Annotated in this window: 35 protein-coding genes; 6 read left to right on the plus strand and 29 right to left on the minus strand. The window is 49.0% G+C overall.

Going from position 1 to position 42,147, the window contains the following annotated elements; translation table 11 throughout:
• The first annotated feature begins 524 nt into the window (after window positions 1-524).
• The 4 genes from ACQGQ5_RS14585 to ACQGQ5_RS14600 all read left to right on the plus strand — a co-directional run bounded on the left by ACQGQ5_RS14585 (window position 525) and on the right by ACQGQ5_RS14600 (window position 7,642).
• The gene (locus ACQGQ5_RS14585) at window positions 525-2,312 is read left to right on the plus strand and encodes a methyl-accepting chemotaxis protein (protein WP_455737222.1); all 1,788 of its coding nucleotides are present in this window, start codon (window positions 525-527) and stop codon (window positions 2,310-2,312) included.
• An 18-nt stretch (window positions 2,313-2,330) separates the two neighbouring features.
• A complete protein-coding gene (locus ACQGQ5_RS14590) occupies window positions 2,331-2,837 on the plus strand; it encodes a chemotaxis protein CheW (protein WP_455737223.1) in 507 nt (168 codons plus the stop codon).
• Between the two features lie 108 nt (window positions 2,838-2,945).
• Complete coding sequence (locus tag ACQGQ5_RS14595; RefSeq protein WP_455737224.1) at window positions 2,946-6,017, plus strand: diguanylate cyclase; 3,072 nt, start codon at window positions 2,946-2,948, stop codon at window positions 6,015-6,017.
• A gap of 359 nt (window positions 6,018-6,376) precedes the next feature.
• Window positions 6,377-7,642 (plus strand): diguanylate cyclase, encoded by a 1,266-nt coding sequence (locus ACQGQ5_RS14600; protein ID WP_455737225.1) that lies wholly within the window; start codon window positions 6,377-6,379, stop codon window positions 7,640-7,642.
• A gap of 111 nt (window positions 7,643-7,753) precedes the next feature.
• On the opposite strand, the gene ACQGQ5_RS14605 is transcribed toward ACQGQ5_RS14600, so the two are convergent.
• Together ACQGQ5_RS14605 and ACQGQ5_RS14610 are read right to left on the minus strand one after the other, a co-directional pair.
• Window positions 7,754-8,947 carry an NAD(P)/FAD-dependent oxidoreductase gene (locus ACQGQ5_RS14605; protein ID WP_455737226.1) on the minus strand — a complete coding sequence of 398 codons (1,194 nt, stop codon included), beginning with the start codon at window positions 8,945-8,947 and terminating at the stop codon, window positions 7,754-7,756.
• A gap of 14 nt (window positions 8,948-8,961) precedes the next feature.
• Window positions 8,962-10,689 (minus strand): FAD-dependent oxidoreductase, encoded by a 1,728-nt coding sequence (locus ACQGQ5_RS14610; RefSeq protein WP_455737227.1) that lies wholly within the window; start codon window positions 10,687-10,689, stop codon window positions 8,962-8,964.
• A 280-nt stretch (window positions 10,690-10,969) separates the two neighbouring features.
• Between ACQGQ5_RS14610 and ACQGQ5_RS14615 the strand changes: the two genes are divergently transcribed.
• Entirely contained in the window at window positions 10,970-11,569 is a 600-nt protein-coding gene (locus ACQGQ5_RS14615) for a TetR/AcrR family transcriptional regulator (RefSeq protein ID WP_455737228.1), read from the plus strand.
• Window positions 11,570-11,993: 424 nt separating this feature from the next.
• On the opposite strand, the gene ilvD is transcribed toward ACQGQ5_RS14615, so the two are convergent.
• The 25 genes from ilvD to ACQGQ5_RS14740 all read right to left on the minus strand — a co-directional run bounded on the left by ilvD (window position 11,994) and on the right by ACQGQ5_RS14740 (window position 36,961).
• On the minus strand, window positions 11,994-13,673 hold the full coding sequence (gene ilvD, locus ACQGQ5_RS14620) for a dihydroxy-acid dehydratase (RefSeq protein ID WP_455737229.1): 1,680 nt from the start codon (window positions 13,671-13,673) through the stop codon (window positions 11,994-11,996).
• Window positions 13,674-13,708: 35 nt separating this feature from the next.
• A complete protein-coding gene (locus ACQGQ5_RS14625; RefSeq protein ID WP_455737230.1) occupies window positions 13,709-15,436 on the minus strand; it encodes a methyl-accepting chemotaxis protein in 1,728 nt (575 codons plus the stop codon).
• Window positions 15,437-15,661: 225 nt separating this feature from the next.
• Complete coding sequence (locus tag ACQGQ5_RS14630; protein ID WP_455737231.1) at window positions 15,662-16,849, minus strand: NAD(P)/FAD-dependent oxidoreductase; 1,188 nt, start codon at window positions 16,847-16,849, stop codon at window positions 15,662-15,664.
• Window positions 16,846-17,130, minus strand: coding sequence for a (2Fe-2S)-binding protein (locus ACQGQ5_RS14635; protein ID WP_455737232.1), 285 nt, complete (start codon window positions 17,128-17,130; stop codon window positions 16,846-16,848). The genes ACQGQ5_RS14630 and ACQGQ5_RS14635 overlap by 4 nt, the downstream gene beginning before the upstream one ends.
• 21 nt (window positions 17,131-17,151) lie before the next feature.
• Window positions 17,152-17,652 carry a 4Fe-4S dicluster domain-containing protein gene (locus ACQGQ5_RS14640; RefSeq protein WP_455737233.1) on the minus strand — a complete coding sequence of 167 codons (501 nt, stop codon included), beginning with the start codon at window positions 17,650-17,652 and terminating at the stop codon, window positions 17,152-17,154.
• The gene (locus tag ACQGQ5_RS14645) at window positions 17,649-18,767 is read right to left on the minus strand and encodes an NAD(P)/FAD-dependent oxidoreductase (RefSeq protein ID WP_455737234.1); all 1,119 of its coding nucleotides are present in this window, start codon (window positions 18,765-18,767) and stop codon (window positions 17,649-17,651) included. The genes ACQGQ5_RS14640 and ACQGQ5_RS14645 overlap by 4 nt, the downstream gene beginning before the upstream one ends.
• A 3-nt stretch (window positions 18,768-18,770) precedes the next feature.
• Window positions 18,771-19,088, minus strand: coding sequence for a (2Fe-2S)-binding protein (locus ACQGQ5_RS14650; RefSeq protein ID WP_455737235.1), 318 nt, complete (start codon window positions 19,086-19,088; stop codon window positions 18,771-18,773).
• Between the two features lie 181 nt (window positions 19,089-19,269).
• Entirely contained in the window at window positions 19,270-20,166 is an 897-nt protein-coding gene (locus tag ACQGQ5_RS14655; protein WP_455737236.1) for an AraC family transcriptional regulator, read from the minus strand.
• Window positions 20,167-20,409: 243 nt separating this feature from the next.
• Window positions 20,410-21,111: an ABC transporter ATP-binding protein gene (locus ACQGQ5_RS14660; RefSeq protein WP_455737237.1), complete on the minus strand. Its 702-nt coding sequence runs from the start codon at window positions 21,109-21,111 to the stop codon at window positions 20,410-20,412.
• Window positions 21,098-21,880: an ABC transporter ATP-binding protein gene (locus tag ACQGQ5_RS14665; protein ID WP_455737238.1), complete on the minus strand. Its 783-nt coding sequence runs from the start codon at window positions 21,878-21,880 to the stop codon at window positions 21,098-21,100. The genes ACQGQ5_RS14660 and ACQGQ5_RS14665 overlap by 14 nt, the downstream gene beginning before the upstream one ends.
• Window positions 21,881-21,933: 53 nt before the next feature.
• The gene (locus tag ACQGQ5_RS14670; RefSeq protein ID WP_455737239.1) at window positions 21,934-22,911 is read right to left on the minus strand and encodes a branched-chain amino acid ABC transporter permease; all 978 of its coding nucleotides are present in this window, start codon (window positions 22,909-22,911) and stop codon (window positions 21,934-21,936) included.
• 10 nt (window positions 22,912-22,921) lie between these two features.
• On the minus strand, window positions 22,922-23,794 hold the full coding sequence (locus ACQGQ5_RS14675; RefSeq protein ID WP_455737240.1) for a branched-chain amino acid ABC transporter permease: 873 nt from the start codon (window positions 23,792-23,794) through the stop codon (window positions 22,922-22,924).
• A gap of 115 nt (window positions 23,795-23,909) precedes the next feature.
• The gene (locus ACQGQ5_RS14680) at window positions 23,910-25,097 is read right to left on the minus strand and encodes an ABC transporter substrate-binding protein (RefSeq protein WP_455737241.1); all 1,188 of its coding nucleotides are present in this window, start codon (window positions 25,095-25,097) and stop codon (window positions 23,910-23,912) included.
• A gap of 55 nt (window positions 25,098-25,152) precedes the next feature.
• A complete protein-coding gene (locus ACQGQ5_RS14685; protein ID WP_455737242.1) occupies window positions 25,153-25,896 on the minus strand; it encodes an aspartate/glutamate racemase family protein in 744 nt (247 codons plus the stop codon).
• A 47-nt stretch (window positions 25,897-25,943) separates the two neighbouring features.
• The gene (locus ACQGQ5_RS14690) at window positions 25,944-26,405 is read right to left on the minus strand and encodes a flavin reductase family protein (protein WP_455737243.1); all 462 of its coding nucleotides are present in this window, start codon (window positions 26,403-26,405) and stop codon (window positions 25,944-25,946) included.
• 63 nt (window positions 26,406-26,468) lie between these two features.
• The gene (locus ACQGQ5_RS14695; protein WP_455737244.1) at window positions 26,469-27,983 is read right to left on the minus strand and encodes a xylulokinase; all 1,515 of its coding nucleotides are present in this window, start codon (window positions 27,981-27,983) and stop codon (window positions 26,469-26,471) included.
• A gap of 379 nt (window positions 27,984-28,362) precedes the next feature.
• Window positions 28,363-29,700: a hypothetical protein gene (locus tag ACQGQ5_RS14700; RefSeq protein WP_455737245.1), complete on the minus strand. Its 1,338-nt coding sequence runs from the start codon at window positions 29,698-29,700 to the stop codon at window positions 28,363-28,365.
• 61 nt (window positions 29,701-29,761) lie between these two features.
• Window positions 29,762-30,088, minus strand: coding sequence for a cupin domain-containing protein (locus tag ACQGQ5_RS14705; RefSeq protein WP_455737246.1), 327 nt, complete (start codon window positions 30,086-30,088; stop codon window positions 29,762-29,764).
• 159 nt (window positions 30,089-30,247) lie between these two features.
• Window positions 30,248-31,144, minus strand: coding sequence for a 4-hydroxy-tetrahydrodipicolinate synthase (dapA, locus tag ACQGQ5_RS14710; protein WP_455737247.1), 897 nt, complete (start codon window positions 31,142-31,144; stop codon window positions 30,248-30,250).
• Between the two features lie 32 nt (window positions 31,145-31,176).
• On the minus strand, window positions 31,177-31,866 hold the full coding sequence (locus ACQGQ5_RS14715) for a hypothetical protein (RefSeq protein WP_455737248.1): 690 nt from the start codon (window positions 31,864-31,866) through the stop codon (window positions 31,177-31,179).
• 260 nt (window positions 31,867-32,126) lie between these two features.
• The gene (locus ACQGQ5_RS14720) at window positions 32,127-32,885 is read right to left on the minus strand and encodes a glucose 1-dehydrogenase (protein WP_455737249.1); all 759 of its coding nucleotides are present in this window, start codon (window positions 32,883-32,885) and stop codon (window positions 32,127-32,129) included.
• Between the two features lie 213 nt (window positions 32,886-33,098).
• The gene (locus ACQGQ5_RS14725) at window positions 33,099-33,833 is read right to left on the minus strand and encodes a FadR/GntR family transcriptional regulator (protein ID WP_455737250.1); all 735 of its coding nucleotides are present in this window, start codon (window positions 33,831-33,833) and stop codon (window positions 33,099-33,101) included.
• A 220-nt stretch (window positions 33,834-34,053) separates the two neighbouring features.
• Window positions 34,054-35,058, minus strand: coding sequence for a proline racemase family protein (locus ACQGQ5_RS14730; RefSeq protein WP_455737251.1), 1,005 nt, complete (start codon window positions 35,056-35,058; stop codon window positions 34,054-34,056).
• Between the two features lie 25 nt (window positions 35,059-35,083).
• The gene (gene proC / locus ACQGQ5_RS14735) at window positions 35,084-35,890 is read right to left on the minus strand and encodes a pyrroline-5-carboxylate reductase (protein ID WP_455737252.1); all 807 of its coding nucleotides are present in this window, start codon (window positions 35,888-35,890) and stop codon (window positions 35,084-35,086) included.
• Window positions 35,891-36,067: 177 nt separating this feature from the next.
• On the minus strand, window positions 36,068-36,961 hold the full coding sequence (locus tag ACQGQ5_RS14740) for a sulfite exporter TauE/SafE family protein (RefSeq protein ID WP_455737253.1): 894 nt from the start codon (window positions 36,959-36,961) through the stop codon (window positions 36,068-36,070).
• Between the two features lie 496 nt (window positions 36,962-37,457).
• On the opposite strand from ACQGQ5_RS14740, the gene ACQGQ5_RS14745 reads away from it, so the two are divergent.
• Window positions 37,458-38,342, plus strand: coding sequence for a hypothetical protein (locus ACQGQ5_RS14745; RefSeq protein ID WP_455737254.1), 885 nt, complete (start codon window positions 37,458-37,460; stop codon window positions 38,340-38,342).
• Between the two features lie 680 nt (window positions 38,343-39,022).
• Here ACQGQ5_RS14745 and ACQGQ5_RS14750 read toward each other — a convergent pair.
• Window positions 39,023-40,465, minus strand: coding sequence for an iron-containing alcohol dehydrogenase (locus ACQGQ5_RS14750; RefSeq protein WP_455737255.1), 1,443 nt, complete (start codon window positions 40,463-40,465; stop codon window positions 39,023-39,025).
• 6 nt (window positions 40,466-40,471) lie between these two features.
• Window positions 40,472-41,968 (minus strand): xylulokinase, encoded by a 1,497-nt coding sequence (gene xylB, locus ACQGQ5_RS14755; RefSeq protein ID WP_455737256.1) that lies wholly within the window; start codon window positions 41,966-41,968, stop codon window positions 40,472-40,474.
• Window positions 41,969-42,147 lie beyond the last annotated feature (179 nt).

Raw genomic sequence — 42,147 nt, forward strand, 5'->3', positions numbered from 1 at the left:
TGCTGTACTCTCTTTTTGCTTTTTCTGTTTACTCTTAGTAAATTGCGGTGCCTGATGCAATAAGGGTTACAACATAATAGAAATTATGTGATTCATACAAAAGCATCGACAGGCTGGGCAGGGACTACGGAGAAATCATTGAGCATCGGCGGATCATTTCAAAGGAAGATAATGTCGCGTGGTTCTTGATATGCCGCTGTTGGATACACGGCAGAAAGGCCGGGATTTGGCAGGTACCCGCATTGTCATCCGGTCCTTAAAATCCTCAGCTATGTCACGCAGAAGGAGGGAAAGCTTAACAGGCAGTTCCAAGCCGAGGGAAGGCGGCCAAAGCAAGGGGCGTCAAATTTGGCCGTCCGTCCAAAGAATGAACCGCTGCATCCATGGCAGCCGATCGCGTAAGATGGCACCGCATTCAGTAAGCAGGGAACCGCCCCTCCGTAAAGTGGGCGGCGTTCCTCCGTGTTTTCGCCTAATTTCACGTTCTATTTTGCAAAGGATTAAATATAAAAGGAGATATCATGATGAAAAGATTCGTAAATTTTAAAATTGCTACGAAGCTAATTATTGGGTTTCTGATTGTAGCATGCATTGCAAGTGTGGTCGGAGTTGTCGGACTGGTCAATATCAATACTCTGGCCGAAACGGACAAAGTACTGTATGAAGGGAACACATTGGGGATTGTCTATGCGGGAAATGCCAACACCTATTACCAGAGGCTGAGATATAACGTCGCCGAGATGCTTCTGTTGGAGGACAATACTCAAAAGGACGCTTACATAGGCAAAATGAACGACTTCATTTCAGCCATCGACAGCAACCTGAAAAACTATGAGAGCGGTATTATTACACAGACAGACCGCGATCTGTTTAATTCGCTGAAAACCGATTGGGATCCATATAAATCACAGATGCAGCAAGTGATCCAGCTTGCAGGAACCGGGCAATATGCGCAAATGAAAAAAGTGCTGCTCACAGACTCCGACACATTGAGCGGTTCCCTGATGGACGCTTTTGTGAACTTGTATCAATATAATGCCGACGGCGCGGCGAAAAGGGCGGCTGAGAATACCCAGCTTGCGAAAACCGCGGATTTGACGATGATCATTACGGTACTTGTCGCGATGATCGTAGCCGTTCTGCTCGGAGTTTTTCTTTCCCGCAATATCAGTAAGCCGCTGGGTAAAATGGTCACGGCCGCCGACAAGCTTGCCCAGGGAGACTTCGAGATCGATATTACCACCGATTCCAAGGATGAAATCGGCATGCTGGCAAAGAGCTTCCGCAATATGTCGGACACTTTACGAACCATCATCACGGATCTTTCGACGGGCTTTGGCGCGTTTGCCGACTGCAATTTTGCGGTGGATACGCAGGCGGAAAATTACTATGTGGGCGCTTATTACCCCTTGCTGGATTCCTTGAGGAAAATGCGGGATACCCTCAGCGAGACCATGAGGCATATCGGCGCGGCTGCCGAGCAGGTGATGACGGGCTCTGAGCAGGTTTCCAGCGGCGCGCAGGCGCTGGCCAGCGGCTCCACCGAACAGGCGGCCACCGTGGAGGAGCTGAACGCTTCCGTTACGCAGGTCGCGGAGCAAGCCGATGCAAACCTGTCCACCATAGGCGTTGCGGCCGGGTATATCGAGCAGGCCGGCGTAGGAGTGAACGCCAGCAACGAATACATGCGGCAGCTCACCGAGGCGATGGCTGAAATCAGCTCCTCCTCCAGCCAGATTGCAAGCATTACAAAGGTTATCGAAGACATTGCGTTCCAGACCAATATTCTCGCGCTGAACGCTGCGATAGAGGCGGCACGTGCCGGAACCGCCGGCAAGGGGTTTGCCGTTGTCGCCGATGAGGTGCGGAATCTTGCCGCAAAATCCGGCGAGGCCGCGCACCAGACCAGCACGCTGATTGCAGCCTCTGTGGCGGCTGTGGAACGGGGAACCCAGATCACCGAACAAACGGCAGCGCAATTACAGGATACCGGCGTAAACGCGGAGAAGGTAACCAAGAGCTTTGCGACGATCGAGCAGGCATCAACCGAGCAAACCGGCGCCATCGACCAGATCAAGGACGGGCTTTCCCAGATATCCGCCGTGGTGCAGACCAATGCCGCCACCGCCGAGGAAAACTCCGCCACCAGCGAGGAAATGTCGGCTCAGGCCGTCGCGCTGCGCAAGGAGGTCGGAAAGTTCAGGCTGGCGGACGGAGCAGCACAGGGAAATACTTTGTCCACCGCTTCCCCAAGCGAACAGGAGCGTGCAAACCGTCTGCCTGAACCCGCGTTCAGTCTGGGAAAATATTGATAAAGAAGGGGAAGCTTTATGGAATTACAGGATAAATTACATACGGACGAACCGGTCGACGCATCTCAGGAGCGATACCTTACCTTCCTCACGGATCAGCAGTTGTTCGCCCTGCCCATAACAGAAATTGTCCAAATTGCGCAGATGCAGGAGATCATATTAATGCCGGATCAATCGGATTATGTAAAAGGGGTCATCAACCTGCGGGGTCAGATTATCCCCGTAATTGATGTGCGTCTGCGTTTTGGGAAGCCGGAAGCGGCCTACACGGAACGCACTTGTATCATCATCACCAACGTGCGGAACAGCGACTTTGGACTGATTGTGGACGAGGTGGATGAAGTTGTCGATATTGAAACGGAGCAGATCTCCGCGCCTCCGAAAATAAACGCCGGGGCTTCCCGTGTCAACGATTATTTGACCGGGATCGCAAGGCTGAAATCTGCCGATGGACAAAAAGAGCGTGTGGCCTTACTGCTGCACGCGGGAAAGATCCTTGGGGAAAGCGAGTTTGCCGCGCCCTAAAAATTCGCTGTTCCTGCGTCCGTGGACACAGGCGGCTGGAACGTATTGACGCTTCAAAAATATTGGGGATCATGCAGAAATGTATACGCATCGGAAGGAGGCGCGTTTATGAAAAAACAAAGAGTTTGGTGGCAAAGGCTGCTGAGTGTTCCGCTGATGATATTTTTTATCCTGGCAGTATACGGCCTGAAGGTTCCCAACCCCATGATCCTGCTGATCATTCCGGTGGTCTATTTTACATACTCCGACGGCTATGTCAGCGGCGCTCTCAGCGGCGCGACCTCCATTGCGTATGCCTTTTATTTTTTCCTTGTTAAAACCGCTGATCCCGCCGGCGGATATAAAGCGATCACCATTGTTCTGGCGGTTGTCTCCATCATTCTTCTTGTCGGTAAGCTCAAGGCGCGGGAACAAAGGAACGTAACCGAGCTGAAGCGGCACGAGAAAACTTTGGCGCATATGGCCATGACCGATGAGCTGACCGGCGCTTCCAATCGGCACGCGTTTTTTGAACTGGCAAACACCATCTATGAAAACAGCCGTCGGCTCGGCCAGCCCATTTCTCTGCTTTTTATCGATATTGACTATTTCAAGCAAATCAACGATTGTTACGGGCATGTGTTCGGCGACGCTGTTTTGGCCAGACTTTCACAGACGCTTGAAAATTGCCTGCGGAGCGGCGATGTGAACTGCCGGTACGGAGGAGAAGAATTTCTCCTCCTGCTTGCCGGCGCGGACGGCGATGCCTCTCGGCTCGTGGCGCGCCGCATTATGGATCGGGTGCGAATGATACGGTTCGAGGAGGTTCCCGACTTCCGCTTCACCATCAGCATCGGCGTGTCCAGTATGATCCCCGTCGACCCGCCGGGGATTGACCTTTTGATCCGCAGCGCGGACAACGCCATGTATCAGGCTAAGCAAGCCGGACGGAATCAAATTGCCGTGGAAAACCCGGAGCCGGACAAGGAGATTGACGCGTGTTCCCTTCGTCCCCTTTCCGTCTCCGCCGGCAGCCGCGGGGACGCCTGTGCGCCGGTGGAGGTAAGTGATCCGATACAGGATATTCTCCTGCAAATCCTCGAGCAAATGCTGGAGATCGTTTCTGTTGTGGACGCCGACACCCACGAAATTTTGTATGTCAACTCCGCCGCGCGGGAAAAATACGGGATTGCAGACCTAAAAAACAGAAAATGCTACCAGCTGATACAGGGGCTGGACAAGCCGTGCGCCTTCTGCGTCAACGGCCGTCTGTCCTATGACAGCGTGTATACCTGGAATTTTACCAATCAGAAGACGGGAAGGCATTTCCTGCTGCGTGACAGGCTGGTGTACTGGAGCGGCAGAAAAGCGCGGCTGGAAATTGCCACCGATATTACCGAGACGGAGGAAGAACGTCACACTCTGGAGAGCCTTCTGGAATCAGAGCAGGTCGTCCGGGAATGTATGGGCATGCTTTACAGTGCGAAAACCATGGACGAGGCAATGGAGAAAGTCCTCCGGCGCACGGGCGAATATTCGGGCGCGGACAGGGCCTGTTTCTATTCGCTGTCCGGAGAGGCCTTCATTTTGGCAAATCAGTGGTGTGCGCCGCAGCTTTCGCCGGACCTTAGAAAACAAAAAGCAGCGCTGGCCGACTTTCATCGGCTGTGGTCCCTGTTTGGCAATAAGGAATGTGTTCTCATAGAGGACACGGAGCAGCTTCGTCCCCTTGACAGGAAGCTGTATCAGTCCTTCCTCAAACAGAAAATCAAAAACATTGTGCTTATCCCTCTGGAGCGGGACGGCAAGCTGCTTGGACTTTGGGGCGTGGAAAACCCCTTGTTGGGAAAAGCGCACGGCATTGCGTCGTCACTGCTTTCCCTGCACTATTTTCTGTTGTCCACCATGCAAAGAGTGCGCTATGAAACGCTTTTGAAGAAGCTGAGTTTCGAGGATTCCCTGACAGGGCTTCGCAATCGAAACCGCTGCTTACGGGACATTGCCGATCTGGGGGCAGCCCCGAACACAGGGGTCGTATCCGTTTCCATGAATGAAATGAAGCGCCTCAACGACACCTTGGGACACGCCTGCGGCGATCAGATCTTAAGAAACTGTGCCGACAGGATCAGGGAGACGTTTCCATCAGGGCTCTCTTACCGTGTGAACGGGGATGAGTTCATTGTGCTTTGCAGAGAGATTCCGCAGAAGCGGTTTGAGCAGCAGGTGAGAACCTTTATGATGGATTGTACCGTTTCTCAGGACTGCCACGCGGCGATTGGTTACCACTGGACGGAGCAGGCGGAGAATGTCCGGAGCCTGATCCGTGAAGCGGAAGCGTGGATGTATGAGGACAAAAAGAGATATTACCGCAAAATCCTTCCCAGCGATCGCTACCGGCATTACAACGATGACGTATTCTGCCTGACAGAGCCCGGAGCGCTGAAAAAGAGAATGGAGGAAGGCTGCTTCGTCGTCTACTTACAGCCGAAAGTGTCCTTTAAGAATCGCATCATGAGCGGCGCCGAGGCGCTGATCCGCTACCGGCAGGAGGATGGGACGGTCATCGCGCCCGCACAGTTTTTGCCTGTGCTGGAGGATGCCAAGCTCATCGGTGTTGTGGATTTTTTTGTATTCGACCGCATCTGCGCCATGCTTGCCCAGTGGATCGGCGAAGGCAGAGCGGTTGTGCCTATCTCCGTCAATTTCTCACGGTACACAATGGCCGAGCAGGACTTTCTTTCACGATTGCAAGAGGTATTTGGCAGATACTCCATTGAGAAAAAGTGGGTTATTATCGAGGTGACGGAAAGTGTCAAAGGCGTAGAAGATATGAACCTTCTCACTTTAATCGACAGTCTCCGCGCCGCCGGTTTCTCCATTTCCATCGACGATTTCGGGGTGGATTTCGCAAATCTTTCCCTGTTCTCCTCAGCCAATTTTGACGAGCTCAAGCTGGATAAGGCCCTCGTAGACAGCGTTTTGACGAATCAAAAGGCACAGCTGGTCATTGAATCCATTGTGAGCATCTGCCGCAAAATGGGGATCTGTGTTGTTGCGGAAGGTGTGGAAACAGAGGAGCAATTTGATATTTTAAGGCAAAACGGCTGCGAACAGGCGCAGGGATATTTATTCAGCAAACCGATTCCCATTGGGGAATACGTGGAAAAATATATGACCGTTCCGGCTGAGATTCACAAATAACCATCCTGCAGGAAAGTGATCCGGGAACTGAAGTTCTGTGCCTATACCAATCAACACAAATATTGTCGTAGCTTTCATGAATTGTTTTCGTGCAGAAGATTGTGCCGGCAAGGCACAAGGAGGAGGTAAAAGTTTCCTGATGGTGCAATTTGTGACCTTTGTAGTTATCTATGGAATCATGATGTTTATTTGGACCTTTGTCTTTTTAAATAAAAGCAATGACAAGGTCAACCAGTCGTTTTTATATTTTATAAGCCTCATTATTTTATGGATGGTTTTGAGCCTATGCAACAGCTACAGCAGCAGATCTGTTTTTGTGCTGATACTCAAGACGGTTTATTGGGTCAGTATGATGAACCTTGCCCTGTTTTTTTTTACTGTTCGTCTACCGGCTGGTACAGAAAAAAACGGACGCGGTCTTTTCTGTCTTTGTCGGGATCAACACGCTGACTATTTTGCTCCGGTATCACTTTCCGATCGATTATGACGATCCGATGTTCTGGCGGCTTTCCCAACCGGTAGTCGCACCCCTCATGTCTGCGATTTTTACACTGCCCGCTGTTTATGCGCTGTTTCTGATCGTCCGGGATTATCTGTCTACAAAAGACCAGCGGAAAAGGGTACAGCTGAAATACATATTTGGGGGAGGCGGACTTGCCGTTTTTGTCAGTGTTATCTCCGAATATATACTGCCGGTTCAGTTCCATATTGAAATCGGCCCTTCGCTTATGTATGTTGCCATCCTTATTTTTGTCGTATTTATCTTTATCTCTATTACGAAATATAAGCTGCTCAACATACGTTCGGAATACATTTACCGAAAGGTGCTGTTAAGCTCTTCGGATGGAATTATTCTGGTCAACAAAAACCGGAGAATCCTTTGTATTAACGACGCTGCGAAAGGAATTTTACGAGATGACGGCATTGGTGTCGGCGATCTGGTCGCCGGTTATATCCCGGACTATGACTACGAACTAAACTACAAGCTGCACGAAGTAAATATCCGGACAACGGGAGGCGAGGTCTGCCTCTTCATCACGCAATACCCCATTGAGCCGGAAAACCGCGACTCGGCAAAAATCATAACGGTCACTGATGTGTCATCGATGCGGCAAAAAATAAACCTGTTGATTGAACAGGCGTCTACCGACCCGCTGACAGGATTCTATAATAAGCAATATTTTGAATACTGCGATCACCAGCCTGAGGATAAGGATGCGATGCTTTCCGTTTTGTTTGTCGATATCGATAATTTCAAATCCGTCAATGATCTTTACGGACACATCGTTGGTGACAAAGTGTTGAAGGAACTTTCCGAATGTATCAAATCAAGTATTCGCAGCGGTTCTAACGCGGTTCGGTTCGGGGGTGACGAGTTCATCATCCTGCTTGAAAACACATCGGCGGAGGACGCCTATCGGATTGCCGAGCGGATTCGCGGTAATGTCACCGACATGGATATCACCTGTTTCGCTCCGGATGTAAAACTGACTCTCAGCATAGGTGTAGCAAACAGTCTGACGCTGGGAACACACTCGGTCAGCAGTCTGATTAAAAAGGCGGATACCGCAATGTATCGTGCCAAAAGCGCCGGCAAAAACAAGGTGATTGTTATCGAAGAATAGAACCGATTCTCAGCGATAAGGGGTTCTTCATCCGATTTTATACCGTTCGTCTAAAAGAACTCCCCTGACTGCTTTCGCAGCCAGGGGAGTTCCGCATATGGGGTGGGCGGATTATTTTTTCGCAGCCGCTCCTTTCTTTTTACGATCTTCCTCGTAGGCCTCGAAAAACCACTGCTTACGAAACCCGTCGAACGCCTTGGCGTCGTCGTTGAGCTTGTGAACAAAGGCGTTGACGTTGTCGCCGTTTGCGAACGAATTCTCAAACGCCTTGATGCTCTTGTATTTTGCATCGTACATTTCGTCGCGCATCTGGGGGTACTGTCTCAAAAACTCGCCGGAGAAATCGTTTTGTTTCAGCGCCTCGACGGTAATCTGTGCCGTCAGCTTACCCGTGACCATGGCGGGGCCGATGCCTTCGCCTGTGGACGGCATGACCATGCTGGCCGCGTCGCCCACCAGCATACAGCCGGGAACATAGTTATCCATGCGCTGCACGCCGTCCGGGATACGCCAGCCGCGGAACTCACCGATCCGCTTTTTACCGCGCAGTTTCTCGCCGAACGGGCTCTTGTTGATCCAGAACTCCAGAGTTTCCTGCAGCGATTTGCCGTCGCGGGGGTATGTATCACGCGTGAAGCCCAGGCCCACGTTGGCGAGCTTGTCTTTCTCGGGGAAAATCCACACATAACCCGGTATCACGTCGCCGTCAAAATGGATTTCATTATACGGCTCCATGTCCACGTTTTCGTAGTAACAGCGGCCCACAACCGCTACGTTGTTGTCAAGATCCGGGAACATGCCGATCTTTTGCGCTACGATGGAATGCGCGCCGTCCGCGCCGATCACCATCTTCGCGCGGATTTCGATCTTCTGCCCCTGATACTTGGCCTTGACGCCGCGGACGTAACCGTCCTCCTTGATAACGTCGTACACCCAGCACTCCTCAAGCAGCTCGGCGCCCTCTTTCACCGCGTGTTTGACCATGAAGTCATCGTAGATGCGGCGCGGCGTGTCGTAACGCATACCGCTAAACGGGGCTGTAACCGTCAGCTTTGTATAATCGGGAGAAGTAAGGATGATACCATGGTTTTCGTAGCTGATTTCGCGCAGGCCGTCCAGCCAACCCAGCTCGTTGAGAATGACGCAGGTCACACCCGACTGACAGTCGCCGCAGGGCTTCTCGCGCGGGAAAGTTTCTTTATCCAGAATGAGAACGTCCACACCTGCCCGCGCCAAAAACGCCGCGCAGGTAGAACCGCCGGGGCCGCCGCCCACAACGACAACATCGCGTTCGATTACTTTCATTTTCATATCCTCCCTTACTGCGGTTTTATCATCGTAATGATGTTTTCAGGGCAGCTGTTCGCACAAACACCGCAGCCGATGCAGCGCTCGGTTTCCACGAAGGAATAGCCGCACTTCATGCAGCGGGCAGCTTCCAGCATTGCCGTCTGCTCGTCAAATACGCCCTCCACCTGCTCGAAGGTGTCGCGGTAACGCCGCTTTGGAACCTCCTGCGGATCGAGGCGCTCCAGGCGCACGGGATAGATTTTCTCGACGACGGGCGCGAGTTTGGGGTCCCGTTCGACCGCGCGGTTTTCCACCTTGCGGTCCTGCAGCATGTTGTCAATGGCCAGCGCAGCCTTGCGGCCCGAGGCCATCGCCTCAACCGCGTTGCCGCGTGCCATAACGACGTCGCCCGCGACGAAAACCTTATCTTTACTGGTCGCCAGCGTGTCCGGATCGTGCTGCAGATGGCCGGCGCCGTCGAGCGCAAGACCGGATTTCTCCACGAAAAAGCGTGTATCGGCCTTTTGACCGGTGGCAAACAGGACGGTGTCGGCATCCACGACAAATTCGCTGCCCATAAAGCACTGGGGCTGCAGGCGGCCGAACTCGTCCGTATCGATGCACTCCACCTTGCGGAACTCCACGCCCTCGACGGTAAACAGCTCTGTGACGATGCGCGTGGGGGCTGCGCCCTCAATGAGCTTGACACCCTCTTCTTTTGCCTCTTCAATCTCCCACTTCGGTGCGGGAACGGCAGCGCCTTCCTCGAGACACACGCAGGTGACGTCGGCCACTCCCAGACGCTTGAGGGAGCGGGCTGTGTCAAACGCAATCGAGCCGCCGCCGATGACCACAGCCTTTTTTCCAACCTTCACCGGGATGTCGGCGTTAACTTTTTTCATGAACTGCAATGCGTCGTAGACCTTCTCCGCATTCGAGCCGCGAATCGGCAGAATCGAGCCCTTTCCCGCACCCACGGCAATGAGCACAGCCGCGTAGTGATCGGCGAGCAGGTCGTCGATAGTCGGGTTTTTGCCGATGAGGCAGTCATACTCGATTTCAATGCCCGCGTCGAGCAGATGCTGGATCTCGTTTTGCAGCGCGGTTTTATCCACGCGGAAATTCGGGATTCCGATGCGCAGCATACCGCCCGGTTCCGGGCCTGCCTCGAAAATCTTCACGCGGTAGCCCTTTGCCGCGAGGTCAGCTGCAGCGGTGATACCGGCCGGGCCTGCGCCGATGACTGCGATCTTGGTGTCGTACCGACGGTTAAAAACGAGGGGCTCGGGCTCCACCCGGCTGGTAATGAAGCGCTTGAGCGCACGGATGGCGATGGGCTTGTCAATCAAGAGGCCGCGCTTGCAGTCATCCTCGCAGGGATGGTGGCAGATCATGGAGCAGATAACCGGCAGCGGATTGAGCTCCTTGATGAGGTCGTAGGCGGCTTCGAACTTGCCCTCGGCGATCAGGTTGACATAGCCCTCGGGGATGGTGCCCAACGGACAGGCAAGGCTGCACGAGTGCCGGGTTGCATAGGCCTTGGAGTCCGCGGGGAAAATCTCCGGTCCTTGGGCGCAATCGGGGCAGAGCCTGCATATATCACGCTGATGTTCCTCGATCGCTTTGACTGGACAGGCGCGGCGGCAGATTCCGCAATTGACGCACAGCGTGGAGTCAATTGAAGCGACTGCAGCCCGTTCCAAGGTGAAAGGCTGTCCGTTTTCCACCTTGAGCTGGATAGTTTGCACATTGCTCATAACATACTACCTCCCGTTTATTATTTTCCGTCTTGCCAAATCACTGAATGCAGTTATATGAATCACATTCAGTTGTTAATAGTATATTAGCATCCCTTGATTTTAATGTCAATATCATTAAATTATATGATATATAAGTTATATTATTGTATAAGTTGCATTATAAACAGCCTACAGATAACAAGCGCTCGTTTTCGACCGTCCGCAGAGGGAGTTGTATTTTCTTATCAAATAGAGTACAATAATGCAGAAAAACAATCAGGGAAGCAGGCATGTATTTATGGAAGAGTTGACCCATCGGCAGCAGCAGGCTCTCGAAACAAAAGCGCATATATTGGATAGTGCGTTGGAGCTGTTCGGACAGGAATCGTTTGAAAATGTGAAAATCACAGACATCTGCCAAAAGGCGGGCGTGTCCGTGGGCACGTTTTATTATTATTTTAAAGACAAGGACAGCATCATCAAAGAGGGCTACCGCCACTTCGACGAGGAGCTGCGCGCGTGGTGGAAAAGTTATGAGCCGCGCGGCACGGCGGAGGATATTTTTGCGTTTATCCAAAAGCAGTTTGAGCTGCTTCTGACTCACGGATACCGCATTGACGCGCAATTTTTTAAAAGCCAGCTCACCAGCGTTGAAAAGTACATCCTGGATGAGCGCCGGTTTTCCTATCAGGTCATTTCCGATTTGGTGGAGAAGCTGATTGCCAACCACCAGCTTGCCGGGGAACCCCATGAAATAACGAAGCATATCTTTATGACAACACGCGGCACACTCTACGACTGGTGTATGTACGAGGGCAGCTATAACCTTGTGACCATGTGCCGGAAATCAGTGGGGATTGTGCTCTATTATTACAGTGCCAGTGCCGACTCACGTTAGGGTTTTTGTTCCCGGCTTTCCATTCCGCGTCCGCCAGGGCGTAAGTCGTCCCCCTGCCCCTCCCTGCTGAAACCCTTCCCGTTTCATGGAAGCCGCCTATCTTGTTTTGAAAACGCAATCAGCAGGACTGGGGATAAGGTTCAGCTTGCATTTTTGCTCACCGCCAAAGCTTTTTTAAACTCCCGGCACAGCCGGAAGTTTTCGCACTATAATCAAACGGAGCCTGCCCCTTATAACACAAAGGGCAGGCTCCTGCCATCTTTAGCCAAATTTATTTTAAAAAGCAAGCTGGTCTATCATGCCTGCTGCCATGAAAAACAGCATTACATCGACAATCCCTGTGCTGATATTCATGCAATAATTCCCCTTCACTGGATTAAGAAGATAAGAAGGCCGCCACAACCGGTAGAATCATCCCAAAATATTATTTCAGCCAGTTCTGCATTGCTCCTCCTTCGTTAGATGGCCTGCAGGTGGCGCCATAAATAGACAACACGCCTTTTTTTACCTTTGGCTCTGGCCTTACCCAATTTTCCCTTCTCTTTTCGATTTCTTCATCTGATGCTAAAAGATTGATCTTGCCCCCTAATATATCGCCTTCAATGAGATCCCCATCCTGAATGAATGCTATTGTTCCGCCATCATATGCTTCCGGCGCAACGTGTCCAATGATGGTTCCATGGTTAAATCCAGAGAATCTTCCATCTGTTATAAGAGCTACTTTATCTTCTAATTTTTTTGCCAAAAGACCATCCGTGGCCATCATTAATTCGTTTAACCCCGGTCCCCCTTTGCATCCTTCATACCTTAAAACCACCACATCGCCGGGCTTTACTCGATCTGCTATAATTGCGGCGTAGGCATCTTCCTCGGCATTAAAAACTTTAGCCTCTCCTTTGAATTTCAGCATTTTCCCAGGCACTCCGGTTGGTCTGCATACTGCGCCTTTCGGTGCGATATTTCCCTTCAGGATTCGGAGACCCGGCATGTTATCGAATGGTTCCTCCAGTGTTTTTATTATGTTTTCATTGTCTATGTGCACGCCCTTTAAATATTCCCTCCAGGTACATCCGCACAAAATGGGAACATCCAGATAAAGTTTGCTCTCCAGCCTCTTCATTACTGCAGGGACACCACCTGCATGATACAGGTCGACAATGCTAAGATCACCTGTTGGGATTACGCCAACAAGGCATTTGATTTCATTTGCAATCCTATCAAAATCATCAATCGTTACTCCTAACCCCAATTCGTTGGAATAAGCCAGAATATGCAAAACAGCGTTTGTAGAGCCGGCTATTGCCATATCCAGCATGACGGCGTTTAAAATGACTTCTTTCGAGATAAGCTTCGACGGTTTGATTCCTTCTTTTGCTATCGTAACGATTTGGCGGCCAGCCTCTACGCATTTCCTTAATTTAATGTTGTCCGCTGCCGGGATAGTAGCTGTTCCAGGTACAACAAGATTTAATGCTTCTCCTAAAATTTGCATTGTATTCGCTGTCCCCATGGAGGGACATGCTCCAAAAGACGGACAAACATGTTCTTCAAACATATTTACAAATTCTTTGTCCCCCCGGATTGCCGCAATGTCCATCTCTGCCTGGACGATTCTCCTCCCTTGGCACTCTCCCTCATACATAGATCCGCCCGTTACGACAATTACCGGAAGATTTACTCTAATGGCTGCCAGATATGCTCCGGCAATGATATTATCGCAAGAAGCAAGGATTACTAACGCATCAAAATTTTGGACCCTGCTTACTATTTCTATCGAGATGGCAACCATGTCCCTGGCCGCCAATTCATATCTCAGCCCGTCTCCGCCTATCCCAATGTTTCCACATGTGGCGGAAACTCCAAATTCCATAGGAACACCGCCATTCATCCAGATCCCCTGTTTTACTGCTTCAGACAACCTTCTAAGATGACCGGTTCCCGGAGAACCCTCAAAATAAGTATTAGCTATTCCAATATGCGGTTTTGTCCGGATATCCTTATCCTCATATCCCGCCGCTTTATAAATAGCCCTTTTATTCGCTGCGCCTAAGCCGTTCCAATAAGACCTATCATTGATATCTTTATTCTCATAATCATATTTCATATCATTACACCTCCATGCTTATATCGGTGAACCATTTACTCCGCGAGTGTCCCCCGGAGTCGTACTTTTCCGAGTTCAGCCCGCAGCGTGTTAGCCTGGGCTGAGAGCTCCTCGCTCGCTGCCGCACTTTCTTCCGCTGTGGCCGAATTGGTCTGCACTACTGTGGAGACCTTTCCAATCCCCGTGGCAATCCGGGCGACGGAATCGGATTGTGCGGAGGACACCTCTTCGATCTTGCGGATCGCTTCGTTCACCGATCGGATCTTTTCAGAGGCTTCCGTCAGCGATTGCGCCGTCAGCTGCGCGGTCTCCGAGCCTTCCTTCACCATCTTTTCCGAGGTTTCGATCAGCACGGTGGTCTGTTTGGCAGCTCCCGCCGATTTCCCCGCCAGGTTGCGAACCTCTTCCGCCACCACAGCGAAGCCTCTGCCTGCCTGTCCGGCCCTTGCCGCCTCCACCGAGGCGTTAAGCGCTAAGATGTTTGTTTGAAAAGCTATGCTATCGATGACCTGAATAATCTTGCCAATTTCCGCAGAAGATTTCTTGATATTTCCAATTGCGGCAAGCATCTGATCCATCCGTTTGGTACTTTCTTCGACATTATGCGTCGCAGTCTGCATAAAGGTGGCCATCGCGCTGATTTGACCGGAGTTGTCACGGATCTTTTGTGTGATTTCTTCAATCGCTATAGAGAGCTCCTGCACGGAGCCCGCCTGTTCGCTGGCACCGTGGGCCAACTCCTGAGATCCATCCGAGACCTGTTTTGCACCGCTGTCGACCTGTTCAGCAGAGTCGCTCACCGTCTTGAAAATATCGTTCAGACTCGCGACAATCTGGTTGATCGCCTCCGAAATCGGGTGGAAATCCCCCTCAAAGTCATCGATCTCTTCAATTGCCATATCACCCTGCGCCATGCGGAGAATTACGGTGGAAATCCTCGATACGATGCTCCGCAGGGACTCGAAAGCAGTGTTAAGCGATTGCGCCAGCACGCCGATTTCATTTTTGGAAGTATAGTCCACATGGACGTTCAGGTCCGCATGCGAAAACCTCACGGCGCACTCCGCCAACTGCCGAACCGGCTTACCGATAGATCTGGCAATCCTCATGCCGAGAAAAAGCGAGCAGACGAGGCCGACCACTGCAGCGATAACCAAAACTATCAACAGAATTGACGCCGTGCCGGTAAGTCTTGCATTCTCTTGTACCGCCGAGTTCAGGCTGTCGGACATATAGATGTCGTAAACGCCGCTCAGCTGACTGAACGTCCTCTGCGTCTCCTGCATGGTTCGGCTGGCATTGGTCCGGTCACCCGAACTGACATACTGCATAGTCTGCTTAACCTGATTTTCGTAAGTATTAAAAAGATTTTCTGCCGAATCGATCTTACTTTGCCCAGTCATGTCATTGATTTTATTTTTCATCAGGCAGTCGACATAATTTTGTAAATAGCTGTCGATCTTGGCCTGATCCGCCTGTACTATGCCGGGATTCTCATAGTTAATCAGCGCGTCCTGCGCCGTGGTTTGTATGTTCGACAGGCTGACCTCAGCCGTTGTGATATCCGGCAGAGAATACATTCGGGCAAGCGTATTACTCATACCGACTTCCAGGGTCCGCAGGCCAAAAATACCAATCCCAGCAACGAGAACATTGATAAGGGAAACGATCAGAAAAGAGAGAACCAATTTCGACGAAATACGCATGTCTCTGATTCGGACATGTCTTATCCGAAAATTTTTCCTTTTTTCTTTTACTTTCATCACAACTTCTCCCCCCCTTTGATAAAACTCACGTAATGGCTTGTGTTGGCTTTTGTCAGTCATCCATAAATGAATAATACCAGATCCGTACATCGGCAGAGGAGACGATATACGGACCTGGTAAAGCGCAAAGTCATTTTTTGTATACTGGATTTCGGTTTAAACGTTACTGATCGTTCTGCTTTGAGGTCATATCCCACTACTAAACTTATGTTTCAAAGTATTTTAGCTGGAATATGCAGTTTGTTGATCATATCGCGAAAAGCTGAATGGAACTACATCCAATTCAGGCTCTTCTCCGCTGATAATCTGGGTGATAAGCCTTCCGGTGATGGGAGCCATTGAGATGCCATCACCTTCGTGTCCAGCAGCAATATAATAGCCGGGTACACGCTCCACCTTCGAAATGATAGGAAGATGCTCCTCAACAAACGGCCGTACTCCGCTGTAAGCGCGTATACAACTTATGTCCCTGAGTATTGGGTAAAAGCGCATCGCCCTCGTAGCGATGGCGTGCACCACCTCGATCTCACTGTCGGTTCCGAAGCCGAAGAAGTTCCGGGACGAACCTACCAGCAAATTGTTGGCGTGTGTAGGCTCTATGGTAAAGGAAACGTTATACTCATCCACAACGGGAGGAACATCCCTCTTGACGTCATAATTGAATTTGTTGAGCATGTATCCGAATTCCTGCACCTTCTGGTAAGCGATCGGAAAAGAACCTTCGGAAACCAGAATCGTGCCCTTCCGCGGCTTGATTGGAATGTTGACTCCCACCATTTTCCCTATTTCAGGCGCCCAGCATCCGCCGCAGTTGATAACCTTTTTCGCCTTGATGGAACCTTTGGAGGTCTCCACCTCCGAAACAGCGCCCTTCTCATCAAGACGGATCCCGGTTACAGGAGAATAGGTATATTCCGTAAGTCCCATTTTCTTGCCCTGCTCTACAAACGCGTAGCAAAGTAGATAAGGATTCAAGGCACAGCAAATATCGCTCCAAAAACCTCCCGGCAGGTCTTTAACCAGGTAGGGTTCGCGCTCAGACAACTCTTTAGGATCACACATGTGCACGGAATAACCCTCGGTCTGCATCTTTTGGATATAGTCGGACGCAACTTCCATCTCCAACTCAGTTTCGCAGACATACAAGCTGCCGTTCTGTCTAAATTCAAAGTCATATTCCAATTCGGAAGACAGTTCCTTGAAATATTTGATGCTGCGGGCGCCCAGAGCCGCGTCCGCCCCCGGCTGCTTGTCGGTAATCATTGCCGCAGCGTCGCAGTGGCTTGAAGTCCCGTTTGCCAGGTCACCGGAATCGACAAGCGCCACGTCGTAACCTTTTTTCGTTAAATGATATGCCACGCTGGTACCGATGGCGCCTGCGCCAATGACCACGATTTCATGAGCCTTCATATTTCGCCGCCTCCCAAAACCTGAAATGGCACCGGGCGCTGCGGTGTACGGGGAGTAAAAAACCCCGCTTCCTCGGGAGTAATTCCCGGGATTTCCTGACGCAGGATCTGTAGTAAAAGCGCTTCACAGGTACGTCCCTGGCAAAGCCCCATGCCCGCGCGAGTTCTGCGTTTGATGCCATTTAAATCCCGTGCGCCCATACGAATTGCCTCCCTGACTTCGCCGACAGTAACCTCCTCGCATCTGCACACCAGGACGTCATCGTCCAATCTCTCCGACATGGATATTTCCTCCTTTGTAAGCTATCTTAGTTTGATTCCTCTCACGTCATTTACCCAGTCAATAGGAACCTCCAGTTTTATCACGGGAGTCCTATCCGACCTTTTTGTGATAATTATTTTTTTAACGGTACCCTTACAGACTACCTGTCCGCTGCGGTCAACGGCATCCACCATGTCCCCTTCCTGAAGTTCGGTCAGATATTCAAACGGGAAACTCACAGTGCCATAAGTATCGGAATAAGATTTATCCAACACAAAGATCGCCAAGCCGCTGCAGGCTGTAATACAACTGCCGCATCCCACACAGGCATCAAAGTTGATTTTAGGCGTATTGGAAATATTTTCACCGATGTAAATCGCCTGGAACCGGCAGGAAGCCTCGCATGGATTGCAGGGAATTTTCTCCGTACACTCCGCTACCGCCACAGGTCCCCTTTTCATGCGTTCCTCACTGGGAAACATGGACAAGCTTTGCAGATACTCCGTTGTCAAAATCCCTTTGGACAGCAATTCGCCGCTCATAAGTTCACCGCCTCTTCTCCCCGATAGTGTTCAATCTGTCTGCGCTTTGCCTCTCTGCGCGCTTCTCCGTGAGGGCCGTCCCGTAAAAAGTTCAAACGTTCCCAAGCCGCCGCAATAAGCTCTTCGGCCTTTTCCTTACCCAAATAGCCCAACGCTTCCGCAATAGCGGTACCGGCAACCTTGCCTTCCTCAATGGCGGTGTTGGCTTCCTCGACACCGGTTGCGTCGCCGGCAACATAAACGCCTTCCTGCGTCGTCTCCATAGAAATGCTGTGGGTCGGCACCCAGCCGCCCAGCATACGGTCGCTGAACATCTGGCAGCCGTACATATTCGCCATGCCGGTCAAAGGCTTCAGCCCCGCCGCGATAGCGATCGTGTCCACCTCTACCACCTGCTCGGTACCGGGTACTGGGTTCCAGTTTTTGTCAATTTGCCCGATGACCGCTTCGCGCACCCGCTCGTCACCCCGGGCCTCCAGCACCGTATAACCGGTATAAATCGGCACGCCGGCCCGCGCAATCTTAGCGGCGTGAACCATGTACCCGTTGATTTTCGGCAATGCCTCAACAATTCCTTTAACCTGTGCTCCGGCCTGCATCAACTGGTAGGATACGATCAACCCTACATTACCCGACCCGATTGTGAGCACCCTTTTTCCCGGCAGCACGCGGTTAAAATTGATCATGGTCTGAGCGGCGCCCGCCCCCATAATCCCAGGAAGCGTCCAGCCAGGGAAACGCACCGCGTTTTCGCTGGCACCGGTCGCGATCACAATTTTCTTCGCCTGGACCACCTCCAGAACCTTTCCGCTCTCTACAGCCCGTTCAACGGCCACCTTATGGGACTGATACAACCCGATCACCACACTGTCAAGCCAGATCTCAACGCCCAATTGCTCACACTGCCGGAGCATTTCGACGCCAATATCCATACCGCGCACACCGGCACGATGCATGCTTGAACCAAAAAATTTATGTATTTGTTTAAAAAGCTGCCCTCCGGCCTTCAAATTCGCATCCACCACTAACACTTGTGCGCCAAATCTTGCCGCTTCAATTGCCGCTGCAAGACCTGCGGGACCTGCGCCGACAATCACTACTTCATAACTTTTCATGGATCATTTCCTCCCGCTGGCAAAGCCATGCTGTGTTTCAATAACCATCCCGTCTTCCACAGGAGTGATACAGGTACGCACATTCGGCTTGCCGTTAACAACCATCATACAATCCGTACATTGCCCGATACCGCAAAATAGCCCTCGCGGTTCATTGCGTTTGTAAGTATATCGATTGACGATAATTCCTTCCGCCAGTAAAGAAGCCAGAATCATCTCCCCTTTTATGGCTTTTACTGATTTTCCATCCACTGTTATCTGCACCGTTTCCTCTGCGGGGAGCTCGCCGAGAATCGGATGGGTCCGTACTCTCATGGACATGTTTTATCTCCTCCGGTTTCAATAATTCCGGTTGTTCGCCGGGTTTGTTCAAGATTTTCTTCTATTTGCACTCTACCACTTGGATTGACAACTGTAAAGAAATCGAATTGCTTCCTTCATTTCTTATTCTGCTCTATAACAAAAAATCGAAAAAAGGCGAAAAGAGTTTGTTTCTGAGAAATTAAAAGGATTCCGCCTGGTTGAACTCGTCGTCGGTTTCCTGTTCAGTTTCGATTCCCGCAGCTAATTTATAATCCGCCGGACTGATACCTGTAATCTTTTTAAAAGTTTTGTAAAAATAGCTGTAGTTGTTAAATCCTGTCTCGTGGCAGATATCGGTAATCGACATCCCTTCGCCTTCTTTAAGCAGAAATTTTGCTCTTTCTATGCGCTTGGATACGATATATTTTGTCAGGGTATAACCGGTATATTTCTTGAACACCCTGCAAATATGAAAAGTGCTGAAATTAACGACGCTGGCCAGACGATCCAGCGAAAGATCTTCCTTGATATGTTCGCATATGTACTGCACGAGCTTTGCAATGACAGCAACGTACTGGTTCTCCATAAGATCCTGATGACTGCAATCATAAAAGCTGTTGTATAGGTGCGCACATATATGGTATAGAAAAGCGCGCTCAAGGATGTCTTCACCCTGGCTCAGACTGGTTTGCTCATATTCGGAAAGAATTCGCTGCACATTTTTAAATTCGTCTGCACCCAGATGATAAACAGGATAACTGCGATTGTTAGGGCTAAAGATATTGAGCAGATCCGATTGCTCAGAGCACATGGAGAGTAAAAAGCTGGGATTCATAGATATACAGAATCGATGATAATCATGTATGGCCGGGCAGAACGTGTGCGGCTCAAAAATGTTAATCAGCGCCACATCGCCGCATCGCATCTCATATTGCTTATTCCCTACCAGAAGCGTTCCCGCATCAGAAAAATAGAATTGAATTTCATAGAAGTCATGATAGTGGAGTCCAGCACCAAATTCACAGTCAGGGTTGTACATAATACAACGATAATTGCCTTGATAAACAGAGGTCCTAGAAAGAAACTGAGCAGACATGAAAAAACCTCCCCTTCCGCACCGACTGACATATAGCCGTTTGATATTGATTACTTATTCCCTTGTAACGTCATTTTCCTTGCAAAAGAACCAATTTTTTCAGTAATAATCCACCATTCAAATCACAAAAAAACTTCTTATTTCAAGAACATACAATCTACTTGAGCGGGAAAAACAACAATCATTGTCAATAAGCTTCTCATAATGAACGATACAGGCTCTCCATCAAAGTGATAAGTAAAGCTATCCGCCCAGATAGGATTTCTGTACAGCATCGCTGGCCATCAAGTTGACGCCCGTATCTTCCATAACAATTTTACCTGTCTCCAAGATATAGCCCTTGTCAGCAACCTGCAGAGCCATTTTTGCGTTCTGCTCTACGAGCAGAACAGTAGTGCCGTCCTCCTTAATTTCCCTGATCAGCGCAAACACTTCGGAAACCACAAGAGGAGCTAAGCCCATAGACGGTTCGTCTAGCAGCAGCAGCTTAGGCCTGGACATTAGCGCACGGCAAATCACCAGCATCTGTTGTTCTCCGCCTGACAAAAAACCCGCCTTCTGGTCCCGACGCTCACCAAGACGTGGGAATTTCTGAAAAAAGCTCTCAATGTCCTGATCCACATCCTGATCTTTACGTGTAAAAGCACCCAATCGTAAATTTTCCTGAACAGTCTGACGGGGAAATACCTTACGTCCTTCAGGGCAATGTGCTATACCCCATCGAACGATTGCATCAGCCGGCTTATTGTTAATACGCTTTTCTTCAAAAAAGATTTCGCCCGAAGCCGGTTTAAGTAGTCCAGAGATGGTTTTAAGCAAGGTTGTCTTGCCGGCACCATTGGCCCCGAGCAGCGCAGTGAGCTTTCCCTCCTCTATACCGAGGGACACCTTAGAAAGCGCCTCGATTATGCCATAACGAACGGTCAAGTCCTTAATTTCCAGCATGCTCAGATTCCTCCTTGCCCAGATAAGCCTCAATCACCTGTGTGTTGCACTGTGCCTCTTTTGGAGAACAGTCCGCAATTTTCTTTCCGAAGTCCAACACCACTACTCTGTCTGAGATTCCCATTACAAGGCGCATATTATGTTCTATCAGTACCACCGCTGACCCCAGCTTGAGGATACCCTTGATCAACGACATCAATTCCTCCGATTCCTGAGGATTCATACCGGCAGCTGGTTCGTCAAGCAAAATAAGCTTGGGATCGCTGACGAGCGCGCGGCCGATTTCGACCTTGCGCTGCTTGCCGTAGGGCAAATTGCCCGCATATTCATTCGCAACGTCCCGCAATCCCAGATAATCCAGAATTTCCAGCGATTTTTTGTATGCCGCCTCCTCGCTGTTTTTAAACGCGGGGCTGCGGAAAAGAATACCAAACAGACCCTCGTGCACCTTTATATGCATACCTACTACCAGGTTGTCAATCACGGTCATGGCACCGAACAGGCGGATATTTTGAAAAGTGCGCGTAATTCCCGCTTTGCACATAGTATCCGTTGATTGGCCGGTCATGTCACGGTCCTCAAACAGTATTTTCCCGCTGTCCGGCCGGTTGAAGCCCGTCAGCACGTTGAACAGAGTCGTTTTGCCTGCACCATTAGGACCAATAATACTCAGCACCTCATTGTCCATGATCTCCATGGTTATATCCGAAAGGGCGTTGACACCGCCAAAGGATTTGCAAATGGACTCCGCTTTGACTAATACACTCATATTGTTTCTCCTCTTTGACCACAATTACAATCATAAAAGCATCTTGTACGCGGCTATATTTTCTTCTTTGAGAAGAGATGCCTGATGCCTATTACCTTTTCGCCAACACCGTCTTTTCCCAACAGTCCATTGGGCGCCCAGATCATCAGTATTACCATCAAAAGTCCAACGAACAGGAGCCGATACTGATAAAAAGTTCTGGAAATCTCCGGCGCAATGACCAGCAGCGACGACCCGATAATAGAGCCGGGTAGATTGCCCAACCCACCCAGTATCGGCATCTGAAGTTCATAGATAGACTCATCCAATGTGTAGTTGTAGGGACTTGCATAGGTGGTGTAATGCACCAATGCTGAGCCCGCGATACCGGTAAAAAAGGAGGCCACTGCGAAACAGAGCACCTTATAATTCTCCACTCGAATACCTGAGTATGCAGCTGCAATCGGATCGTCACGAAGCGCTGCAAATGCCCTGCCCCACTTAGACTTAATAATAAACTGTATTCCGGCATAAGACAGAATCAGCAGTGCCAGCGCAAAATAGAAAAATTTCAGGCTGGTGTCAAGCTGAAAGCCAAAAATGCTGGCACTCGGTACCCCGCGGATTCCCATGGCGCCTCCGGTAATGTTATGCAAGTTCAGAAAAAGCAACTGACAGATTGCATTAAATCCAATCGTGATCAGTGTCAGATAGTCAAAAGTGGACTTGCGGCACAGAAACCCCAGAAACCAACCAGTAGCCGCGCATATAAGTCCAGACAGAATCAGGGCTGGCAGAAAGGGAACGCCAAGGTTTTTGGACAACAGGGCCGAGGCGTAGGCTCCCACCCCCAAAAACGCAGAGCGCCCCATATCCAATTGACCTGAAATTCCTACAATCAGGTTAATGGACAGCGCAACGATAGAATAAATCATGCACATGTTTATAATGCGTATCACATAGTCGTCTTTAATAAAATTAGGTATGGCAGCGAAAATAATAAGAAGAGCTATGTAGGAGAGAGCGCGATGTTTCTTAATTTGATTCAACATTACCATCACCTTACACTTTCTCGGAAATCTGTGCCGGGAAAAATCCCATGGGTCTGATTGATACCAACAGGATCAGGATGCCCCAGACAATGGCATCTCTGTAAGTGGTAGAGATATACCCCGCCACCAGACTTTCCACAAGTCCCAGCAATATAGCACCGATGATGGCGCCCTTCAGGCTGCCAACGCCACCTACGATTGAGGCCATCCACGCTTTCATTGTCCCAAGTGCAAAACCGATACCCACAAATATGTCATTGTAATAAGAACAGAACAGGATTCCGCCTATCACACCCAATGCGCCGCCTGCTCCATATACCACGGAAATAATGCGGTTGACTGGAATACCCATCAGCGAGGCTGTCGGAATGCTCTGCGAAATGGCAATCACGGATTGTCCGATCTTTGTATGTTTGAGCAGGAAGGTGATAGCCGCCATCAGTGCAACGGCGATAATCAAAATGTATATCTGCAGGGAACCCATTACCACGTTTCCAATCTTCCAACTTTGGTTAGGGATACCCACACTAAACGGATAGGTCTGGGGACCCCAGATTCCCGTGATAAAGTTTCTGGCAATATATGCGATACCCACCGCAGTAATCGTAGGCGTAACGCGTCCCGAAAAGCGCACCGGCCGATAGGCGAACCGCTCGACAATTACGTTGAGGAGGTATCCCGCGATCACACCGGTCAGAATTGCCAGAAACGGGTTAAAGCCGCCCGTAATCATGGCGAATGTAAGAAAACAGCCCACTGCGTATACATCGCCATGCGCGAAGTTCAGCAATTCCAATATGCCGTACACCATGTTATAACCTATCGCAATGATTGCATACACACTGCCGATACTAAGGCCATTGATGATATATTGTAGTAACATTATTTTTATTCACCCTGCTTCCCATATGGTTTTTTGTTAAAGCAGGGAAATCGGCAGGCGTAAAGCCCGCCATTTTCCCCTTTTTTGATATAAAGTTATCTTTCCGGGTTTTATTTTAGAAATTTTCGGGAACATAAGTGACGAATTTGCCGCCTTCAACCCTCATCACCGAGACTTTTTTGTTGGGGACGTCTCCTTTGTCATTAAACTCGATCAGACCAGTCACCCCTTCAAAGCCCTTGAGGTTATGGAGCGCGGTGATCAGAGTATCCCTTGTGGTGCCGCCGGCTTCATAGGCCGCTTTGATTAAATAGACAACATCGTAGCTGTGGGCTGCCCACTCGCCCGGTTGATCGTGGAAGGTCTCTTCGAATTTTTTCGTGAAATCAGCCTGCTTCGAACGTGGGTCGTTAGGGTCATAACAAGTCATGACATAGGCGCCCTCAGCGTCTGCTCCGGCAATTCTAATGAATTGTGGATTAGAGCTGCCAGTGGCGGCGACGATCTTCGCATTTAAGCCCGATGCTATATTCTGCTTTACAACCAAGGCCGTCGCAGTATACTCTCCCAACACCAATATCGCGTCGACGCCGTTCGCCTTGAATTTAGTAATCTGTGCAGAATAGTCGCGGTCAACGTTGGCCACATAGCTTTCATCCCCCGCAGGCGTGATCCCAAACTCATCTTTAAGGGTTTTGATGGCTACGTCCCTCATGCCTGATCCGTAGTCGCTGTTTTCCCAAATCAAGCCGGGCTTCTTGCATCCCAATTCCTTTACAGCCATATATACCTGGTTTTTGGTATTCACAGAGTCGCTGGAAATAATGCGGAAATAATTTTTGAAACCCTGTTCACAAATGGTTGGGTTGGTATTTAAGGGCGAAATAACCGGCATATTCACCTTTTGATAAATCGGCAATGCGGACAGCGAACATCCGGATTGATCGTGACCATCAACCGCAAGAATATCGGCATCGTTTATCACTTTTTGAGCTACTAAAGTTGCCTGGTTTGGATTGGCTTGGTCGTCCATAACCTCCATCACCAATTTTTTGCCTTTCACCCCGCCGGCCGCATTAATTTCGTCGACCGCGAGCTGAGCCCCTTCTTTTTGCTGGATGCCTTGGTTGGCCGCATCGCCGGTTTGAGGGCCCGCCAAGACAAACTTGATCGTATCGTTCGTAGTATCTCCAGCGGCAGCGGTGCTCTGCTTGGATTGGCCAGCGGAACCATTACATGCACTGAGGATGACCATAACGCTTAAAAGGAATACGCCCATACAGAAAAGCTTGCCTTTTTTCATAACAACTCAACTCCTTTTTATTTTTGATAAAGGCTCCCTCATGGGAGCCTTTATACTATCCGATAAAATCCGGATATTTTACGGGAGCAATCGCGCGATATACCAAATGCGCCAAACTGATAAAATCAAACACTGGCAAGCCGGTTTCCCTCGCAACTCTTTGAGCGTAAGGCGGCAGGTCGCTGCACTCAAACAAAAACACACCGATATCAGGGTTCTTTCTCAGCAGATCTTTCGCAACTTGCAGCACTTCTTCCTCCATACGCTGTACGTTGATTGTATTTTTGTTTTGCGTTACATGCACATTGTAAAATTCCGGGGAGTGCTCCATACCACCTATCACAAACGGGGTCGACGCATCAATGCCAACGCTCTTCAGAAAGGTTCCGGACGAAAGATGGGAGCCGCCCGCGGTAATGATGCCCACCTTTTTATCGGGACCAATCATTCGGGATAACATGGGTACCATCAGCAACGGCGAAGTGAAAACCGGGATATTCACTTCCGCGACGGTGCGCTGCTGATAAATGGCAAAAAAGCCACAGCCGGAGGTAATTGCCTTACAGCCCTCCGCTTCCAATTCTTTGGCGGCATCTATGAATATCCTGCACCTGCTGTCATCCGGGCCGATATCGTCGCACCACCAGTCTGAAGGTACCCCCTTAAGCACCTTGAACCGTACGGGGAAGTTGTAGGAATAGGCGTTTCCGACGTTACCCGGTACAAGAGGCGCTCCCATATCAAGCATCAAAATCCCGATCGCATCCCCATAAAATGGATGGCCGCCTTTGTATTCCATCAAATTCATTCCTTTCATGTTTCCCAGAGAAGATTTTCTCTGAATCCTCAGCCGAAATAGTCGTCGTTGTGATAAATCAACGGCTGTCTTTCAAAGACTTCTGCCGCTGTCACACCGCCTACGAACAGCATGTGATCCCCGACATCGATCTCGGTAGTCAACTGACAGTTCAAATGTGCAGCAGCGCCCACAATCAGCGGAGCGCCGGAATTGAACCGCGTAATTTCAATACCGTCAAGCTTGTCGACGTCACGTCCGGATACAAAACCACATTTTCTTGCCACGTCTTCTTGACCAGCCGCCAGAATGCTTACAGAAAAAGCGCCAGCCACTTCGATCAGGGCGGCAGTATAATGCGACTTTGCAACTGCTACCAGCAGCGTATTAGGATGGTCGGAAATTTGGGTCAGCCATGCGGCGGTCATGAGGTTTTCCCTGTGTTCGGTTTTTACGCCTAAGATATATACACCCTGACTGATTTGTCTCATAGCGGAATCAATACGATCCATAATTTTGTTTTCCTCCTTTCCAGTTAATGTCAACTCTGATTGTAAGGCTTCAAAAGCATGGAATCAAGTAAGCTCAAATGCGCTTCGCAGATCGGCGAACAGCTTGCAGTACATCTCATAACCTGTGTCGTAGACGGCACAATTGACTTCATCCGCTTCAAAAGACTGTTTGACCAGAGCCATGCTGTCCACTGCGGTTTCCAGGCTGCTGAAAATTCCGGTGGCCTTCCCAGCCAGAATTGCCGCGCCCAAGCAGGCGGCCTCTTTGGACTGCATCGTAACAAGGCGCTTGCCGGTGATGTCTGCCTTAATCTGATTCCAAAGCGGACTGTTGGAGCCGCCGCCCAGTGAGCGAATCTCGTTCACCGAAATCCCCATATTCCCCAGCGTCTCGATGTTGCGCCGAAGAATATAGCCCACAGATTCCATGATAGAGCGGATAAAATGGGCTTTGGTATGTTTGAGCGTTATCCCGAACCATACGCCTTTGGCCTTGGCATTTACATCCGGAGCCAGCGAACCAGAGAGGTGAGGCAACATGGAAAGACCTTCGCAACCCGCCGGAATTTTTTCCGCCTCCCGATCCATCAGATAGTAATCGCTGCCTTCCATCAAAGAAGCGACCGTCATTTCATCCTGGCAGAACTTGTCGCGGAACCAGCGCAGTGTCATTCCACCGGTAGTAAAGGTGTGCATCATATACATGTCCGGTATGGCAAAGTAGTGCAGGGGCATTAACCGGTTAGGGTCAAATGTGGGCTTTGATACCGGAGCGCAGATCGCGAGCGCGGAACCAATGTTCTCCGAAAACATTCCTTCACGGATGTTTCCTACGCCGATTGCTCCGGCCGCCTGATCCAGCGCCCCCGTACAAACCGTAACGTCCCCGCAGAGGCCGAGCGCCGCACTTACCTCCGGGAGCATTTTCCCCACGACTTCCCCGGATTCCCGCACAGGCGCCAGTTGGGATTCCCGGATTCCCAAGTACGTCAGCATCTCCTGCCAGTAGGTTTTGTTAATGATGTCCCAGTAAGTCGAGGAGCATACCAGCGATCCTTCCGTTGCACAGAGCCCCGTCATTCTGTAGATGAAGTAATCTTCCAGCAACAGGAATTTTTCCGTATGTGTGAATATTTCAGGTTCTTTGTTTCTAAGCCACAGAATCTTTGAAGCCGGCCAGCAGGGCTCGAAGCTGACTTGGCCGGTCACTTTGTAGCAGGTCTCATTGCCAAAGTGGGAAGCCAGCTCATTCGCTTCCGCGCCGGCCCGGTTATCCATCCATACAATCGCATTTCTAAGGGGCTTCCCGTCAGCGCCCAAACAAACCAAGGTTTCTCCCTGAGCAGAAATGGCCAAGGCGATCGAGTCGCCGCTCCTTACGTCATGCTGACGTTTGATATCCTGGAGCCCATTGTAAAAGGCGCTCCAGTAAACTTCTACATCCTCCTCCACATAGTTGACCTTCGGCGTAATCAGGTCGTATTCCTGCGTGGATACAGCCAAGAGATTCCCATTTTTTTCAAAAAGAGCAATCTTCAGTGCCGTTGTCCCTAAATCCAAACCAACTAAATATTTCATACATTCACCACCTTTTATGTGTATTTTAACATAGACCGAAGGAACAGTAAATTTACATACTTGCCTATCGCATTTCCTATTTTGCATGAGTTTAGGGATTTGTTTTGGCGGCACCCTGAAAATTTGATATGTGCGGGAATAAAAAATGTCTGACATGGCCGCATACAGCATTTTCAGAAAGCTTCCGCCTGACCGAAAAACAGACTTAAACTTTTGCCGCCTTGAATCGTGATTTCTCATCTTGCTATTTATGGCATCTTCCGGACTTCGGATGATCAAACAGGAAGTCTCCGGGCCTATTCTTATAAAAATGCCCGGCATCCATACTAACAGTATCCGGATGCCGGGCATTAAAAGGGAAGGTTGTAAATAGCGTTTTTTAAATAGCGATAATTTTGATTCCCATGTATTTACAGACAATTTGCAGCAATTCCGCATAATCGCCTTCTTTGATAACAAGGTGATGGTGTAAACCGGCTTCCATCATCCTGTCGAGCACGGCACTGGGCTTCGCGCCATCAATCCGAAGCTTAACCAACAGCTTCTCGCCGCCTGTCACCCACTCTTCATGCGTAGAAGGTAATATTTCACCCGTTGCGATCATAAGCTGATAATTTCCTGCCGATCCCTGCATATCGCACACCGTGCATTTGCTCATACTCTTCAGAGGCAAGCCGACAAAACAGCCCATATCCCCTTCAGGAGAAACCTGTACCTTCTCAAGGCTTTCCGCCAAAGACGCGGGCGCGCTTCCCTCATGAGCGATAGACAGGAAGTCCTTTTCGTCATCATAACTTCCCACTTCACCAAGCGCGCAACAGCCGCCCTGTGCAGCCAGGTTCAGGATGTACTTTATAACTGCATGGGCGATATCGCCCTCCGTATCCAGAATATATCCGTCATCTTCGATCCAGCTGCTGGGCTGGTTCATCAGACCGCCGTAGTTCGGATAACATTCCGCAGCCACAACGTCTATTCCATTGGACTGCATCATCTGTTTTGTAACCGTGTAAACCTTTGCCGCCCACAGCATACATTCCTGATCGCACAGATATTTTCCGGTGCGTCCCTTTAACGAATCCAGTGTGGCTTTTGCTTCTTCGTCGCGAATCTTCTTTGCCGCTTCGATAATTTCTTCCATTTCCATATGCAGCAGTGTGGGTCCAAGTGTTTCACTGAATTCCCATTCTTCAAGAGTCATATCCTGTGGGCCGGCCACACGCCAAGTCTGGCGCGGGCCGAGCAGGACAACACGCAGGGTGGAGACCTTTTTGATAATCTGACCCGCCAGTGCGACTTTCCGAATCTTTTCTATCACCGTATGATCCGAGGGAAGACCATAAACATATTCATAGTGAATCCCGTTTGTATGCAGAACAGAGCCGAAATTCTGGATACATCCGATGGAAAAGGTTTCCGTATACGGCACGGCCCAAAAGACGGTAGGAACCTTTAATTCATGGATGAAAACGTATTTCAGAGAATCACATACCCAGGTGACGTCCATGACCGCCAGAGATTCGATTCCGGCTGTCCTGAACTGGTCGCAGGCAGTCAGTGCCTCGGTCGCAGAATAAACGGCCCGATCGGCCACAACGACATCGAGGCCAACGTCTTTCAACGCTTTTTCAGCTTTAGTCATCAGTTCTTCATAGCGTTGGGCGCCGCTTTCAACATGGCTGCAAACACCCACAATGCCGATTTTAGACTTATTCATAGTTGGTTTATTCCTCCTTTTTTAAGATAGGCAATCAACGGAAAAGGCGACTTACACAGCTTTATGGATTCGGAGCCCCGCACCATGTGATAACGGCCGGCTCCATGCCAATATTCGTCAGTTCGTGCGGCTCGCCCTCTTCTACCATGAGAATATCGCCTTCCTGAAGTTCAAAGCATTCGTTTGTAGCCGGGTTTCTCATAATGACCGCCCCACGGCTGACAAAGAAAACCTCTTTACTTTCAGTGTGCCCAGGATCGATTCCGCCGGTTTGCCCAGGCAGCAAAGCCGACGACCCAAACCACAGCTTTTCCGTACGACAATAGTCACGGCAAACCTCGGGGCCGTCCAGCGAAACTTTGGCAGCGCTCTTTTTTACCACATACATAATATAGTCCTCCAAAAAATCCTATCTTGAGAAACCCATACGGATTTCGTTTTCATCAGGAATCCAGACAGCAGAACCGTCGGCGTCTGGATTCAAAACAAATACGCGAAGCTTCAGCTATAGCGAACCACCCAAAATTGCCTTTATGCTTCTGTATGCTTACTTAAGCAGACCGGCATACGCAAGAGCGTCATGGATTTCTTTTTTCTCCTGTTCCGAGCAGGGGATAATGGGAAGACGGGCCGCACCGCAGCGATGGCCGAGCTGAGAAACAGCTTCCTTGACCGTAGCGGGAAAATTCTCATCCGCACTGATCACGTGTGCAATCGGCAGCAACTTATAATACGTCTCGCGGGCCTTATCGAGCTTTCCGGCCTGCACGTTCTCCAGAATGGAGACCACCTCGGCGGGGGCAATATTGGCAAGAGCCAGAACCGCCGCACTTGCGCCGGTTGAGAAGATCTGCAGGGTCAACTCGTCGCAGCCGGTGAAGATGGTAATATCCGTGCCGTATTTGCGGACAATCTCCGCCATCATATACAGGTTACCGGAAGACTCCTTGATGCCGATCACGTTCGGCAATTGAATCAATTTATTGAAGGTATCCATATCGATGTTCACACTTGTGTGTGATGGAATATTATACAGAATAATCGGCAAACCGAGAGAGGCTACCTGACTGTAGTGCGCAATCAGGCCGTTCTGATTGGGGATATTGTTAAACGGGGTAATGACCAGGCCAGCATCTACGCCGACCTCCAAAGCGTCCTTAACCAATTCAAGTGTGGCGGAAGTAGTGGGGCCGCCACAGCCGCTGATGACTTTCTTGCCGCGGGCATGGCACTCTTCAACGCTGATCTCGGCCACACGCTTCTTCTCTTCGCGGCTCAGGTTAATTGCCTCACCTGTAGAGCCGTTGGCAACAACACCAGCACACCCATTATCCAGGGCAAACCTGATATTTTCACGGATCGCTTCCTCATCAAGGTGATTATTTGCATCAAAGCTGCACACCAATGCCGGGAAAATGCCCTTCAATGTAATTGGTTTTTCCATAATAATTTCCTCCTTAAAATAGATCGTTGAATTTACATAGACTCGAGAATTTCTACAACTTTGGACAGATTCTGACGCACGCTGCCCCCCGGTACAAAGTCCGCTTTGAACAGGGCCGATCCCATGGTAAACAGCCAGGGATTCATCTCCTGAACTTTCCGTAAGCGATCAATACTGGCGATAGAACCCGCCAGTACAGTCGGAAGCGGGCTGTTCTCAATAAACTGCGCACTCAATTTTTCGGGATCACCGTCAACATAGCGATAGCCTAACAAGTCAACCCCGTAAACCCCTTTCGCCTGATACGCTTTTGTCTGTTCTACCATGCTTTGTACAGAACCTTTCAGGACAGAGGGGCTGCCGCTTACATCGCCCACGAACGGAAGATACTTTAGTCCGTTTTCCCTGGCATACTTCACAACGCTGTCATACAGAATCGTCCCCATCAAATAATCGAAGCCGCATTCCACCGCCAGCTTAGCGCCACGCAAACATCCCGCTTCGGTATAAGTAACGACCTCCAAAAATGTTTCTTTCCCAGCTCTTTTCATAGACTGACACAAAGCGGTCATTTTATCGGGCGCCAATCCGACATCTTTGAATCCCCACTTTTTAACCGGGAGATCCTGGCACGCATCAAACGTTTCTTGGGCATTTTGCACAGTCTGGTCATTGTGTGTTAACATGACAATGAGCTTGTCGAGCATCTTGTTTCCATCCACTTATTCTCATCTTCCTTTCAATTTAATGTTTTAAGGTTTCAACAGAAGCTATTTGTACCAGATTGTCATTAGTTTAACGCGTTATTGGAATTCAGTCGATTAACTGTCTTGTTCGCTGTGTTTCTTATTTTGCCTTGTAGCCTCTATATAACAGCTGACAGCTGTTTTTCGCTAAAGAAAAGAGTAGGCCCGTAAAAGCGCAATACGCTTTTACGGGCCTACTCTTTAAGTATTACAAATTTCTAAAATTACGACAAAGGTTAATTGCCCAACCACCCTCCATCCACCGGAATCGTAACACCATTAATATAGTCCGATGCGGCCGATGCCAGAAAAATCGCGATACCGCCCACATCCTCGGGGGTTCCCCAGCGCCCTGCGGGAATCCGCTCATTGATTTGGCGGCTGCGCTCTTTGTTATGGTATACCTCTTCGGTCAGATCCGTACGCATAAAACCGGGAGCGATAGCATTTGCCTGGACGCCGTACTTCGCCCATTCATTTGCCATCGTCTTAGTAATCCCCGCTACGGCGGATTTGGACGCTACATAAGGCAAGTTATTCATCCCCCCCTGAAAAGAAACAAGACTTGCGAGCGATATGATTTTACCGCCGCCTTGCCGGATGAATTCTGCAGCGGCCCGCTGAGACAAAAAGAACAGAGATTTCAGGTTTAGATCCAGAATGGCGTCCCATTCCTGGGGAGAGTATTCCAGTGCGGGCTTTCGGATCGTGGTTCCGGCGTTATTTACCAAAATATCAATGTGACCAAATTCGGCCAGCACCCGGTTGATTACTGTGTCAGCACAACCGGGGTCCGAAAGGTCGGCGGTAATGCCCAGAAATTTTCGACCGCACTCCTGTACGACTTTTTCAACTGCTTCACAGCTGCCGCGGGCAACAACCGCAATATCGGCGCCCGCCTCAGCCAGAGCAATGGTGATTTGGGAACCGAGACCTTTATTCCCGCCTGTAATAATGGCTGCTTTGCCTGTCAAGTCAAACTTTTCGGTGTACATTGAAATTCCTCCCCGCTTTTGGATTCGTCCTTTTATAAAGCAAAAGGACGAATCCTAAATAAAATTTTTATGATCGACTGAATACTATTTTAGCAGCGGTTTTATGATTTTCAACGATTTGAGCCAGACTACGCAGGATAGGAAATAAAATCAGCAAGCTTTGAAATTCACCTTCGAATTAAAATACATCAGTGTAAAGTGTCCATTAACCATTCAAGCCCTTTCTGATCCTTCACGTGCCAAGTCAATATCACCCATCAGATGCTCCAACGCAATGGATTTGGCTCGTTCCCCGTCATGGGAAACAATAGCGTCAAATAGTTCCTGATGCTGCTGAATGCAGTTGTCCAGAAAAGCATTGGTTTGAGTATCCTTCCGGTACACCGGTTTTACGATAAATTCATCGAAGGCGCTGAAGCTTGCGGCAATTGCGCTTGTCAAAGTGCAGTTATGGGCAGCACATCTGATCTTTTGATGAAAGCTTCGATTATGTTCCTCCAGCAGCTGCGTGTCCCCGTTATATAGAGCGCAGATTTTCATTTCCTTTTCAATTTCAGTTATTTCCTCCGGGGTTGCCCTCATTGCCGCAAAATATGCGGCCTGCGGCTCAAGAAGAGTAATGAATTCAGTCAACTCCTCCAGATGTGATAGTTTAAGCGAGGTGTCGAACGCTCCGTTCAGGGCCAGTGAACGTACATCGTTAACCACTGTTCCACTTTTCGTTCTGGTGATATAGCCAAGGGTATCCAGAACTTTGTAAGCCTCCCTCAGGGTGCTTCTACCCAACGATAGAATTTTACACAATTCATTTTCGTTGGGCATCACATATCCTGCCGGCAGCTTTTGCCGTAAAATCATCTGAGCTAAATTTTCAGCGAGCATATTTGCAAAGCCGCAATTGGAGACTGCAGCAATCTCTGAAAACAGTTTTTTGTCGCTCTCATGCATAAATTATCTCTCCAATTTCATCTATAATTTTTACGGCAGACGCAAAACAATGGTCCCAGGTACACCGCAAAATATGAAATAATCGTTATCTTATATATTATAACAAGTTAACCCAATCTGCAATAGAGGCAGGACAAACACGTCCAGTATCCATCGAAGATAAAGTCATCGATATAAAAAATGTGCGGTGATCTTTACCACCGCACATAACCAAATGTTTTTATAAAACAAATCCATATTTCAGCGGATCATTTCTGTCCACTACCAGATGATTAAAACCGGTAATATAAGCGCTTCCCGTGATTTCGGGAATGATTCCGTCAAATTCGCCGATCTTAACCTTTTCCAGCGCTTTCGCTTTAAAACTGGTGCGCAAAACGCTCTCGTGAACAAATTCCTGTCCCAACTCCAGGTTGCCACGGGCGACAAGCGTTGCGACCTTGGCACAGGTTCCCGTTCCACACGGAGAACGATCCACCTCTCCATGCCCTAAGACAACAATGTTCTGCACATCAACGCCACGCGTTTTCGGAGGTCCGTATACTTCGATCAGTTCGACTTTATTGATGGGAAGCAACGGATGCTGTACCTGAACATGCTCGTTGACACATCGCATCAGCGCAAGCGCACGGGGAACGATATCCGGTACATTTTCCGGACAGATATTCTCTATCCCCAGCTGTTTTTGATTCACAATTCCAAAAAAGCTGCCGCCGAAGGCGATGTCAAGGCATACCCGGCCTAAATCCGGTACATCCAAAAAAACGTCCTTAGCATATAGGAAGGAAGGCACATTCTGAAAAGAGGCTTCCACAGCATGGCCGTTCAGCACTTTGACGCGGACCCGTATCAGACCTGCCGGAGCTTCCAGCGTCAGTTCCGTGAAAGGCTCCGTGACTCTCACCATTCCGGTCTCCACAAGCATCGTCGCGACTCCTATGGTGCCGTGTCCGCACATATTAAGGCATCCTTCCCCATCAATAAACAGCATTCCATAGTCTGCGTCGGCAACAGTGGGTTCGGTCAGGATAGCCCCAAACATATTCGCATGCCCTCTGGGCTCAAGCATGGTCAAACGGCGTATTTCATCATAGTTATCCATAAAGTATTGTTTCTTTTCCATCATGCTGCTGCCTTTCAGCACAGGAATACCCCCGACAATGATTCTGGTGTCCTGTCCGACTGTGTGGGTATCTACAACCCGTATCGCATTTGTAAAATTCATCGCCAGCTCTCCTTTTTCCTGCGGATCATGAAAGCTCATGCGCTCTTTTTACTGCCTGCTTCACACATTCCATAACGATTCCATGCATGCCGGTTTCGCTGAGCACCTTGAGCCCGTCTATCGTTACGCCCGCGGGAGACGTCATCGTATCGGTAATCTGATAAGGATGCTTTCCGGTTTTTTGCGTCATCAGTGCGGAACCAATCAGGTTTTCGACGGCCATGTTTCGGGCGTCGGATCTTGAAAACCCGGATTGGACACCGGCGTCGATGAGCGCAGTCAGGAAATACAGGACGTAAGCGGGGCCTGCACAGCTGAATGCGGTGAATTCATCGAACAGAGACTCGCTGATAAATAAAGTCTGTCCCAAGGCATTGAGCATACACTCAATTGCCTTTTTGTCCTCATCGTTGACCTTGCTGTTGACACAGACACCGCTATAACCATGTTGAGCTTCTATAAGAACATTAGGCATGATCCTCGCAATTCGGCTTTTCTCACCCAGCATATTCTGTATTTTATCAAGGGTAATGCCGGCGCAGATAGATACCACCAGTGTGTTGGAATTGAGCCATTTCCTGATATCCTGCAGCACACCGTCCGCATGCTGCGGACGCACAGCCATAAAAACAATATCTGCTTTCTCTACAGCGCTTTTCATATCAGATGCGCCGTTAATCTTATAGGTGTTCTCCAGATACTCCACACGTTCAGGAATGACGTCATACACGAAAATGTTTCCCGCATCAATCGCACCGTTGTTGATCTGGCCGCGGATAATTCCCTCAGCCATGTTGCCTCCTCCAATAAATATTACTTTCTTATCAAGCATAGTGTCATACTTCCTTATAAATATAGATTTACGGTGATTTGGGAAAGGCTACCGTATAAAGCCCTGTTGTTCTAACAAGTCATACAAAATAGCGGGTCTACAGACAAAGGGAGACAGGAAACCTGCTGGTATATCGTTAGGTTGCAGAAAAACGATGTGAAACATATTGCGATTATTTCAAGCTGCATTCTTTTTCAAAGATTGAAGTTCTTTGGAAATAAGGCTATAGGACGCAAAGAGAATCACAACCATAACGATCCATTTAATCGCATACACATTGAGGCTCTTGATCAGATATGCGGCACAGAACACCCCGATAGAACCGAAAATCGCGAACCAAAAGGTGGGCTTACGGGCGTAGTTATTCAGCCGTACAAACTCTGCGGAACCTACCGCGATAGAAACTGTACAGGCGCTCATCATAATGGGAAATGCAACCAGGGGGCTCATACCCAGCGCATAGATGGTGGCCATCGTCGGAGCGTAGGCACCAATGCCGATATTGTTGATTGCGCCATAGATAAACAAAGCAACAGCGGCAACAGCAAGTCTCCAACCGGTAAGTGCCGTAAGATTTCCGTCGGTGGCAAGAACATTGATCTGGCCCAAAAAAACGAGAACAGCGGCAATTCCCAAACCGATTCCCATGGACCAGCGGATCGTAGAAGCGGGAAGCTTCGCTACGATTCTGGGGCTTAACGCCGAACCGATCATTTGCGCAATGATCAGGACAATCAGCGTGATAATATCACATTCAATGGACTGTATGTAAATCAAAGCCATGAACATGAGGGGAATTGTGCATTCAGTGTTGAGTGTAGGCGGGATCAGCCTGTCTTCAACGTATCCCGTCTTGTGATACACGACCGTATTGATCGCATAGTCGGATACGCCGAAAGTGGCACAAATCATCGTAATAAATCCGAGAATAATGTAGAACAGATTGCTTCCTTTTTCCTGAAAGGTTTCTTTTTTGTGCTTGATAAAATCAAGCACAAAGCGAACGATAAAGATCATATTAATTAGTACGATGGCTGCAAGCATCACATAGATCATAATCTTGTCATTCATAATTGTCTCTCCTTTACTATGTATGTTGTCCGACAACATACATAGTATAATTGCATGAATATTGTTTGTCAATAAACTAACATTAACTTCATTTTTTTTGTATACTTAAACAAATGGCTGCGCAAAAATTCAGCATATTTCCAATTTTTATTTTTGCCTTGTTTATTCATGCGTTGTTTTGCCCGGGAATTTTGAGAACCCATGATTAGGAGGGCTGCGCAGCTATATCCATCCGGGATACAAATAGTGCGCCAATCCAATTCAACTTTCTTCCGTTGTCGCTCTATTCTCCGCTTTGCGATTAATGGACATTTTATACTTTTTTGCAATATGACAAAATAGGAAATATAAAGAAGCAATTCCATTCCTTTACAGTTGTTACTCCAAGTGTTAAAACAAAATTGGGGAACTTCCCAAAGAAGAACAGTATGGCAAGCATATTACGATTTCAGATGTATCATGTTGTACACCACATCTAAAATAAGGAGGCCTGTCTATGGTTGTCAAAACTCTTCTCGCCCTCGTTATTATTGTTAACGGCGCTTTTCTGATCTTGTTTTTACGCGACCTGATTACGCATTGGAGTGAAGCGTTCCAGGAGAATGGGAATCTGGTAGTTCAGGCAATTTCATCTCTCGTTATGTATTTTCTTTCAACATTCGGCATTTCCGATTTTGCCATCAGCGCTTCCCTTTATCCGAAGCTGAAATGGGTCAGCGATAAAAAACTGCCCGGAACGATGAATACTCAATGCGTGATTCCGGTCTCGGTGATGGCGCTCGCCTATATATCCACAATCGATGTAGGCCTCATGACGCTCGTCGTCCCTATTGTGGCACAGGTGATCGGCGCTTATGTCAGTCCTCGATTTGTGGCCAAAGCGCCGGCGGAGACAATCAAAAAATTCGTTATTGGAGGCCTCTTAGCCGCTGCCGCATTGATTCTTGCAGGCAAAACCGGCATTTATCCCACTGGCGGGACGGCTACCAATCTGACCGGATTCAAATTGGTGATACTTGGCATACTGTCCATGCTGTACGGAGCACTGAACAATATCGGTATTGGCTCTTATGCCCTGACAATGGCCACGGTTTATGCATTGGGACTGAATCCTTCCGTGGCTTTTCCAGTCATGATGGGGGCCTGCACCTTCTCTGTTCCCGTGGGAAGTATGCAGTTCGTGAAGCTGAAGAATTATTCCAGAAAACTTACATTCCTTACCTCTACATTCGGCGTTGTAGGGGTACTGATCGCTGTGTTCGTCGTAAAAAGTCTTAACATCAGCGTACTCCAGTGGGTTGTTGCCGCAGTTGTTCTGTACAGTGCCGTTACGATGTTGTTAAGCCTGCGGAACAAGCCCGACCGCGAGACGGCTGATTGATGTGATCGGATCCCATATAAAACGCTGCTTCCTTCACCCGGACTCGTACTGGCGCCATTTCTGGAGCCGCTTCGGGTATTCTGTCCCGTAGGGATACAGGGTGTTCTAGCCAAATCATGCAGATTTCTAATGTACAAAAAACGCCAATATTACTCTTCAGAATAATATTGGCGTTTTTTCATTTTTTTGCAGTCCGTAGTTCGGCGTCGCGGACCGACCTTATTTTTATCTGATGGTTACCATTCGCTGGCGTAAAGGGCTGCTTAAATCGCCGGAGAGTCATAAAACGCTATGATTCCCAGTGGACTCTAAGCAAGTATGTTCTGAATTTATGCCGATCCGAACAAGCCAGCCAGATGGAAAATACTTTGCTGAAACAAGAGGCTTGAAGCAAATGATGGAGCAAGAACGGCGCAAAAGGTTCCGGATGATTGCGAGGAACCCCCTCCATGCGTGCTTTTTGTCTATCTTCTGCCGCAAAATCACGTAAATATACGTTGTTCTTGCGGCAGAAGGAAAAGGGAAGGTAGAAGGGAAGGCGTGTTTAATAAAATTCTTATTGCCTGGAATAATCTTAAGATCGTAAACAGAAAATTCATACAATCGCTTCAATAAGGATGCGTTATTCGCAGATTGAAGCTTTGGATAAATCTTTTTGAATCAACATTCCTGCCCTATTGCTAAAGGCCTGCATCCAGTGTCTCAGCCCGGTCCAGAATACGTTCCACGAACGCTTCGTCCCACCAGCCCAAAAAATAGAGAAGATCAGACAGCGTGAAACGGTTGCGGAAAAGGTGACAGTTATTCATTGCCCATCGGACGGTTTTGGCATCAATCTCCGGAGTAAGTCGACTGTACCTGGTGGGTGCGCCTGCGGTATGCATACATTCGCAGAGATATTCGGGTGAAAGAGTCTTTTTTTCCGCTTCTTCTTTAAAGGAATCCCAATTATTCAAAAAAGAGCGAAAACTTTCCTGAGCCGAATGCCATTTGGTCAATTTTTTTTCATAATCACTCCAGCATTCGGAAGCGGCGTGTTGATCTTTATCCAGCCATGAGAATGCTGCATAGACTTTTGGCTTCATTTCCTCATGACCGGGGAAGCAACGGTCAATATCCACTTTGGAAGGGTCGAATTCCTTTAAGAAGAAATCCCAGGCGATTGAGGTCATAATAGCTCCGACTGCAACCTGAGCACCGTGGAATGCGACATTTTTTCCGCGGGAATCCGCCGACATATCAATCAGATGGCTGATAATATGTTCTGTACCGGAAGCAGGAGATGATTCACCCGCGATTCCCATGGACAGTCCGCTCAGTGTCAGCACACGGGCGAGTAACGACAGGGTTCCCCGATCCATCTTAGCAAGGCGGTCGGACTTCTTCATCAGTTCGCGGAGCTGAGGGCGCAAAATAATTGATGGAGATTCATGATAATTTGCGTTCATGCCGATAACATGGGATAGATACCAATCCACGGGGGCCGTCCATGTCGCCATCAAGTCACCGTAGCCTGCCAAATTCCTTTCCGGCGGGGCTTGCTGGACAACATCAAGGTCAATAATCAGCACAGTCGGATAACGTGCTTCTACTGTACGCTTAACGCCGTTTTTCAGCATAACAGCCACACCGTCAGAAAAAGCGTTGACTGAAAGGGCTGTTTGAACGATTACCAAAGGAAGATCGTCGCCAAACATATGGGTGGAATCTTTGCACAGGTCTGTAATAGTTCCTCCACCTACACCTATTACGCAGTCTTTGCCTTGTAGGGCGTTTCCAATAATCTTGCTGTTCACATTGTCCGCGTGCAGATCCTTGGTTTCATTGTGCATAACCAGCCACTCTACTTGAAAATGCTGAGTGAGCAAAAAATATACCTTTTCTTTCACGCTGCTACTTTCCCGAAAATAGGGTGTGCTGTCGGTAACCATAAGAATATTTTTGCCCGTACCATTGGTCAGTTTAGAGACAACCTGTGGAAGGATTTCAAGTGCCTGACGCTGAATAAAGATAGAATCCATCTGGATAGGATGAAGAGTATAATCCGGATCAGATTCTCTGAGTGCCACACGCAATGTGGCAAGATCAGTAGGATCTGCCATTGTCAACCGGGAATCTTGCATTTGTAATCACTTTCCTTTGTATGTTTTGTCAAAAAATGGCTCAAGGGCATCATAAGCATCGCGATAAGCACCATATGCGTCATCGTAAGCCGATTTCTTTTTCAAATCAGGTACATAAGTATTGCCCAATTCTACCATTTTCTCAGCAGCCTCGTCCAAATTTTCAAAGAATCCTTCGGCGACTCCTGCCAGCATAGCGGCGCCAATAGCGGCACCTTCCGAATTTTTAACACAGGTTAAGGTCCTGCCCAGACAGTCCGCTTTTATTTGACACCACAAAGGGCTCTTCGTACCGCCCCCAATGACAAGGATCTGTGAACAGTCCAGTCCGATTTCCTCAAAGCGGTCAATGTTATCCCGTAGGCCAAAGGCAATTCCCTCAAACACTGAACGAGAGAGGTGGGACAAGGTATGGCTTAAGGAAAGCCCGACGAAAGTGCCGCGGGCATTTCCGTTCCAGCGGGGAGTCATCGCACCGGACATGCACGGAAGAAAAATTACTCCGTCCGAACCGATAGGAGCACCGGAGGCCATTACATTCATATCGTCGTAGCAGCCGTGGATAATGGTGTCACAGAACCAACGGGTGGATCCGCCGGAAACAAAACCGGGATTTTCAATCAGCCACCAGCGGCGATCCGCGTGCGAATGGGTTTCAACCAAATGCCCTAGATTGTCGAATACGGGTTTGTCTGACACGCCCGCCACAGGTTCGGCGGTTCCGGTAATATCACAGACCATACCGGGTTTCATCGCACCTGCCCCTACACAGGCGGCGTGTTCGTCACCGCAGCCGATGATTACTTTGGTTTTCTTTGTCAAGCCCAGCTCTGCCGCTGCCTTGGAGGTCAGGGTTCCCGCGATATCATCAGCAGCGCCGATAGTACCCATAATTTTAGGGTCAATGCCCACCGCTTCCGCCATTTCGTCGTCCCAACACTTATTCGACACGTTGTAAAGCATAGATGACGAGGCGTTGGAATAGTCTACATAGCTTTCACCGGTGAGCCAGTGTACTATATAGCTGCCGGGCAACAGGATATTTACACTTTTTTCAAAAACTTCAGGATGGATTTCCTTAATCCACAAGAGCTTAGGTGCCACATGTGAAGAATCCAGGTTTAAACCTGTCAGTGAAAAAACACGATCAGAAGAGATCTTCTCCTCAATGGATCGGCACTGAGCTTCTGCACGGCGATCCAGCCAAATGGGGGCGTTCATCAGGACGTTTCCTTCTTTATCGATTGGCACAGCGCCGTCTACCTGACTGTCAAGGCCAATCGTTCCCACGTCGGCAGGATCAATGCCACTGTCTGAAAGCAGCTTATGTATCACTTTCTTAAGAGATTCAATCCAATCGGGAACATACTGTTCTGCCCAGCCGGGGTTCGGATAAGAAGGATCGTGCGCAGAAACCGCTTCTGCAATAATTTTACCTTCAGAGTTTACCAGTAAACCCTTCATGCTCTGTGTTCCCAGATCAATGCCAATAACGTATTTCATAACAAATTCTCTCTTTCCAAATTTAATTTAATGACTCCATATTTGAGAAAAGGAATAGTCTCCTGCTTGGAAGAGAGGAACGATAGAATTATAGATAGGGAATGATTTGCTTAACAGAGTCAAAGATCAAATGGGGTTTGACATCCGAATCCGGAAGGTCCTTCAACTGTGCCTCGCCG

This window comes from Caproiciproducens sp., assembly GCF_053840905.1.

Excerpts from the sequence above, each read along its gene's own strand:
- ACQGQ5_RS14610 (WP_455737227.1), bottom strand. The coding sequence starts at position 10,689 with ATGAGCAATGTGCAAACTATCCAGCTCAAGGTGGAAAACGGACAGCCT.
- ACQGQ5_RS14700 (WP_455737245.1), bottom strand. The coding sequence starts at position 29,700 with ATGAATAAGTCTAAAATCGGCATTGTGGGTGTTTGCAGCCATGTTGAA.
- proC (WP_455737252.1), bottom strand. The coding sequence starts at position 35,890 with ATGCTTGATAAGAAAGTAATATTTATTGGAGGAGGCAACATGGCTGAG.
- ACQGQ5_RS14725 (WP_455737250.1), bottom strand. The coding sequence starts at position 33,833 with ATGCATGAGAGCGACAAAAAACTGTTTTCAGAGATTGCTGCAGTCTCC.
- ACQGQ5_RS14745 (WP_455737254.1), top strand. The coding sequence starts at position 37,458 with ATGGTTGTCAAAACTCTTCTCGCCCTCGTTATTATTGTTAACGGCGCT.
- dapA (WP_455737247.1), bottom strand. The coding sequence starts at position 31,144 with ATGGAAAAACCAATTACATTGAAGGGCATTTTCCCGGCATTGGTGTGC.
- ACQGQ5_RS14680 (WP_455737241.1), bottom strand. The coding sequence starts at position 25,097 with ATGAAAAAAGGCAAGCTTTTCTGTATGGGCGTATTCCTTTTAAGCGTT.
- ACQGQ5_RS14665 (WP_455737238.1), bottom strand. The coding sequence starts at position 21,880 with ATGAGTGTATTAGTCAAAGCGGAGTCCATTTGCAAATCCTTTGGCGGT.
- ACQGQ5_RS14695 (WP_455737244.1), bottom strand. The coding sequence starts at position 27,983 with ATGAAATATTTAGTTGGTTTGGATTTAGGGACAACGGCACTGAAGATT.
- ACQGQ5_RS14625 (WP_455737230.1), bottom strand. The coding sequence starts at position 15,436 with ATGAAAGTAAAAGAAAAAAGGAAAAATTTTCGGATAAGACATGTCCGA.
- ACQGQ5_RS14635 (WP_455737232.1), bottom strand. The coding sequence starts at position 17,130 with ATGTCGGAGAGATTGGACGATGACGTCCTGGTGTGCAGATGCGAGGAG.
- ACQGQ5_RS14595 (WP_455737224.1), top strand. The coding sequence starts at position 2,946 with ATGAAAAAACAAAGAGTTTGGTGGCAAAGGCTGCTGAGTGTTCCGCTG.
- ACQGQ5_RS14660 (WP_455737237.1), bottom strand. The coding sequence starts at position 21,111 with ATGCTGGAAATTAAGGACTTGACCGTTCGTTATGGCATAATCGAGGCG.
- ACQGQ5_RS14675 (WP_455737240.1), bottom strand. The coding sequence starts at position 23,794 with ATGTTACTACAATATATCATCAATGGCCTTAGTATCGGCAGTGTGTAT.
- ACQGQ5_RS14630 (WP_455737231.1), bottom strand. The coding sequence starts at position 16,849 with ATGAAGGCTCATGAAATCGTGGTCATTGGCGCAGGCGCCATCGGTACC.
- ACQGQ5_RS14585 (WP_455737222.1), top strand. The coding sequence starts at position 525 with ATGAAAAGATTCGTAAATTTTAAAATTGCTACGAAGCTAATTATTGGG.
- ACQGQ5_RS14705 (WP_455737246.1), bottom strand. The coding sequence starts at position 30,088 with ATGTATGTGGTAAAAAAGAGCGCTGCCAAAGTTTCGCTGGACGGCCCC.
- ACQGQ5_RS14605 (WP_455737226.1), bottom strand. The coding sequence starts at position 8,947 with ATGAAAGTAATCGAACGCGATGTTGTCGTTGTGGGCGGCGGCCCCGGC.
- ACQGQ5_RS14685 (WP_455737242.1), bottom strand. The coding sequence starts at position 25,896 with ATGGAATACAAAGGCGGCCATCCATTTTATGGGGATGCGATCGGGATT.
- ilvD (WP_455737229.1), bottom strand. The coding sequence starts at position 13,673 with ATGAAATATGATTATGAGAATAAAGATATCAATGATAGGTCTTATTGG.
- ACQGQ5_RS14740 (WP_455737253.1), bottom strand. The coding sequence starts at position 36,961 with ATGAATGACAAGATTATGATCTATGTGATGCTTGCAGCCATCGTACTA.
- ACQGQ5_RS14615 (WP_455737228.1), top strand. The coding sequence starts at position 10,970 with ATGGAAGAGTTGACCCATCGGCAGCAGCAGGCTCTCGAAACAAAAGCG.
- ACQGQ5_RS14730 (WP_455737251.1), bottom strand. The coding sequence starts at position 35,058 with ATGAATTTTACAAATGCGATACGGGTTGTAGATACCCACACAGTCGGA.
- ACQGQ5_RS14750 (WP_455737255.1), bottom strand. The coding sequence starts at position 40,465 with ATGCAAGATTCCCGGTTGACAATGGCAGATCCTACTGATCTTGCCACA.
- ACQGQ5_RS14670 (WP_455737239.1), bottom strand. The coding sequence starts at position 22,911 with ATGTTGAATCAAATTAAGAAACATCGCGCTCTCTCCTACATAGCTCTT.
- ACQGQ5_RS14690 (WP_455737243.1), bottom strand. The coding sequence starts at position 26,405 with ATGGATCGTATTGATTCCGCTATGAGACAAATCAGTCAGGGTGTATAT.
- ACQGQ5_RS14650 (WP_455737235.1), bottom strand. The coding sequence starts at position 19,088 with ATGTCCATGAGAGTACGGACCCATCCGATTCTCGGCGAGCTCCCCGCA.
- ACQGQ5_RS14655 (WP_455737236.1), bottom strand. The coding sequence starts at position 20,166 with ATGTCTGCTCAGTTTCTTTCTAGGACCTCTGTTTATCAAGGCAATTAT.
- ACQGQ5_RS14645 (WP_455737234.1), bottom strand. The coding sequence starts at position 18,767 with ATGAAAAGTTATGAAGTAGTGATTGTCGGCGCAGGTCCCGCAGGTCTT.
- ACQGQ5_RS14720 (WP_455737249.1), bottom strand. The coding sequence starts at position 32,885 with ATGTACACCGAAAAGTTTGACTTGACAGGCAAAGCAGCCATTATTACA.
- ACQGQ5_RS14590 (WP_455737223.1), top strand. The coding sequence starts at position 2,331 with ATGGAATTACAGGATAAATTACATACGGACGAACCGGTCGACGCATCT.
- ACQGQ5_RS14640 (WP_455737233.1), bottom strand. The coding sequence starts at position 17,652 with ATGAGCGGCGAATTGCTGTCCAAAGGGATTTTGACAACGGAGTATCTG.
- xylB (WP_455737256.1), bottom strand. The coding sequence starts at position 41,968 with ATGAAATACGTTATTGGCATTGATCTGGGAACACAGAGCATGAAGGGT.